Annotated in this window: 53 protein-coding genes (2 of these 53 cut by a window edge); 6 read left to right on the forward strand and 47 right to left on the reverse strand. The window is 38.9% G+C overall.

Features of this window, described 5'->3' with window-relative positions:
- From D6856_RS09835 to D6856_RS09870, 8 genes are all read right to left on the reverse strand, one after another.
- On the reverse strand, positions 1 to 59 hold the start of the coding sequence (locus tag D6856_RS09835; RefSeq protein WP_120686729.1) for an MBOAT family O-acyltransferase. 1,402 nt of this gene lie to the left of the window's left edge; the window shows 59 of its 1,461 coding nt (coding positions 1–59); its start codon is at positions 57 to 59; the stop codon falls past the left edge of the window.
- A gap of 32 nt (positions 60 to 91) precedes the next feature.
- Positions 92 to 1,045 carry a glycosyltransferase family 2 protein gene (locus tag D6856_RS09840; RefSeq protein ID WP_120686730.1) on the reverse strand — a complete coding sequence of 318 codons (954 nt, stop codon included), beginning with the start codon at positions 1,043 to 1,045 and terminating at the stop codon, positions 92 to 94.
- Positions 1,046 to 1,164: 119 nt separating this feature from the next.
- The gene (locus D6856_RS09845; RefSeq protein WP_120686731.1) at positions 1,165 to 2,751 is read right to left on the reverse strand and encodes an NAD(P)/FAD-dependent oxidoreductase; all 1,587 of its coding nucleotides are present in this window, start codon (positions 2,749 to 2,751) and stop codon (positions 1,165 to 1,167) included.
- A gap of 229 nt (positions 2,752 to 2,980) precedes the next feature.
- The gene (locus D6856_RS09850; protein ID WP_120686732.1) at positions 2,981 to 4,180 is read right to left on the reverse strand and encodes an SGNH/GDSL hydrolase family protein; all 1,200 of its coding nucleotides are present in this window, start codon (positions 4,178 to 4,180) and stop codon (positions 2,981 to 2,983) included.
- Positions 4,181 to 4,347: 167 nt separating this feature from the next.
- Entirely contained in the window at positions 4,348 to 7,176 is a 2,829-nt protein-coding gene (locus tag D6856_RS09855; RefSeq protein WP_158588898.1) for a sulfatase-like hydrolase/transferase, read from the reverse strand.
- 179 nt (positions 7,177 to 7,355) lie between these two features.
- Positions 7,356 to 8,366, reverse strand: a complete 1,011-nt coding sequence (gene pseB / locus D6856_RS09860) for a UDP-N-acetylglucosamine 4,6-dehydratase (inverting) (protein ID WP_330544271.1) — start codon at positions 8,364 to 8,366, stop codon at positions 7,356 to 7,358.
- Between the two features lie 151 nt (positions 8,367 to 8,517).
- Positions 8,518 to 8,757 carry an aspartate dehydrogenase gene (locus D6856_RS09865; protein ID WP_243114070.1) on the reverse strand — a complete coding sequence of 80 codons (240 nt, stop codon included), beginning with the start codon at positions 8,755 to 8,757 and terminating at the stop codon, positions 8,518 to 8,520.
- Positions 8,758 to 8,806: 49 nt separating this feature from the next.
- Positions 8,807 to 9,979, reverse strand: coding sequence for a DUF4422 domain-containing protein (locus D6856_RS09870; protein ID WP_120686734.1), 1,173 nt, complete (start codon positions 9,977 to 9,979; stop codon positions 8,807 to 8,809).
- 173 nt (positions 9,980 to 10,152) lie between these two features.
- On the opposite strand from D6856_RS09870, the gene D6856_RS09875 reads away from it, so the two are divergent.
- Both D6856_RS09875 and D6856_RS09880 read left to right on the forward strand, forming a co-directional pair.
- Positions 10,153 to 11,121, forward strand: coding sequence for an Rpn family recombination-promoting nuclease/putative transposase (locus D6856_RS09875; protein ID WP_158588899.1), 969 nt, complete (start codon positions 10,153 to 10,155; stop codon positions 11,119 to 11,121).
- A gap of 3 nt (positions 11,122 to 11,124) precedes the next feature.
- Positions 11,125 to 11,361 carry a hypothetical protein gene (locus D6856_RS09880; protein ID WP_120686736.1) on the forward strand — a complete coding sequence of 79 codons (237 nt, stop codon included), beginning with the start codon at positions 11,125 to 11,127 and terminating at the stop codon, positions 11,359 to 11,361.
- Positions 11,362 to 11,507: 146 nt separating this feature from the next.
- Here D6856_RS09880 and D6856_RS09885 read toward each other — a convergent pair whose 3' ends face one another.
- From D6856_RS09885 to D6856_RS09970, 19 genes are all read right to left on the reverse strand, one after another.
- Positions 11,508 to 12,392: a TylF/MycF/NovP-related O-methyltransferase gene (locus tag D6856_RS09885; protein WP_120686737.1), complete on the reverse strand. Its 885-nt coding sequence runs from the start codon at positions 12,390 to 12,392 to the stop codon at positions 11,508 to 11,510.
- 76 nt (positions 12,393 to 12,468) lie between these two features.
- The gene (locus D6856_RS09890) at positions 12,469 to 13,149 is read right to left on the reverse strand and encodes a glycosyltransferase domain-containing protein (protein ID WP_158588900.1); all 681 of its coding nucleotides are present in this window, start codon (positions 13,147 to 13,149) and stop codon (positions 12,469 to 12,471) included.
- 3 nt (positions 13,150 to 13,152) lie between these two features.
- On the reverse strand, positions 13,153 to 13,557 hold the full coding sequence (locus tag D6856_RS09895) for a hypothetical protein (RefSeq protein WP_120686739.1): 405 nt from the start codon (positions 13,555 to 13,557) through the stop codon (positions 13,153 to 13,155).
- Between the two features lie 8 nt (positions 13,558 to 13,565).
- A complete protein-coding gene (locus D6856_RS09900; RefSeq protein WP_120686740.1) occupies positions 13,566 to 14,045 on the reverse strand; it encodes a hypothetical protein in 480 nt (159 codons plus the stop codon).
- Complete coding sequence (locus D6856_RS09905) at positions 14,042 to 14,962, reverse strand: deacetylase (protein ID WP_120686741.1); 921 nt, start codon at positions 14,960 to 14,962, stop codon at positions 14,042 to 14,044. Before D6856_RS09905 ends, D6856_RS09900 begins: the two co-directional genes overlap by 4 nt.
- Before the next feature lie 26 nt (positions 14,963 to 14,988).
- Positions 14,989 to 15,900, reverse strand: a complete 912-nt coding sequence (locus tag D6856_RS09910) for a class I SAM-dependent methyltransferase (protein ID WP_120686742.1) — start codon at positions 15,898 to 15,900, stop codon at positions 14,989 to 14,991.
- Positions 15,897 to 17,060, reverse strand: a complete 1,164-nt coding sequence (locus D6856_RS09915; RefSeq protein ID WP_120686743.1) for a glycosyltransferase — start codon at positions 17,058 to 17,060, stop codon at positions 15,897 to 15,899. The genes D6856_RS09910 and D6856_RS09915 overlap by 4 nt, the downstream gene beginning before the upstream one ends.
- Positions 17,061 to 17,078: 18 nt before the next feature.
- Entirely contained in the window at positions 17,079 to 17,552 is a 474-nt protein-coding gene (locus tag D6856_RS09920; protein WP_120686744.1) for a hypothetical protein, read from the reverse strand.
- A gap of 11 nt (positions 17,553 to 17,563) precedes the next feature.
- Entirely contained in the window at positions 17,564 to 19,276 is a 1,713-nt protein-coding gene (gene asnB, locus D6856_RS09925) for an asparagine synthase (glutamine-hydrolyzing) (RefSeq protein WP_120686745.1), read from the reverse strand.
- Complete coding sequence (locus tag D6856_RS09930) at positions 19,277 to 20,416, reverse strand: hypothetical protein (protein ID WP_120686746.1); 1,140 nt, start codon at positions 20,414 to 20,416, stop codon at positions 19,277 to 19,279.
- Between the two features lie 28 nt (positions 20,417 to 20,444).
- The gene (locus tag D6856_RS09935; RefSeq protein WP_120686747.1) at positions 20,445 to 21,524 is read right to left on the reverse strand and encodes a hypothetical protein; all 1,080 of its coding nucleotides are present in this window, start codon (positions 21,522 to 21,524) and stop codon (positions 20,445 to 20,447) included.
- Positions 21,525 to 21,543: 19 nt separating this feature from the next.
- Entirely contained in the window at positions 21,544 to 22,359 is an 816-nt protein-coding gene (locus D6856_RS09940; protein WP_158588901.1) for a class I SAM-dependent methyltransferase, read from the reverse strand.
- Positions 22,360 to 22,626: 267 nt separating this feature from the next.
- On the reverse strand, positions 22,627 to 23,169 hold the full coding sequence (locus D6856_RS09945; RefSeq protein WP_147367825.1) for a hypothetical protein: 543 nt from the start codon (positions 23,167 to 23,169) through the stop codon (positions 22,627 to 22,629).
- 114 nt (positions 23,170 to 23,283) lie between these two features.
- Positions 23,284 to 23,427 (reverse strand): hypothetical protein, encoded by a 144-nt coding sequence (locus D6856_RS15185; protein ID WP_158588902.1) that lies wholly within the window; start codon positions 23,425 to 23,427, stop codon positions 23,284 to 23,286.
- A gap of 28 nt (positions 23,428 to 23,455) precedes the next feature.
- Positions 23,456 to 24,586 carry a DNA translocase FtsK gene (locus tag D6856_RS09950; protein WP_120686750.1) on the reverse strand — a complete coding sequence of 377 codons (1,131 nt, stop codon included), beginning with the start codon at positions 24,584 to 24,586 and terminating at the stop codon, positions 23,456 to 23,458.
- A 176-nt stretch (positions 24,587 to 24,762) separates the two neighbouring features.
- The gene (locus D6856_RS09955; RefSeq protein ID WP_120686751.1) at positions 24,763 to 25,002 is read right to left on the reverse strand and encodes an HNH endonuclease; all 240 of its coding nucleotides are present in this window, start codon (positions 25,000 to 25,002) and stop codon (positions 24,763 to 24,765) included.
- 12 nt (positions 25,003 to 25,014) lie between these two features.
- Entirely contained in the window at positions 25,015 to 25,821 is an 807-nt protein-coding gene (locus D6856_RS09960; RefSeq protein WP_120686927.1) for a hypothetical protein, read from the reverse strand.
- Positions 25,822 to 25,825: 4 nt separating this feature from the next.
- The gene (locus tag D6856_RS09965; RefSeq protein ID WP_120686752.1) at positions 25,826 to 26,371 is read right to left on the reverse strand and encodes a helix-turn-helix domain-containing protein; all 546 of its coding nucleotides are present in this window, start codon (positions 26,369 to 26,371) and stop codon (positions 25,826 to 25,828) included.
- Positions 26,372 to 26,607: 236 nt separating this feature from the next.
- Positions 26,608 to 27,231 (reverse strand): flavin reductase family protein, encoded by a 624-nt coding sequence (locus tag D6856_RS09970; RefSeq protein ID WP_120686753.1) that lies wholly within the window; start codon positions 27,229 to 27,231, stop codon positions 26,608 to 26,610.
- Positions 27,232 to 27,550: 319 nt separating this feature from the next.
- On the opposite strand from D6856_RS09970, the gene D6856_RS09975 reads away from it, so the two are divergent.
- Positions 27,551 to 28,108 (forward strand): class I SAM-dependent methyltransferase, encoded by a 558-nt coding sequence (locus tag D6856_RS09975; RefSeq protein ID WP_120686754.1) that lies wholly within the window; start codon positions 27,551 to 27,553, stop codon positions 28,106 to 28,108.
- Positions 28,109 to 28,133: 25 nt separating this feature from the next.
- Here the strand turns inward: D6856_RS09975 and D6856_RS15190 are convergent, their stop codons facing one another.
- Positions 28,134 to 28,307 carry a hypothetical protein gene (locus D6856_RS15190; RefSeq protein ID WP_158588903.1) on the reverse strand — a complete coding sequence of 58 codons (174 nt, stop codon included), beginning with the start codon at positions 28,305 to 28,307 and terminating at the stop codon, positions 28,134 to 28,136.
- Positions 28,308 to 28,425: 118 nt separating this feature from the next.
- On the opposite strand from D6856_RS15190, the gene D6856_RS09980 reads away from it, so the two are divergent.
- The gene (locus D6856_RS09980) at positions 28,426 to 29,454 is read left to right on the forward strand and encodes a hypothetical protein (protein ID WP_120686755.1); all 1,029 of its coding nucleotides are present in this window, start codon (positions 28,426 to 28,428) and stop codon (positions 29,452 to 29,454) included.
- Positions 29,455 to 29,509: 55 nt separating this feature from the next.
- On the opposite strand, the gene D6856_RS09985 is transcribed toward D6856_RS09980, so the two are convergent.
- Genes D6856_RS09985 through aepX form a run of 7 tightly spaced genes read right to left on the reverse strand, consistent with a single transcriptional unit; the run spans position 29,510 to position 36,387 of the window.
- Positions 29,510 to 30,133, reverse strand: a complete 624-nt coding sequence (locus tag D6856_RS09985) for a flavin reductase family protein (protein WP_120686756.1) — start codon at positions 30,131 to 30,133, stop codon at positions 29,510 to 29,512.
- Positions 30,134 to 30,181: 48 nt separating this feature from the next.
- Positions 30,182 to 31,303, reverse strand: coding sequence for a phosphonopyruvate decarboxylase (aepY, locus tag D6856_RS09990; RefSeq protein ID WP_120686757.1), 1,122 nt, complete (start codon positions 31,301 to 31,303; stop codon positions 30,182 to 30,184).
- An 18-nt stretch (positions 31,304 to 31,321) separates the two neighbouring features.
- Positions 31,322 to 32,506, reverse strand: coding sequence for a saccharopine dehydrogenase NADP-binding domain-containing protein (locus D6856_RS09995; protein ID WP_120686758.1), 1,185 nt, complete (start codon positions 32,504 to 32,506; stop codon positions 31,322 to 31,324).
- Positions 32,503 to 33,261 (reverse strand): DUF6564 domain-containing protein, encoded by a 759-nt coding sequence (locus D6856_RS10000; RefSeq protein ID WP_120686759.1) that lies wholly within the window; start codon positions 33,259 to 33,261, stop codon positions 32,503 to 32,505. Before D6856_RS10000 ends, D6856_RS09995 begins: the two co-directional genes overlap by 4 nt.
- Positions 33,262 to 33,294: 33 nt before the next feature.
- Positions 33,295 to 34,296: an NAD-dependent epimerase/dehydratase family protein gene (locus D6856_RS10005; RefSeq protein WP_120686760.1), complete on the reverse strand. Its 1,002-nt coding sequence runs from the start codon at positions 34,294 to 34,296 to the stop codon at positions 33,295 to 33,297.
- A 26-nt stretch (positions 34,297 to 34,322) separates the two neighbouring features.
- On the reverse strand, positions 34,323 to 35,069 hold the full coding sequence (locus tag D6856_RS10010; protein ID WP_120686761.1) for a metallophosphoesterase family protein: 747 nt from the start codon (positions 35,067 to 35,069) through the stop codon (positions 34,323 to 34,325).
- Positions 35,070 to 35,085: 16 nt separating this feature from the next.
- Complete coding sequence (gene aepX, locus D6856_RS10015) at positions 35,086 to 36,387, reverse strand: phosphoenolpyruvate mutase (protein WP_120686762.1); 1,302 nt, start codon at positions 36,385 to 36,387, stop codon at positions 35,086 to 35,088.
- Between the two features lie 138 nt (positions 36,388 to 36,525).
- On the opposite strand from aepX, the gene yidC reads away from it, so the two are divergent.
- Complete coding sequence (gene yidC, locus D6856_RS10020; protein WP_120686763.1) at positions 36,526 to 39,294, forward strand: YidC/Oxa1 family membrane protein insertase; 2,769 nt, start codon at positions 36,526 to 36,528, stop codon at positions 39,292 to 39,294.
- 14 nt (positions 39,295 to 39,308) lie between these two features.
- Complete coding sequence (locus tag D6856_RS10025) at positions 39,309 to 40,544, forward strand: CDP-glycerol glycerophosphotransferase family protein (protein WP_120686764.1); 1,236 nt, start codon at positions 39,309 to 39,311, stop codon at positions 40,542 to 40,544.
- On the opposite strand, the gene D6856_RS10030 is transcribed toward D6856_RS10025, so the two are convergent.
- The 12 genes from D6856_RS10030 to D6856_RS10085 all read right to left on the reverse strand — a co-directional run.
- Positions 40,541 to 42,124 (reverse strand): hypothetical protein, encoded by a 1,584-nt coding sequence (locus D6856_RS10030; protein ID WP_147367826.1) that lies wholly within the window; start codon positions 42,122 to 42,124, stop codon positions 40,541 to 40,543. The two genes, D6856_RS10025 and D6856_RS10030, sit on opposite strands and share 4 nt — an antisense overlap.
- A 15-nt stretch (positions 42,125 to 42,139) precedes the next feature.
- Positions 42,140 to 43,366, reverse strand: a complete 1,227-nt coding sequence (locus tag D6856_RS10035) for a glycosyltransferase (RefSeq protein ID WP_120686766.1) — start codon at positions 43,364 to 43,366, stop codon at positions 42,140 to 42,142.
- A gap of 14 nt (positions 43,367 to 43,380) precedes the next feature.
- Positions 43,381 to 44,382 carry a glycosyltransferase family 2 protein gene (locus D6856_RS10040; protein ID WP_120686767.1) on the reverse strand — a complete coding sequence of 334 codons (1,002 nt, stop codon included), beginning with the start codon at positions 44,380 to 44,382 and terminating at the stop codon, positions 43,381 to 43,383.
- A 27-nt stretch (positions 44,383 to 44,409) separates the two neighbouring features.
- Positions 44,410 to 45,306, reverse strand: a complete 897-nt coding sequence (locus D6856_RS10045; protein ID WP_243114071.1) for a glycosyltransferase — start codon at positions 45,304 to 45,306, stop codon at positions 44,410 to 44,412.
- Between the two features lie 25 nt (positions 45,307 to 45,331).
- On the reverse strand, positions 45,332 to 46,771 hold the full coding sequence (locus D6856_RS10050; protein ID WP_120686768.1) for a flippase: 1,440 nt from the start codon (positions 46,769 to 46,771) through the stop codon (positions 45,332 to 45,334).
- Positions 46,772 to 46,778: 7 nt separating this feature from the next.
- Positions 46,779 to 48,488 carry a PssD/Cps14F family polysaccharide biosynthesis glycosyltransferase gene (gene pssD, locus D6856_RS15465; protein WP_330544281.1) on the reverse strand — a complete coding sequence of 570 codons (1,710 nt, stop codon included), beginning with the start codon at positions 48,486 to 48,488 and terminating at the stop codon, positions 46,779 to 46,781.
- 11 nt (positions 48,489 to 48,499) lie between these two features.
- On the reverse strand, positions 48,500 to 49,003 hold the full coding sequence (locus D6856_RS10060; RefSeq protein ID WP_120686769.1) for a glycosyltransferase: 504 nt from the start codon (positions 49,001 to 49,003) through the stop codon (positions 48,500 to 48,502).
- Between the two features lie 12 nt (positions 49,004 to 49,015).
- A complete protein-coding gene (locus D6856_RS10065) occupies positions 49,016 to 52,525 on the reverse strand; it encodes an oligosaccharide repeat unit polymerase (RefSeq protein WP_147367827.1) in 3,510 nt (1,169 codons plus the stop codon).
- A 148-nt stretch (positions 52,526 to 52,673) separates the two neighbouring features.
- Positions 52,674 to 54,260, reverse strand: coding sequence for a hypothetical protein (locus D6856_RS10070; protein ID WP_120686771.1), 1,587 nt, complete (start codon positions 54,258 to 54,260; stop codon positions 52,674 to 52,676).
- Between the two features lie 9 nt (positions 54,261 to 54,269).
- The gene (locus tag D6856_RS10075; RefSeq protein ID WP_158588904.1) at positions 54,270 to 55,631 is read right to left on the reverse strand and encodes an MBOAT family O-acyltransferase; all 1,362 of its coding nucleotides are present in this window, start codon (positions 55,629 to 55,631) and stop codon (positions 54,270 to 54,272) included.
- A gap of 243 nt (positions 55,632 to 55,874) precedes the next feature.
- Positions 55,875 to 57,317: an oligosaccharide flippase family protein gene (locus D6856_RS10080; RefSeq protein WP_120686773.1), complete on the reverse strand. Its 1,443-nt coding sequence runs from the start codon at positions 57,315 to 57,317 to the stop codon at positions 55,875 to 55,877.
- 7 nt (positions 57,318 to 57,324) lie between these two features.
- Positions 57,325 to 57,671: the end of a CDP-glycerol glycerophosphotransferase family protein gene (locus tag D6856_RS10085; protein WP_120686774.1), read on the reverse strand. The gene runs 883 nt beyond the window's last position; the window shows 347 of its 1,230 coding nt (coding positions 884–1,230); its start codon lies off the right edge, out of view; its stop codon occupies positions 57,325 to 57,327.

The raw sequence follows: 57,671 nt of genomic DNA on the forward strand, positions 1-57,671 counted from the left end.
AAGTTTATAAGTACTGCTATCGGCAAAAATGCCATGAACGCATACGAAATAAAGCTCATACTCTCTCCCGAACATTTATATTAGATACGCATCACTTCTGCTCAGTATCGAAATTAATGCGTTTTTCTTCGACCACGATGGGACGACCGATAACTCTCGTGTTGATGTTGAGAATATACTCGCCCATAAGTCCTATGAAAAAGAGCTGAACAGCCCCGATAAGGAACATTCCGATGATCATCGGCGCGTAACCTGCATGGAAGCTGTACCAGTGAGTAAGCTTAAGTATAAGGTAAACAAAAGCTACGATGATATCGATAAGCGCGCAGACAAAGCCCGCGATCGTACAAAGTCTTAAACCAACCTTGGTGTAAGATGTGATACTGAGCATTGCCGCATCGTATAAAGTATAAAAATTGTTGTGAGTCTTACCGGCTCTTCTCTGAGGCTGCTCGTACTCGACGGTAGTCATGTTAAAGCCCTCGCCGTACTCAGCAACGATACCTCTTATGAAAGGCACCGGATCATCAAGCTTACGAAGAAGCTGAATAAAAGTCTTATCGTAAAGTCCGAAACCCGTGAAGTGCTCGATCATGCGGACTTTAGACATGTTCTTTATCATCTTGTAGTACATCGTACGAAGGAAATAGATGAATCCGTTTTCCTTACTCGATGACTTAACGCCGCTGACAATCTTGTGTCCCTCTTCCCACTTCTTTACAAAAACGGGGATCATCTCAACGGGATCCTGGAAGTCCGCACAAACAGGGATCACGCAGTCTCCGTCAAGCGAACACATTCCGTGGAACGGCGAATTGAACTGACCGAAATTCGTCACGTTAAAGATTGCCTTGATCTTCTTGTTGCCTTCACAGATTTTTTCAATCTTGGCTCTTGTGCTGTCAGTTGATGCGTTGTCTATAAATACGATCTCGTAGTCGTAATTCGAAAGGTCTTTTATAAGAACCTGCTCGATTGCTGCCGATATTCCCTCGACGTTCTCCTCTTCGTTGAAGCAAGGGATTAAAATGCTGATTTTTTTCATAAATACTCCTACAGCACGACTCAAAAAACTGAGTCTGCTGATTACTTAAAAAATGCGGTGCCATGTTCTTTCAAGCACCGCATTGTGTTTGCAAATATATCTTGGGGTTTATACGCCCGTTAGTCTACTTCAACCTCTTCTTCTGCTGCATTATCTGCCGCATCAGTCTCATGATATTCCTTCTCGGTGTTGACGTTCCAGATATTGCTGCGGTCTGTCTTACCGCTTATGATGTTCTTTACAACCTCGAAAGAAGTACACATTGAATGGTCGATATTGTTATATCTATGCTGACCGTTTCTACCTACGCAGTAGAGATTGTCGATAGTATCGAGATACTCGATGAGCTTATCCATCTCTTCATAGGTATCAAAGTAAGCGGGATATGCCTTCTTAACTCTCTCCATGTGATAATCCATAACCTCGTCGGCGCTGCTAATGAGGTTAAGTGTGACCATCTCACCGATTGCCATCTTGGCGAATTCATCCTCGGTCATGTTCCACATGTTGTCGCCTTCAAAACAGAAGTACTCAAGTCCCACCCATACGGTGTTCTCAAGATCTTTTACCAAATAGGGAGACCAGTTGTTGTAGATCTGGAATCTTCCCATCTTAACTGTTCTGTCCTGAACGTAAACCCAGTTGTCGGGCACAATATTGCCGATTGTCTTGATCTTGGTCTTATTCTCAAGATTGAGCTTTGGAACAAGTACGCCGAGAGTCATGTAATCACGATAAGGAAGTCCTGCGGCGATCCTTGCGGGATCAGCGGGAACATCATTCATTCCTGCAACAAGATCCTTGATAGGCATTGAGCTGATAACGATATCACCGTCAATCTCAACCTCTTTACCATCCATTATGTAGGATACGCCCTTGATGTGATTGCCGTCCTTCTTGATTCCGGTAACCTTAGCATTCATAATAATCGTACCGCCGAGCTTCTTGATCTCATCGGCCGTCACCTCCCAGAGCTGTCCGGGACCGAGCTTGGGATAGCTGAACTCCTCGATAAGAGATGTCTCAACCTTACCGCCCGTCTTTCCGGAAAGCTTGCGGAAAGCATTCTTAAGAACCGCCATAATTGAAACGCCCTTAACTCGCTGTGCTCCCCATGAAGGGTCGATATCGGAAGGATGTCTGCCCCAAAGATTCTCTGTGTAATACTCAAAGAACATTGAATAGAGCTTCTTACCGAAACGGTTAATATAGAAATCTTCAAGTGAATTCTCTTTGCGCTTGAAAAGCATAGCACCTATATAAGAAAATCCACATTCAATTGTCTTGATAAGTCCCATGTTCTTGAAAGTCTCAGCCTTCAAAGAAATAGGATAGTCATAGAACTTACGGTCAAAAAAGATTCTGGATACTCTGTTTCTTCTGAGCATAACCCTGTCCGTCTTCTCCGGATCCGGGCCACCCTCATTCATCTGCATCGGTCTGTCTAGAACTATATCATCGTAAGTGGGCTTACCCTGACGAGGGAGCATCTTGTCCCACCACTCGTTAACTTCGGGAACCTTGGTAAAGAATCTGTGACCGCCCATATCCATGCGGTTACCCTTGTATTCTACGGTTCTGGAAATACCGCCAAACTGGTCGGTCTCCTCAAATATCACTACCTGATAATCTTTTGACTTGGTCAATAGCTCGTAAGCAGCTGTAAGTCCTGCAGGACCTGCACCAATTATAAGAGCCTTTTTCATATTGTTTACCCTCAACTTCTATAGTTTAAAATAAGCGGTCGCCCAGTGGGCATAGTACCACTAATATTAGTAGTATACTCTATGAGCCTAAATTCTTCAAGAATTACGCGAATCCCCCTAAATTTAGACAAGGAAAAACCCACAGACGTTTGAGGGAGTCTGTGGGCTTTCCTTTTGTTGGTTATTTTGTTGAAGGATTTACGCATGGATGCGAAATCCGTGCGTAAACTTAGTTATCGTCAGCTGCGCCATGCTCACGTGCCAAAGGGAATCCGCCTTCTCTAATTAGTTTATTGAAGTTAGCTTCCTTAAGCTCGGAATTGGGCACCATGAAGTATTCTTCGGGATCAAAATCTGCTATCTTAATATAATCTTGTTCCAAATACTCATAAGGTTCATTTTCTTCATAGAAATTCGGAATATGTGCAAGAAGTCTTGCAACCACCTGTCTTCCCTTGAGTGTAAGATGGGTTCCGTCCATAAGGTACTCATCTGCAGTATCAAGGTAAAGATCAAAACGCTTATCGTTCATACAATCAAAATCAATAACATCCATATCATCGGCAACATTAAGTGCCTTTCTTGCGTAGTTGGCAAGTGTATCCACCCCGTTACTTACGATATAAGAGTCACCGAGATACTTACCGTTACCGTCTGTATAAATTCCGTAAAAAGGTGTCATGATAACAATCTTGGCCTGGGGACTGATCTCCTTAAGAGTAGCAATACCTCTCTCAAGTCCACCATAGAATGTATGAAGATCATTGCCGTCATGCTGAGTATTGTCAAGCGGCATCTTCTGGAAGAAATCGTTGGCACCATATTCTATAAAATAATAATCAACTGTAGCGGGATTAATTTCTTTTATAGCATGTCTTACGTCTTCACGGTTCGCAAATACGCCGTCTACATCGATCTTGCCTGCAAGACCGTAGCAGATTCCGTTAAATGAAGGTGAATCCCAGTTGTCCAGATTAGTGTCTGAAGTAGACATCTCAACACAAGCAGTAGTTCCGCCGATTCCAAGATTATAAACCTTGGCATGAGGAACTCTCTCAGCAACCAAGTGCGCAATGTCCGTTCTCTCACTTAATCCATTCTCCATCTGGCTATCACCGATGAATACCATATAACATCTGTCAGGAGCCTTCTCCTCTTCAGGTGTCTCCTGTGCAGGCTGCTCTTGTGTGGCTGTTGAAGTTGAAGCTGATGCAGCTCCCTGCTCCAATGCAGGCTGTGTAAGATTCTCAGCCACTACAATTGAAGCGTCCTGAGATGCAGCGTCATTCGCCTGCTCTCCATTATTTAAAATGTCTTCGTTAACATATTCTTCCGCAGTGTCCGTTCCCTTCCCCGGAGCAGAGCACGCAGTAAGAACCATTGTAAGTGAAAGCATTACTGAAAATGCCTTCGTATATATTTTTCTCATTCCTTTTTCTCCTCTTATCTGCTGTACACCTTCTCTGTCTTTTGCTGTACACCAAAATCATTCTATCATCTTTTTGAGGGAAATAAATAGTCTTGAATCAAAATTAAGAATTTCTGCCGTTAATCTTAAGAAAGTCTTAAGGAGTTAACGAAATATCGATTAATTCATTATCTGAAAACACCTTTGCTATCACTTCCCATATGAGAAAACCTATACGTCACACTATCAATCACTGCATGCTTAACGGTATCATACAACACTATATTCATTCCGGATTCATTCCGAGAAACCTCTTCTCCGTCTATTTTGATTGAAGAATTATAACCGGAATCCCATCCCTTGCTTTCTATCGCATATGTCATACCACCATATTCGTCATTGTGATACAGTGCATCTATGCCATGTCCCTCTAACACTTCATCCTTTTTTATTACCGCATAATATGCTTCATGATCACCAATTGCAGAAAAATCAGACAACCCATTTTCTTTCATTACCTGAACAGTATCATCATCCTTCGAAATGAACATGTCATCCTTGACACTCATCAGAACTACAGTATCATCCAAAGACATACCATATGACAAATAATCTTCAAAACTATTCTTTAGAAGATTTAGATCTCCCTTCCAATCCAAATAGTTATGCTTCATTCCGTTATTATCGTAGCAGGTCACTTCGATATATGCATTCTTTACATCAATATCTTTTAGATCTGCTTTACCGTTAAAGTACATATATGAAAAAGATTCATCTTCAAAGTCTATTGTCACCGGATCCGTATAATGTTGCTCATCCCATATCTGAGCTCTGACCCTCCATATTACCAATTCGGAATAATCAATCACACTCAAAAATGCACTTCCATCGTCCTCAAATCGCATATCCACAGATCCAATTAGATTAATATTCCCGATATTATTAAGATCAAAACATGCCGAGTCTATTACACTGTGACTCTCATAATCATATACAACGCAGTTTATTCCTTCTTCATTAAGAGCGTATTCATCACCGTCAACAGTTATACTGCAGTTACCTTTTCCTTGTGATGCGCTACTCTCAATATGGTACTTCACATCATCACCTACAAACGCTCCGTCATATGATATTTCTTCATCTTCAGCACCGTACACCAAAGCAGGTATATCCCGCACAGCATAAAATCCTATATTTTCCTGATTCACAAGTTTTTCATCAATACCAAGTTTTTTAAACTCATTAAGATCAGTCTCACGAGCCTTAGCCGTAAAATCTCCACATGCCGCAAACAAAACCGCAATATTCTCTCTGTCATTTAGAAGGTCGACATAATCTTCAAAGCTCTCATGCGCCTGAAGACTGAGATCTCCGGATAACTCTCCGACCTTACATGCATCCTTTCCGATAGTTTCAATCACAACAGTTCCCACTCTGTCTTGAAGCACACCGATATTAAAACTACAGGAATATGTCCTGTCAACATTAACGCTCATCTCTTTAGAATCAATTACTGTATTATCAGGTCCGTATAATGTGGCATTCACGCCATCATAGTCTTCAACATTAATGATGTCATCCACCTCCACCGCTATGGTATCCGCAGCTTCATCATACTCGATCACATTTATATTGGCATCCGGAAGTAATCTGCGCTCTCTTTTTGTTTCCTCATCGGCAATGCCCGATAATTCATCCATAAAAGCGGAATGCATAGATAATTTCGAATCCAGTTCTTCACTTCCTAATCTTTCTATAAGAGTCTGCTCCCCCGAAAAAAGATTTGTTCCGAGTCCAAGCTTATTCCCTTTAATCTTAACTCCCATAGCCGCAAGGGTAGTAGGGAACATATCCAAAGATGAATACTGTATTGATTCTTTTCTTCTCTTATCTACAGCCGAATTAATGAATGCAGTGTATGTCTTCCTTACATAATCACCGTCAATACCATCACAGAACCCTCCATTCATTGTAGGATGGTCTCCGCAGACAACCACTGTTGTATCTTTATAAAAATCCTGCTTTTTGATCCACTCGACAAATTCACAGACCTGCTTATCAGAGCATGCAATAACATTTGCATATTTGTTATCTCCAAATGTATCTTCACACAGATCACAGACATATCCATCAGGATGATGTGTGTCTACAGTCAACATAGTAAGGTTAAACGGCTCATCTTTTTTACTAAGCTCAAGCAGTTCTTTCTTGGCATTTTCAAAAAGCTTGGTATCCTCATATCCCCAATAAACCTTATAGCCGTCCGGAATAATCTTATTTTCGAGAGCGTACCCGTAATCATGCATTTCATAATTTCCATGAATTGAAAAAAATAATTCTCTTCCTCCGAATACAGCATCGGAACCGATAAGTAGCTCCTGATAATATCCCTCTTTAGCTAAAATATCTCCGATACAAGTTATCTCAGGGAAAAATGTCTTTTGCTCAGACATTGCATTCCCTTCCACATAGGTCTTTAGCGGTAATCCCGAAGACTGCGCAAACATTGCCCCCATCGTCCATGTCGTTCCAACCGTAGAATATGCTCCGTTTAATTTATCGTCACCGGAAAAACACTCACTCTCTTTGGCAAGCTCTGTCAGCTCAGGGATCATATTGTACTCAAATCCGCCGCCATTATCGATGTCACTATAGGTCATCTCCATGGATTCCAGATAAATATATATAAGATTACGCTTTTTCTTGGGAAAAGTAAGCTTTACCTCCACGGGATCCACATACTCATCCTCAATAAAAGATGACTCTTTTCCCGAATTTATAAAATATTCAATTGCATTTAATTTGAATGCCAAAACAGCCAGAGAAATAACAGAAAATACCGCAGACGATATAATCCAGATACGAAAAAGAATCTTTTTCTTTTTTATAAGGATAAATAAGACTATAAATACAGAAACAGCAATTGTCGGAACCAATGCTCCGACTATATACCTTGACATCATGTCGCCCCCCGTCCCCTTAAGAGGCGCAGACAGCTCATATATCAATTCATCCATATTTAGTCTAGTGAAAACCTTTAGACACCATACTACAGAGAAACCCAAAAGGGTAAAGAACGCAGAAAATAAGGCGGTAATACCGCTTTTAACTATTTTTTTCATAATCCCCCTCAATCTTCCCTCTTCTAAAAAGGCCCGGACATGTTGTTATCCGGGTCTTTATCATTCATATTATTTCAATGATCAACAGCTTCAGAAAGTCTTCTTCTGATCTCCTCAACGCTCATCCACTCTGTGTTATTGCCTGAGCTGTAGTAGAATCCATCGGGAACTTTTTTGCCCGAAAGATCGGGAACCTGCTTGTCATTAAATGTAACCTGAGGATATACGATGAAGTGCTTGTCATACTCGTATGTAAAAGGAGCATCCTCTGTTGTTACCATGATCTCATCAAGCTTCTCACCGGGTCTGATACCAACTTCAACAGTCTTGATGCCCGGGCACATAGCCTCTGCAAGATCCTTGATATGGAATGAAGGAATCTTACTGATGAATGTCTCGCCGCCCTTAGCCTCTGCAAGCGCCTTGAGAACTAGCTCAACACCCTCGGGAAGGCTGATCCAGAAACGAGTCATACGATAATCCGTGATAGGAAGCTCTTTCTCGCCCTTCTCAATAAGCTGCTTAAAGAAAGGAATGATCGATCCTCTGCTGCCTGCTACGTTACCATAACGAACGATAGAGAAATTCACATCCTTAGTTCCCGAATATGCATTGGCAGCAATAAAGAGCTTGTCGGAAACCATCTTGGTCGCACCGTAAAGATTAACCGGATTAACCGCCTTATCCGTTGAAAGAGCAACTACTCTCTTAACTCCTGTATTAAGCGCAGCGTTGATAACATTCTGCGCACCCGTGATATTGGTCTTGATCGCCTCATCAGGATTGTACTCGCATGCAGGCACCTGCTTAAGTGCAGCCGCATGAATGATGTAATCAACATTCTCACACGCACGCTCAAATCTCGCTCCGTCCCTTACGTCACCGATAAAGAAACGCATCTTATCAGCATTCTCTTTGTATATCTTCTCATTGGCCATGGTGAACTGCTTGTACTCATCCCTTGAGTAGATGATGATCTTCTTGGGATTGTAGTGCTGAAGGACATACTCGGTAAAGCAATGCCCAAAAGAGCCTGTACCGCCCGTAACCAATATTGTCTTGTTATCCAAAATCGAATTCTTCATTATATTCCTTATCTCCATAAAATTCTGAAATCACTACCTATTATATCAGAAAAAATAAGTTTACCGATATATTATATTTATCAAAGGCAGGATTGGCAACTAGAAGTATAAGATTTATACAAAAGAGCTTTCGCTTAAGCAGATTTTCCCTTCAGTACTCCTTCTCCACTTTCTCAACCCCATACGCCTTCTTGAAATCCTCAACATCCTTCTCGTCGCGGATCAGCATTATCTCGTGGAACTCGCCTGTCACTAAATCCTTAAAGCCCGCAACTTGCTCGCCGGTGCAGATAGATGCTCGGATTATTGGCTTTTCTTTTGACGGGTCGTAATCGTAGGGTGGGACTGATGGAGTTTTCTTATTTTTTCCAAAAATGAAATCAAAAAGCATGGGCACCTGCCTTGGATAATAAAGTACGTTGGTAGCTTTTATGCTCTATTCACACATACATCATGCACTCTTTATGCGCAATCTTGAGCCCATCCCTGTTCTTCATGAAATACAGCGTCTCCAGCGTCTCGACCATGTAGCCGATGTAACGGTCGGAGCGTTCGCTGCCCTTGGGAACGGATAATTCCTCAACGCGCGCAAGCACAGGGAAAAGCCAATCACAGTAGTCTTTAAGCACCTGTTTCTTGGCAAGGATCACGTTGTAATTATACATATACTGCTGCCCCAAGACTTTCGGAAAATACTCGGCATACTCAGGCCGAAGTTCTTCCAGTGCTGTCAAAAGAGCCTTCCAGTCCGCATTCTTTAAATATCTTTCATGATGCTTGTTGATATCCGGCTCGTACATAAGCGGGTACGGAAGTAAAACATCGATATCATTGCAAAAGAGCTTTCGCAGATCATCCTCTGTAAGCTCAAAACTGCGCCTGTACTGCGCAAGTCCAAAGTAGTTCTCGTTATCTTTATCTTGCTCTTCTGCGCTGCTGCCATTTCCGGCTTCGCACAATCTATTCTTCCAGATCCAGTAAAGCCCCGTAATCTCGCAGTAGTTCCCGTTCTTTGCAGAAATATTGTCCCCGGTATCATCCGTAATATCAGCAATCCGCTCATCGGTATTTGCCGTGCCAACCTGGATAGCATGCATATATTCCGGTCTTACAATCTTAGTCTTAAGTTCTTTATCCTTATGGGATCTGGCGAAGAAGATATTCAATCTAAAATTATCTTTGTCAAAAGCTTTCACTGCCACGCCTGCGGACCTTGCCTTCGCCGTGCCAACATCACCTGCGTCAGCAGCTCCATCTCCCGCAAGCGGCTTGAATTTCCCACTCTTTTCGTGGAACGCATCCATCAGCTCCCCCCAGAGTTTGCTCGTAAGCCTACTGTGATTACAAAATCCATATCCATCAAGCGTCTCCTCTATCTCCTGCTGGACATTCTCCGGCGTAGCGATAATGACCTCAAGCTCTTTTTTCTCTTCATCAGAAAAAGACGCAGAGACATCCGCAATCTCTTTTACCGGAATCCCCGCAAGCACAGCCGGATTCCCCTCAAGACTCGAAACCATGAAGAAAGGAATCTCCCGCTCCGGATATAAAGTTTTCATCGCTTCACAGACGCCAAGTGCATAGCCTTGGGCGCCGTAGATGATAGTTTTCATATAGCCCCCTGCTCAATCTGACCTATCTACATAAAATCTTAAGATTTTTCGACGGTATTTCTTAAAATTTGTCTGATATCATAGAAAACATCGGCAGTCTTTCAATGACAATTCTAAGCCGATGTATGGCGAATCCGCCAAATCTACGTATCCAGAAAGGATTTTATTCTATTATGTCAAAAACAAATGACAATCGCAAAACATTAACCTACGAAACAGCAACAGGAGAAATCGAGTTCACTCTCATGAGCGACATGATGTTCCATTATGTCATGCAAAAATCCGAGAGAGCCTTAACCGGCCTTGTATGCGCCCTAAAAGGCCTATCTCCGGATGATGTAAAAAGTGTCATTGTCACAAACCCCATTGACCTCAACAGCGCAGGTAAAGAAACAATCATGGATGTAAAGCTCACTCTCAACAATAATGAGATTCTCAATATTGAGCTCCAGGTATACCCTGACAAGTATTGGACATCTCGTTCAATAATCTATCTGTGCCGCGCATATGACAACATCGGCAATGGCGACAATTATTCCCTAGTCAAACCCACAACTTTATTTTGCATCACCGATCAGGAGCTGCTCCCCCATGCAGAACCGGAATTCTATGCGAAATACCGTCTTATCAATCTCAAAAACCATCACTTGTATACTGATAAATTTGGTATAAATGTGCTACAATTAAACCACACAGATCTTGCCACACAAGAAGATATTACCAACAACCTTGTGTACTGGGCGAACCTTTTTAAAGCAACCACTTGGGAAGAATTTAAAACTCTTGCCAAGAACCATCCTGATATCGAGGAGGTAGGAAATTTGATCTTCGAACTTAATTACGACAATCAGGCAAAAGAAATTCTCGAAGGCCAGCGCCGTTACAGAGAGCAGATGAATTCTCAGTACACCGCAGGCTATACTGACGCTGAAGAAAAATACGAAGCTGAGCTTGCCGAAAAAGATATTGCTCTTGCTGAAAAAGACGTCGCTCTAGCAAAAAAAGATGCCACCATCGCTGATAAGGATGCTGCTCTTGCCGAGAATGCTGTTTCCCTTGCCGAAAAGGACGTTGCCCTTTCAGAAAAGGACGCTACCATCGCCAAATTACAAGCCGAGCTTGCCAAATACAAGGAGGTATAAATCTTGATCTTCGAACTTGATTATAGCAACCAGGAAAAAGAAATACTTGAAGGCAAGCGACGCTACAGAGAGCAAATGAACTCTATGTACACAGCCGGTTATACTGACGCCGAAGAAAAATGCTTAGCTAAGCTTGCTGAAAAGAACGCCGCCATAGCTAAGTTGGATGCTGAAATTGCCGAAAAGAAAACCTCCATTGCAAAAATAAAAACCGATCTTGAAAAAAAGATAAAAAAATAAAGTTTTCAAGATGCTTGATTTTCATCTCTCCCTCGCAGAAATGCGGGGGAATTTATTTGCAACATGCGTAGCTTTAGGCATCACGGAGGTTGCGTAATATCTACTATCTTCTCTACATAAAACAATTATAATATGTTCAAAACTTCTCAATTACGTATAATTGCCAAACTGCAATCATCTCCAATCGGTACTTTTATTAACTTTTCTCCTAGTTCATTTTCAAAATCATAAACTGCATCTTTTACTCGAATAAAGTTATCTGAAAAATAGTCATGTAATAAAATACAACCTCCTTCAGCCATCTTATTCCAAAAGAATTTAAGTCCTTCATACATAGGAATATATAAATCCATATCCAGATTTACGAATGCGAACTTGTCACTTACTCCCTCCATGCTCTCAGGAAAGTATCCTTGTTTAATAACAACTTTTTCCGGATAAGGCATTTTCTTCATAACCAAATCAACAGAAGTTTCCTCAAAAAAATTCCTATCCGCGAAGCGACTTTCTAAAAAATTTACATTACTGTTTTCAATCTCATTTTTTAAATCTGATTTTGAAAAACCCTCAAAAGTATCACACAAAAATAATTTTCTGTCCGGGAAATATTTATTTATATATTTTGCAGAATCCCCTCTGAACACTCCACATTCCGCCACGTTTCCCAAAATATTATTAGAATATATCCATTTTGAATATCCTCTAATAAAATTAATTCTTTGATCAATCAATAAATCAAAATAGAAATCATCACAAAAAACATCTATTATAGAAACACCTTCGATTCCCATTTTCTCTATACTTTCCATAATAGAATGGCTATAAACAGGATTACTAACTGCTACGAGAATCTGATCAACATCCAGATCCACAATTTCAGACGGTGAAAAAACTCTAAACATTCCTAGCTTTTTCCCCCAGTACATCTCATTACTATCAGTATAACCTACTATCTCAATATCATTCATTCGCATAAGCTGAGGTACGATTTTTCGACCATAGTCACCGCACCCCCATATCAAGACCTTCATATTATTTGCCCCCTATCATATGTAAATCTTATTTGTAATTTAAAAAGCCTCCATTACCAAATATACTTTCAACTCACTACCTGTAATGCGCTCCACGATCCCAACTTATATCAGGATTAGTTAATACATTATACTCTCCCCCTATATCGCCTATATCATCAGGAGTCATTCCCATAGACCACAGCGTATATATCAAAGCTTGCTGGTCTCTTTTTGCTCCTATTAGATATTCCATATACCAATTTTTATATAGCTCTAGAGAAATGGGATTCTTTAAATCGGTGACAATCATTCCGCATTCAAATAATCCAAAATGTTTAGGCACTCCTGCCCTTGCATATCTCTCAATGTCTTTAATAAGTAGTTCCTTATCCACTGCTCCAAGCCATGAAAGAAAAATACCTTCAGAATATATGCAATCTCTCTCTCGATGCCTGTGAATAGCCAAACCACTTCTTCCTACTAAGGATATGTTATGCGAAATAGGCTTAACTATCTGTATCGATCCATCATAATAAATAGAATAATCATAATCAGAAAAAATACTATGTGGATGCATCTTACAAAATCTATTTTTGTCTTTTGGAGACATATCTACAGAAGGAACCACTTTATCTATATCAATCCAAGTTACACTTTCTCCAGCTAGTTCACGATCATCTGATATCATGAAATAGTCACATTCATCTTCTAGAACCTTAGGTTCTCTCTTCTTGTCATATCCTCCGGCAACACACGAATAAATAGCTATTTTCACGATTTATTCCCTTCCATCTTTGAGATTTAAATACAGATCGTATATCTCATCACCATAAAAAGCTTTTATTATCTGATTCATTTGTGCCAACTCTCTAAGGCTAACAGTCAAAAGGTACTCATTCACCTTGAGTGATTGCTCTATCTGCAGATCATATGGGTCATCAACTAAGATAAAAACTACTGTCCGTTCTTTCATGTTCAGTAGTTTATCTTTGTGGATTGGTGTTATTCCATCTATACTGATCTCATCAACTTTTTTATCATCACCGTCGCAAATATAATCAGCTTTCACACCAAACATTTGAGGAATCTCAACGTATAGTTTCTTTCCAAGATATCCCCAGCCATATGTACAAATCTTTGAGCCGTCATAAATCCAATTTATGATTTTGTCATATTTATCCATTACTGACCTCACGCCTCCCAAACAACATCTGAAGCAGAGATGATAGGGCAATTCATCTTGGATTTAAGTGTTTCGTTTATTTCATTATAATATTGAACCACTGCAACAATCACCGCATCAACCTGCGGAAGTTCCTCATCGGGGCGATACATTTTCACTCTGGCAAATATATTATCTGCATTTCTGTCTATACAATACTTTACAGAAATTCCATTCCTTTCAAGTTCATCAAGAATTGCATATCCCACTTCACTCATTCCATAAATCGCAACAGTTTTATAATTGTTCTTTTCAAAATAATCAGATAATTTTTTCCCTTCTTGTTGAAGTCTGATCCATCGAAGTGTAACACCATATATGCCTACAAATCTTTCAGCGTTTCGTTCTATAAATTTACAGTGTTCCTGATATTGGCGTCCCATAAAGAATGCTCCGACAACAACACCTGCAATAAATATCAAAACCGCTCCAATAATATATATAATCATTCAGCTTCTCCTCTTATTATCTTCGCGTAATTGGTCAGACCAATTCCAACAAATCCTTTTTTTTCAACTTCAGAAAAAATGCAATCAAGATCCTCATACAATCTTTCTATCTGCCCTTTTCTCTCAAATGTCGGGCTTCCTCCGGGCATTAGCTCTGATGAATGAAGCATAAATTCTATATATCTATAATCTCTTTCCGAAATATAATCCAGCATTCCCAGCATTTCCTGCAGATTATGCCCATTTGGTCTAAACCAAGCAGGCTTACCGCGTCCTTTTGCAATACATGTAACCGGAATCTCAATTATATTGCTCTTTTTTACCTTTCCTTTTTCGGTATAAGAAAGAAATCCTTCTTTTAAACTATATCCGCTCCAATCAGTCCCTTTGCTTCCAATGCTCCACCCCGGCATATCGCTCCAGTCCATTCCGGGTGTACAAGTACAATCCACCAAGTATCCGAGCCTTTCCAATTCTCTCAGAATCACAGAGTTAAAGCACCATCTTCCACCTCTGTGTGATCTTACTTCCGTTTGAAAATTATCTTCCAATAGCTTGGTCAAGTATTCCAGCTTTTTCCTTATCACACGTCTGGGATATTCTCCCAAAAAAGGTTTCCCTCTGGTAATTGGACGCTTGATAAGCGGATAATACGGAGGTGAATTCCATGCATGCTCATGTGAACCTATTTCAAGCTTTTCATTTTTTAATCCCTCTCTAGCAAGTTCGATCATAGCCGGATCAATTGCCATTTCATAATTAGTCAGATATGTGGGAATAAAATGGTATTTCTCGCATTGTTCTTGAAACCTATATAAATATGAGGCATTCTTAGTCGTTATAGGTGCATGAATATCTTTTACCCCCCAAAGGTTATCTCCTTCAGTATCTATTGTAATAATAAAATATCGATTCAAGGCATTCTCTCCTTCTTCGATTATGCTTACCCTATCATGTAAATATTTGTATATTTGTTCCAATACTCTGTTGGAATTCTCTTTGTAAATTTAAAAATCTCGTTTCTTATTACCAGCTTATGACATGTAACTCCGCTGTATATTAATGTTATTGTGCGCGGCTTCCTTCTATAACTTTCCTCAATATTCTCAATTACTTTTATAAAAGTATCCCCATTAAATGGATTATACATATAAAAATAGTTATATCCATCAAGCTCTGTTTTTATATTTGATGCATCATCACAAAAGAGCTCATAATTCACCATACCGCATTTTTGGAAATTCTTTTTGGCTATACTATATAGGTCGTTATCATACTCAACCCCTCCAAGCTTTCCGCAGTACGCTTCTGCCAACAGTAATGTTCCGCCTTTGCCACATCCAAAATCAAAAAAACCATCTTCAGGCATAAATTGAAATTCATCCAAAATTTTGATTATAGAATAGTCATTCCCAAAAGAGTAAAAGGTCCCATCTCCACATTCATTATGTTTAACCGCTTTAATATCCAACTCAAATAAATATTCAAACCAATCATAATATGACAGTATTTTTTTTTCAGTGCCAAAAAATTCCGTAATAAGATTTAAATAAGAATTATTGTTGTATCCACATCGGTTCAATACACTTTTTGATTCTTCGTCTTCGTAAAAAGCTTCAAGCACAAAGCACTTTCCCGGATCCAATTCATCTAATATTGATGATGTGTATATACAGAATCTAGATGGGTAATCTTTAAAATTATCAATTATATAATCTATCCTTTTCCCTCTGCGATTTAGGATATGCTCAAAAAACTGACCGCTGTAACCATACCCCCATAAAATCAATGTTTTACCATTGCTTTTCTTTATAATTGCATCTACCTTCTTGTCAAACTCACTAAAAAGATTCATTTTCCGGTTATCAACTCCTTATCCCATAAAGCCATTACGTTCTTTAAAGAATATATGTCCGCTCTTTGAATTGAAGCCTTGGAATATCTGGAATACATATCATCATCATTAAGGATTCCAACCATAGCTTCTCCCAATAATTGTTCTTCTTTCTCAAGCGCTTCGTTTCTTTTTATATCTCCAATGATATACGGTGTAAGAATTCCATATCTGCAATACTGGATATCATCACTACTTTTTTCTTTACCCACAATTTCTCCGCAGCCTCCCGGTGAATCAGTTGTTATCACCGGAACTCCATAAGCCATTGCCTCTACCATTGCATTGGGAAAGCCTTCAAGCTTGGAGGTCATAACAAACGCCCTTGCATATTTCAGATAATAAGAAACATCATTCGTTGAACCAACAAAAACTACGCTATCACTAATCCCAAGCTCATTACATAGATCCACCAAAGAATTCTTTAATCTTCCCTCGCCAACCATACATAGTTTTGCATCTTCAACTTTTTTTAACGCATATGAAAATGCTCTTATTACCCTATCCGGTTGTTTAATCTGCTCTAATCTACCAACAGTTACAATCGTTTTCCTTCCATATTCCCATTTTTTATCACTTATAATTTCACGCTTTTGTGAAATATTCGGAATGGATACAACCTTTTTTCTCTTAATTCCACAATTATTACAAATGTCATTCCTAACATAATCACTTACTGCAACAATCTTATCGGCTCTGGAAAGAATCAGCTTTTGCCAAAAACGCTCATAAAGCATTCCTTTTCCTTCTTTGCGCTCAGTCAGCACCGTCCTTACACTTACCAAAGTCTTTCGCCCATCTTTTGATAATGCATTTAAATAATTCCATTCTTCCATAAACGAAATAGCAGCATCAATCTTGTATTTTCTTTTCAAGCAAATAAGTTCCGCTCTGGCATAAATAATTTCTCTTATACAATCAATAGTCTTCTCACATGAAAATGGTGAAAAGATATGACTGTTTATTACTTCGCCACGAACTTTATAAAAACGTCTTTCACTACTTACAAACAAAAAATAATAAACATTATGTCCTTCATTTATTAAGTTATCGCCAATAACAGAAGCTGCTCGCTCTGCTCCCCCGGCCCCCAGAGACGGAATTAAAATAGCAATGTTCATAGCGTCACCCTCAAGTTCTTACATCTCGTATACGATATCCTCTAATGAAAGAATATCGCAATCAAGTTTTTCTTTTAGCATTCGCCTTAGTTCCCAATACCATAAAACAGTTGTAACGATCACAGCATCAACATCAGGTAGATCATCATTAGGAGTTTTTATAACAACATCCACTCCTATATTCTCGGCATTTTTGTCGATAGCGTAGGGAACCTCTATATCAGTGTCCCTAAGTTTCAACAATAATAATTCTCCCAATTCTCCCATTCCATATATTGCTATTTTTTTATATCCTTTGGACGCCAGATACTCCCCTATGCTTCTATTATTTTCAGCCTTATTCAACCACTGCAGTAATATATAATAATTAGTTCGAAATTTCTTTACCTCTAATTCTTTTTTGGCGTAAGCTTTTTTTCTTTCACTACCAATAAGTTTTTCTCCGAGGATAATTCCAATTATTACACCAACAAGCCCTATTACGATGAACATTGTATGCCCCCTTAATCACTCATATAAACCCAAAAATCTCTATATAAGCAATATCGCCTTCCAAATCCTCTTATTTTCGTAGATCTAAATGAAGTATGCGGAATAGTAAAGCCATGTTTTTGCCTATATAAAAGTTCCTCAGACAAATCACCCTTATATGCCGTTTTTACCATCGCTTTCATCTCGCCGGCAGCATTACATTCTTCTTCCGCTAATGAGAATGCAAATTCGACCAACTTTTTGCTAAGAAAAGGTACTCTTACTTCCAAAGAAACTGCCATACTGCTACGATCTGTCTTCGGCAAAATATCCCCGACCAAATATGTTTTAAAATCAGCATATCTGGCTCTGGAATATGTAGGCAATTCAGTATTCCAATTTTCTCTTATAAACCAATATTCATCATAATCTTCATGAAGTCCGAGATCACGCTTTTGTATTTTTCTATATTTATCCGGAATACATCCATACATCGATGCATAGAATAATAATCCGGACTCAACGTCTTTTAATAATCCGGAACCCGAAATATTCTTTTCTATGCTGTATTTTATTTTTTCTTTTATCCCTCGTTTTTCCCAATCATAATATGTTTTTTGATGAGAATATCCTCCAAACAATTCATCATTACCGTCTCCGCTAAGTGCAACTTTTACATTCTTCACAGCCTGCCTTGATAGTAAATAAGTTGGAATGGCTGTAAGGTCATCATACGGTTCGTCAAACCAATCAGCATATGCCATATAGATTTCTTCATTCAATTCATCCATTCCAAGAATATCCAAGTGATTAGCGACATTTAATTCATTTGCAAACTTGGATATAAATGTATCCTCGCTATATTTGGACTCTTTAAAACCAATTGAATAAGTTTTTATATTCTCATGTATACTTCGGGATTCATAAGCGATTATGCTGGAATCCACTCCCCCTGAAAAAAACACCCCAACCGGGACATCAGCAACAAGTTGATCTCTAACGGACTCATTAACTAAAAATCGGTATTCATCTTGTATATCATTTATATTTCGAGTACCATGTTTTTTAGTGTTTATCTTAAAACCCCAATATGAATTCTTTTCAATAATAGTATTCTTCTTTAGATTATATTTTATATAACTTCCGGGATTCAGTTTAAATACATTGCAATATGGTGTCTTTGGATCCGGCACATATCCATACGAGAAAAAGTCATATAACGCGCTTTTATCTATTTTTTTCTCAGAACTATCCAGCATAAACCTTAAAGCTTTTAGCTCTGATGAAAACATGATTTTTTTTCCATCATAATAATAGTAAAGAGGTTTTATTCCGACTCGATCTCTATATAATGATAATATGTCACTTCTTTCATCATATATCGCTATGGCAAACATTCCATCTATATAATCTACAAACCGTTGACCGTAAATCGAATATAATGCCAAGATAATCTCCGTATCCGATGTAGTCATAAATTTATAATTATAATCTCTTTTCAGTCTATCCCTAAGCTCTTTATATCCATATATTTCGCCATTAAAAACAATATGTACCTTGCCATCATTTGAAGACATCGGCTGCATAGCGCCTTCCGATAAATCTATTATGGACAATCGACAAAAGCAAAGCGTCACATCATTATAACGCTCAACTTTAATTCCATCCGGTCCTCGATGTTTTATTATTTCAATCGCACCCGCATAATCTCTTTTAATATCATTCCCACCACATATACCGCACATTCAATTATCCCCATCAAGATCTTTTTCTCTTACACAACAAGTTCTTTTTCTATTAAAGAAAGGCTTTACACATTCCCCTTCGCAAATTTTTTTATAGTTTTCTTTCAAAGTAGTGATAATAATATAATAGTCATCGTAATCATTGAATTGTTTTAAGATTTCTTCGCTTTCAATATTATCCTCTTTTGAAAATAGCTTATTATCTATAATGCAGAACGGCTCAATGTTATATTTTTCTTTGAGTATTCTGTGAAGGTATTTTCCCCAAGAAGAATATCCATATATTACTACCTTGTCTGTTTTTATTTTATTCTCGATAATCTTCAGATTATTAACTATATTTTTTATTTGATCAAAACTTATCACAAAACCTGTTTCGTATTCAGTGATAACGCCACCAAATTTATCTTTGTACGATGAAATACTCATCCGTTCCAAATCAGTATTTCCTGCGTAATATCCTCCTAAATCATACGTTTCATACCCTAATTTTTTAAACATTTTCATCGCGGAGAAATGGAGATACCCATTCGCTCTTCCAATCATCTGTGACATCTCTTTATTGCTTCTAAAAAGAGAAGAACTGGAAAAATGTGAAACCATTTTCATATCATCACAAACAATGTATGCATTTTTAACAAGAATCTCTCCTAAATCACTTTTGGCTGTTGCAATAGCAAATGCGCCCTTCTCAACCAAGACCATTACCTTATCCAAATATAGCTCTGCTCGCCCTTTTTCTCGTGCAAATGAATTATAAAATTCTACATACTCATTTAATTTCTTGTCTTCTATTACAGGATAATCAAATTCTATACTTAAATTATCTCTTTCGCCTGCTCTTCTGCTCTCATAACGCATAGTCTTGCTAAATCCGGAAAATATCTGTTCTTCTTCCTGTAATAAATTAATAGCTTTCGAAAAAGTCCTGTCACCAAATGAGTACTCATCGCCCTCAATAATAGACAACACTTCGCCATATTCTTTAGCAATATCTTTATCAACTTTTTGGGGATACCATATCTGTATTTCATCGCAGCTATCTGACTCAATAGTTATATCCTCAAGACTGACATAATCAGCCCAATAGATTATTTTTATCTTTCGATCATTTTCTATCTGAAATGAAAATCCATTCATAGTAAATCCCCTCACCACTCTTGTCAGGTCATACACTCTCTACAACATGCTCAATAAATCCCAACAACGATCCATCTCTGCCTTCTAAAGCAGTTCCGATCATTAATACCTTTCCAAAAACGCCGGAAAAACTCTGATCATATCCGTCTATCTCATTTAACATAATTTCTTCAAGACGATTATTGCTGACTTCGTATTCAAAAAATCTACCGTTTCTTGATACGAAAATAATGGAATCATCAACAACACAAGTTCCTTGAAACAATACTCCATTTATTGAATCAACATCACCTATATCTATTAGGACATTTGTCTTATTCCCTTTAGAATCTTCCCTTATAAGCATATTCTTATTTGCATATATATGGCATACGCAATCATTAATTGAACAGCTAAACCAGCTTGTCATTTCATCGCTATTGCCACTAGTCTTTAATAATTTTCGAGTATTATCATCCCATGAATAATTCTCGTCTTTTTTTCCGATCAGAAAAATCCGGCCATCCTTTTCATAAATATCATTGAATCCATCTTCACCATCTTTTGTCACCGAGTATTCAGAAACAGAATAACTACTCATATCAATTTCAAACAAATAGTTTTCATTTCTGGAAGCCAAGTAAATCTTATCCCCATTAATCGCATGATTAAATGTCCAAAAAACACTATTGTTATACGAATACTCTTTCTCCATTGAGTAACCGTTACTCATATTGATAAATAATATAGAATGAATCTTTTCTCCAATTACGCAAGAAACATCCCCCATTTTTATAACTTTCAAATACTTCGCTTGTAAATTATTATCTATTGCTCCGGATAAATCGGTTAATTCTCGAACTGTACCCTTTTTTATATTGACTGCAAGAAATTTATCCGCATTATATGGTGCGAGGAACAGTTCATCCTCGTTGTAACAATAGCCTGTATAAGCTGATTCAATATTTCTGTCTATATTTAAGGAAACCGTATTGATATAGTCTCTATTTTTAGAAAAAGACAACAGAGTACCTGTTTTATCCGAAACAGTAGATATTATTCCTGCATTATGACAAAGAGTAAATCCCGCTTGCCATGAACACTCCCTATGATATGTTAAATTATCCATTTTATTGCCTCTCTTTATTTTATTTCTTTGTTCCTACATAGAATAAATGCGGTTTTCTTTTTAAACCAACATAAACAGAAAATAGATGTGAGTTTATATTCTTTTTTCCAATATCCTGTATATCAATCAACGACCTTTTCAATCGTCTTATCATTTGTCTGATTGAAAGATCTAATAGCGAAGGACAGTGTAAATATCTTTGAATATATTCATAATCTGTTGCATCACAGAGTATTGTTGCGTAATTATGCTCTTCCAGCATTTTTTCTATTGTTTCTTTTGAAAAACTACGAACATGTCCATGGACATGAAAGATGGTATTACACTCCGGGCAGCACCTCTCAGATTCCTCAATATTTTCATTATTTGGAGTTGTAAAAAGCACTATTCCTCCGGGTTTCATCACCCTATATAATTCATTGAGCAAATTGTCTATATGCTCATCCAACACATGCTCTATGACTTCTGTGCAGGTTATTAAATCAAATTCATTATCATTGAATGGTAAACGTCCGCCGTCAAATAATTTTACTCCGTGAAAAAACTTATTATCCGCGTATTTTTTATTAACTCTATCTACTTCTTCTCCGGACATATCAACACCGGTAACATGTACTTTCTTATCTAGAAATTTGCCAATAATATGTCCCATTCCACTTCCATAATCCAGAACGTTACACTTATTAATGTCTTCTACAAAAAACGTACAAAAATGAACTATTGCTTCTCCAACCTGGTATCCAAAATATGAATCTTCTTTTACATTGCAACTAGCAGTGTAATCCCAAAGCCTATTAACATTTTCAGAATTCCAAACAATATGATGCCTTTCCACGTTCGCCCCCCAGAATTCAATGGATAATCGTTTTTTCGTAATATATATTTATTTTATCACAATATATGTACCAGCGTTTGGCCCCCATATAGTTATTTATCGGCATAACAGTCATCTTTCTTTAGCAGTATCCATGCGTGTTTTCGAATTTCTTTTGCCGGATTTTGCCCTTATTATCAATATTCTTTGACTAACAAAAAGAAAAAGCGCGGAATCCACGGTGTTTGTGGCCCTGTGCCTTATCAAAATCGTTCTCTATATTCAACTCTAAGCTTTTTTATTAAGCATCATCTCTATAAACTCTTTTTTCTTCCCCTTTTTAGGGATCTCTTTTGCCTCATCTTTGTAGAAGTTTCCGGAACATATCAGCCAGAAAATCTTATCAACCTTATATGGTGTGGCGGTTGTATCTCCGGCTTCCATACAATAATCTGACATCCTTACTACAGCCTCAAAGGTTGCTATCTGATCTTTTTCACAAAGTCCTAACCCACTGAAAACATCTACAAGATGTACATCCGGCTTTGGATACCTTGAGTATCCGAGTTCTTTAAGAAGATTGCAGGCAAGCGCAAATCCTATGCCGTTTATTTTATGTGATATCAGGAGCGGAAGCGCCATGCTTGTGTGAACGTTATAATCAAAGCGACCTACAAACTCTTCGAAATCTGCTATTTTTTCGAATTCGGTCAAGAACTTGGCTGAGTCCACAATGGCGTTGCTCCACTTATACCAGCTGTTTTGTTTGGTATCGGCGCTTTTGACATCAAACTTTTCGCGAAATGTCCTATTAAGATCTTCAGGGTTCATTGTACTTACTTTTTTATGATCGAAATTATGCAGTATTTTCCCTATTTCTTTTTTTCTTTTATTAAAAGCAATTACATTGGGCATTCTTTGATAGTTCTGAGCAGAATAATTAAACTATATAAAAATGTCATCCAATGACTTATATTCTCCACGGTCTACAATATAATACTTTTCAAGATCTATTCCTGATGGCGTCATTGACTGTAAAAAAGCTTCCGCTTGCTTGTAAACATCAATGTAGTGTTTTTTATCATTCATATAACATGCCCTCCTTTCGTTGGATAAATCAATTCTTTCTCACCGCATCTATCACCCTATCAATCTCCTCATAACTTACATACGCAGCCTGAGCGTGAACCGGTATAGCTGCTGAACCTTCAGAATAGAGCATATCTCCGTTTCCAAGCAGTTTCTCGGCACCTGTTCTGTCAAGAATAGTCTTTGATTCACGCCAATCAACTACAGTAAATGAGGCACGACAAGGAATATTAGCTTTTATATTTGATGTGATTACATCTTTACTCGGACGCTGTGTTGCCAAAACGAGATGTATTCCTGACGCTCTTGCCATCCTGGATATTCGTTGTATCAGTTCCTCGAACTCACTCTCCGGTTGATACATTAATTCCATATATTCATCTATGATCATAACTATTCTTGGTGATTTGTTGTCCTCATCCGCTGCCATATTATAAGCATCAATATCTTTCGCGTTATATTTCACAAAGGTGTTGTATCTAACAACCATCTCAGCGTCCAACCATTTTACTGCATTTACAGCTTCACGAATATCGTAAATAACCGGTTTCGAAAGATGAGGAATTCCGTTATAAGCCCCAAACTCAACTCGCTTGGGATCAACCATCATAAGTTGCACTTCTTCCGGAGTTTTGTTTAAAAGAATGCTCATAATAATATCATTGAGAAAAATACTTTTTCCGGAGCCTGTAGTTCCGGCGACAAGCAAATGCGGTGTCTTCGCCAGATCAAATATAAGTGGTTTTCCAAGAACGTCCATTCCCGCAGCTATAGGTATCTCATAGCCGGAATTTATAAACTCATCAGATTCCATGATGTCTCTGAGACCAATAAGCGGTCTTTCCCAGCGTTTAACTACGATTCCGAAGACACCTTCTTTTTCCACAATATTGACTATCTCTATAGGCCACGCCATATGAACTTCCAAATCCACACGGAGTCTTTTGAATTCCTTTATACTTTCGCCGGAATCAGGGTCGACTACAAACGTAACAGCAAAAGGAGTCATGTAGTATTCAACAATCTCTCCATAAGCGCCATAGGACTTGAGTAGTTCTACGAGTTTTTCTTTCATCGTCTGAACATACTCATTGTCAGTGAAATCGTTTTGAATATTGTGATAATCCAGAAGGTCATACATGTTATTGGATTTGATCATATTGTTTCCTCCTTTAGCAGGGGAATCAAGCCAAATGTGCCATTTATCTTTTCCGGCTGAACATGTTGTGGATATTTCTATTTTATCACGGTTTTTCGTATTTCTTTTGGGGTGATTTGCGTTCGCCAATCGTTCGCATAAAAAGAAAAAAGCGCGGAAATTCCGCGCTTTTCGTTTCACTTCAAATATTTTAGTTCCTCCGCCCCCACAAGCCTTGAGCCCTTCTGCTTATTGCAGCGCTTGCACATAGGGATGAGGTTGCCAAGCTCATCCGTTCCGCCTCTGTACTTGGGAATGAGGTGGTCGATGGTTGTCTTTTCGAGCGGTAGCGGCCTGCCACACCTGGCGCAGACGCCACCGGTCTTTTCAAGAATTATGTGTTTTATGGTCAGTTTCTTTTGCTTGAGTGTTCTCATCTGATCCGCTCCCTAGAATAGATATGAGTATTTTCTCATCTGCTCAAAAATCACGTAACGCACGCGGTCAAGCACTTCGCTTCCGTACTTATCCGCTGCTTTTAAGATTTTCTCTACATCTTTCTTGATGAAATCAAACTTGATATTATTGCCATACAATCGCTCAGCAATCTCAAGCTGCTCCTCAAAGCTTTGGCAAACTGATTTGGCTTGAACCGTTTTCATTAATGCCATAGTATCTTTGCCAATCGGATAATCCAGTGTCGTGTCCGACAATAAACCTGCTCCGTTATCAAAAATCGGGCATTTCTTATACTCTCCCTTTCCATTCATGAGAACCGCAATATTGTGAGTATGCCTATCCTCATTAAGAAAAAAAGCATCTATCGCAAACATCTTCTGAATATACTGTCCAAAGTCCTCTATCCCTGTAATACGAACAACCTGATCCACCAGACTTTTTACTCTTTCGGTATGGTCTTCAATTGAATAAATTATCGAATTGAGCCCACGCCCATATATAGTCTTAAACAACCTTTCCAGTGTTACAATCTGCCAATCATCATGCAGAAAATCATCACTCTCTACTCCCTTAAGCACGCTTTCTTTATACTTAATATCAGTAAGTTCATATTTTACAAACTCATCCTCAGTTAAAGATGATTTAGTCAAAAGAGCTGATATCACATATTCTGCTAATCCTTCATAACCGGCGTAATCAGCCTTATACCATTTGCCATCTTTGCAACCCTTGAGCTGATTTCCCTTTGATGATTGCCTTCTAAAGCTTCTTAATTCTTCCTCCAAAAGTTCTATCATAATCTCACCTTTCAATCTTTATCCAAAAATCATCTTCCGCCATTCGACCGGCTGTTTTCTCAATAATAAGAATCGGATCGTAAAAGGGAATGCCCAGCCCCTCAAGCATAATCTTCATCTTGTCCCTCGTTCGCGGGAAACACCTTGACTCTATAAATTCTTCGTAGTCCTCATAAGAAGGTGATTCATTCACACCAAAAGCCCTGAACATGACATTTTTGGCGTAGTTCTTGATTTTAATCCGTCTCTTAGCTTCATCTACATCTATCACGGTACAGACAGTATCCTTGTAGTAATAATACATGCGGAGCGGATATTCTTTCTTCGGAAGTTTAAGTTCATCGGCAACCTCCGGATGGAGCATAACAAACTGACTGATCAGATTTATCGGACCTGTCACTTCTTTATCTCCCATTTCCCACCTTTCAACGGTGGGTTTGGAAACCGCGCAAAACTCCGCAAATTCCTTTTGTGTCATTCCAAGAGTCTGCCTTAACTCCTTTATTGATTTCCCTGATATTCCGGTTGGAGTAATGTATTTCTTATTCATAATCTATACCGCTCAAACATACTATAAACAACAATAATTATCTTATACAATAATTAAACCATCAAAATGATGGTAAATCAAGTGGTTTTTGCCATCATTTTGATGGTCGATTTCGGTTAAATCCATTTCGGTTATGCTAATCAGTTATTCAGTATAAAAACGCCACATACCCTCTCGGATATGTGGCATTACATTATTACCTTATTATTTTATTACACTATTACTTTATTACATTATTATCTTATTATCTTCTCAAAATCTTCCTTCGGGTGCTTGCAAATCGGGCAGATGAAGTCGTCAGGCATGTCTTCGCCAACATATTCGTAGCCGCAGATCGTGCAGCGCCAGATTGTCTCGCCCTTGGGTGTTTCGCCTACAGGCTGAGGCTTGGGCTTAATGTTGTTCTGATAATACTCATAGGTACAGGAAGGAGTATCAGCAAGAACATCCATAAATACAGGCTCACATATGAAAAGGGTGTGAGAGCCAAGGTCAACTTCTTTCTCCACATTCAGCGAAAAATACGCATTTGTGCCCTTTGTGATGTAAGGAATTCCGTTATCGGCAAGCTTGAAATCAGTATAGTCCGCAAACTTGTCGACATCCCTTCCGCTCTGGAAGCCAAAGTGCTTGAAGGTATCAAAAGATGCATCGGTGCTGAGCACAGAGATATTGCACTTGCCCGTCTCTTTTAGCATGTCGTGAGTCAGGTTGGCTTTGTTGATCGCAATAGAGATTCTGTTCGGATCCGAAGCAACCTGAATCGCGGTGTTGGTGATACAGCCGTTCTTCTTATCACCATTAACTACAGTGCATACAAATAAACCGTAAGATAACTTGTACATTGCCTTGGTATTCATAGATGAAATCTCCTTTCCGATACTATTTTATCACTTTATTGATATGCCTCGCCACGAAATTATTTGTATTTTCCGTAAAAAGAGTATGCCAAATAATCGATTACAATTTTTATGATATAATGTACAAGTACGCTTATTAAACGAGAGGTAGATAAACAAAATGAATAATTGGAAAACTATCTGGAAATAAAGAGGAATAGTATCATCTCAATTCTCGGGAAATGAATATGAGAGATTCTGCGAGCTCAAAAAAGCCAACGGCTTTGATGTAGCTGTAGAAAACGCCGGGAGATACTATAGAACATTTTATGATAGCTGGTTGACCTTCTTTGAACGTGTCACCAATCTGATCGGTCAGGACATCAACTCGGTATTTGAGGTCGGATGCGGCAGCGGAGTCAATCTCTTTATGTTCAAGAACAGACTTCCCGAAGCCGAATTTGGCGGATGCGACTACTCCGAATCCCTGGTGAGCAGCGCCATCATATCTACAGGCTGCCATGGTTTTAAGCACTGTGAGGCAAAAAAAATTTCTACCACTCCCAAATTTGATATTGTCATATCTGAAAGCGTCTTTCAGTACTTTGAATCGCAAAAATATGCTGAAACAGTACTTAGAAAGATGATCGAAAAAGCCAATAAATTAACGTATCTTGGCGAGATCCATAATAAGAAATATGAAGATGAGCTCATACAACATAGACGCAAGACCATTGAGAACTACGACGAAAAATACAAAGGCCTGAACAAGCTGTTCTTGCACAAGGAATGGATAACCGACATTGCCAAAGATTATGGAAAAAAAGTTATCTTCACAGAGGTAGACAACCCTGAATATCTGAACGGAAAATATGAGTATAATGCGTATATCTTTTGAAAAAATATAACAAGTTATTCTCTCATTATATGTTTTTCAAAGCTTCAACAAACTTGTTGTTATCTTCCGCATTTCTTATTGCAACGCGAATATAATTCTCTCCGACCTTGGTCGTAAGGTCTTTTATAAGGATGCTGTACTTATCCATTAGGATATTGGTAAGTTCTTCCGCATTGTACTTATCCTTGATCTTTATCAAGCCCGGTGTCGACCTAATAAGAAAGATATTCAAAGGCGATGAACACCATTGTGCACCGAGCGTTTTATGTTACAATAGACGAGTAATAACATTAATAACTAACAGGAAGGAAGAACTAATGGAATCATACAGAGACAATCTGGAAATCGATCTCAAGGATCTTGCCCTCAAGATTCTCAAGTACTGGAAGGCAATCATCCTTACTACAATTATATTCGGAATACTGGGACTTGGATATGCGCTCTATTCAGGCGGATACTTATCAGCGCCTGTGCCTGTTCAGGAAGAAGAGAATTTCAGCGACCTCACCTTGGAGGAACTCAAGGACGCAGTAAAAGGAGTACTCACAGCCAGAGAGATAAGTGATGTAGAACTTACTTACAACGCATATCTGGAATGCGAGAATCTGTACAACAAAATAGAAAAAAGCAGTGCAGAAGACAATACCGAGCTTGAAATAGAGCTTCTCAAGGCTACTCAGCAAATTGTCGCAGTTAAGAGCTATTTCTCAGCCGATCAGATGGCATATTACAATGCCCTGTTCGAAAAAGATGACAAAGAAATGAGCCAGGCATTCCTCACCCTTATGGAGACCAACCTCAAAGATTACAAAGAAAGAGCCGAGAAGAACAACAAAGTCACAGAAGAAAAGCCCAACTTTTCATTTAAGAGCGTAATACTTGCAGCGTTCCTCGGAGCATTTCTGGTTATCTTGCTGGTTTCACTTAAGTACATCATGAAACCGGTCCTCAAGACCGCCGATGACCTCAGGTCTGCTTTCAAGCTTCCTATCATCAGCAGCTTACGAAACGTCGACGACAGCTCACTCACCTACGTATACAGCAGCATCCTTGCTTCACTTAAGAGCACCAATGCAAAAAAAGTGTTCTTCTTAAGCGCAACAGCTGATGCAGACGTAGCAGAGTTAAGGCACAAGACAAGCGAGAAGTTCAACGCCGGCGACATAACCGCCATAGCAAGCAGCAACATACTCGAGGATTCCACAGTTCTTGATTCCATCGTAGATTCAGACGGAGTCATCCTCTTTGAGAAGATTGGCCGGTCCAAGTACGACGACATCGCAAGAGAGCTCGAGATTTGCAAGAGCCTCGGTATCAAAGTCCTCGGGGCTGTAGTAACAGAATAAGAATTGATTTCTATATACAAAGGACCTGCATCACTGCAGGTCCTTTCTTTGTATCTCAACGTATTATCTTCTCAAAATCATCCTTCGGGTGCTTGCAAATCGGGCAAATGAAGTCGTCGGGCATATCTTCTCCAACGTACTCATAGCCACAGATTGTACATTTCCAGATTGTCTCGCCCTTGGGCGTTTCGCCGACAGGCTGAGGCTTAGGTTTGATGTTGTTCTGGTAGTACTCGTATGTACAAGAAGGAGTATCATCTAGAACATCCATAAATACTGGCTCACAGATGAAAAGAGTGTGTGACCCGAGGTCAACTTCTTTTTCCACGTTCAAAGAGAAATATGCGTTGGTGCCCTTAGTGATGTAAGGGATACCGTTGTCTGCAAGCTTGCAATCGGTATAGTCCGCAAACTTATTGACATCTCTTCCACTTTGGAAACCAAAGTGCTTGAAGGTATCAAAAGATGCATCGGTACTGAGAACAGAAATGTTGCACTTTCCTGTCTCTTTTAGCATGTCGTGAGTAAGATTGGCTTTATTGATAGCGATAGAGATTCTATTTGGATCCGAAGCAACCTGTATCGCTGTATTGGTGATACAGCCGTTTTTCTTATCACCGTTTACTACTGTGCATACAAATAAACCGTAAGATAACTTGTACATTGCCTTGGTATTCATAGATGAAATCTCCTTTCCATCTGTCGTGAATTACGCTATGGCTACCCCTTAGATATTGGATAAATAATCCATGAAATTATTCTTGTTCTCAAGAGCTGTTGTGGTAGGTCTTCCAAGATCCTCTCTGGCTCCGATAGAACACTTAACTTCAATCAAGCAAAGCTCCTTAGATGCCTTGGCCCTTTCAAGTTCTTTATCCAAATCCGCAAAAGAATCAACTGACACCGCATAGGTATAGCCACACGCCTTTGCAATTGCAACAATATCCATTGAACCTGCAACAGTAGGCATGCCACCCACTGTTTCATGTGCTCCGTTATTAATTATAACATGTATAAGGTTTGAAGGCTTATTGGCACCGACAACAGCCATTGCACCCATGTGCATAAGCACAGCGCCGTCTCCGTCGATACACCATATCTTTTGATCAGGTTTATTTATCGCAACTCCGAGCGCAATCGAAGAACTGTGTCCCATTGAACCAACAGTAAGGAAATCATACTTATGGCTCTGGTCATTGGCAACTCTTGTCTCGAAGAGCTCACGGGAAGCCTTACCCGTAGTGCTTACGATCGGATCCTCACCCGATACCTTTACAATATGCTGGATGATCTCTTCTCTGACCATAGTATTCTTGTTTTCATACTTAACGGAAGGAGCATCCGTAAGCGCGCCTTTACGAATAACAAAGGCTACATCCTTACCTGCATCAAGAACCTTCTTGAACTTATCCATAGCTGCGACAACTTCATCATCGGTAGTTTCTTTGCCGATGATAAATACCTCTATTCCCATATCCTCAAGGAGCTTAACGGTTACTTCTCCCTGGTATATATGCTGGGGCTCATCATGAATTCCCGGTTCGCCTCTCCAACCAACGATAAATACCATCGGAATGGCATAAACCTTATCATTCAAAAGACTCGCAACGGGATTTATGATATTACCCTCACCGGAATTCTGCATGTAAACTACAGGGACCTTGCCTGTCGCCAAATGATATCCCGCCGCAAGAGCTGTACAGTTACCTTCATTTGCTGCGATCACATGATGCTTGGGATCTATTCCGTATCTGTCCATCAGATAATTACAAAGAGCCTTAAGCTGTGAATCAGGTACTCCCGTGTAAAAATCCGAACCAATAATTTCAACTAATTTCTCAACTTTCATCTCAATAACCTATTATCCTTATTTCTCAGTCTGTGGAAGAATTATCTCATCTATGATCCATTGTGCTGTCTTTTCAATATTCGCAAAAGGAACTTCCTTGGGAAGAGTCTTTCCAAATGCTTTCTGTGCCTTTTCTATAAGCGCATCAGTGTAGATAAGCTTACCGTCTACAACATCTTCAACACCGTCAAGTGCCATAGATGCTCTGTCAGCCTTGTTCATCTCCTCAAAGCTAAATACAGACTCATCGATCCAAGCATCAAGCTTACCGTCCTTGTATCCTACAAGCACAGGATATCCACCGATATTTCCGTCAAATCCGGGAGTGAATACTTTCTGATTCATACCACTTCTGATTGCATCAATAATCGCTGTGATTATCTGATAGTTACTTGATGCATTCATCATATTTCTGGTCTGATCTACCGGCATAGTGATATGACATGCCTTGTATATCTCATCTACAGAGAGATTCTTCTGCTCCTCACCCTTGTAATAAACCTTAAGAGGAAGCTCTACGCCTTCAGTCTGACCTTCCTTACTGATGCATACATCGTGGAAATGTCCTGCCGCAAACATAACGTCAACATTCCAGTAATCCTTAACGCCAAGCATATTTGCAACAGCAAACTTCATACGGGGAACCAGGTGATTGAGATTGCCTGATCCAAAATCGGGATAAGCCTTTCCTGCGCTCTTAAGCCATGGAATAACAGCATCGGAATAAGATGTATTGATAACGATCGCATCCGTGTCAGCCTTGTCACAAGCCTCCATTACATTCTTGGTAAATCTGATCGCAAGAGGGCTCCAGATTCCATAAGCTCTTACATTGGCCCAGCTTATACTTCCATACTTAAGTCCGGGATATGCACGGCTTGAATTAACAATAAAGTCAGGCTTATACTTCTCAACAGCCTTCTGAATGGCAGCTATATCATTAAGATCAACACCACCTTCAACCTCTATATGACTCTTATTAACACCGCGGATAAGTCCCGCAATTCTTGTGATATTTACCTTGGTCTGCATCTTATCTGCGTCACGTCCGACTACAACCACATTGATAGCAGTATCGTTTTTGCTGATAAGATAATCAAGAAGATACGCTCCTACGCTGCCAAGTCCGATTATCATGATCTTAATATCATCGTTTTTAACGTGCTTCTCTACAACACTAAGTCTTTCCTGTAAACTTCTCATTCCTCATTCTCCCAGTATGAAACTATTTTTCTATAATCATCCCGCGTATTGCAGTTAGTCCAACGCTTTAGCGGGATCAATTCAATATCAACGCCAAAGTCCAGATAATTCTGAATAATCTTTAGGTTGGTATCACCCTTTGCTTCATCAAAAAACTTTTGGTTAGCCGGTATAAGCTTATCTATCTCCGTAAATTTCCAAGTCTGACCGGAATTCAATATGCATGAAAACGGAGAATCTATTGTAAGCATCCCGTGGCTGCTATTAAAAGCATAGCGATATTTATCTTCACCATCCTTATAGAGCACAACCGCCTTATTGGCATAAATCGGCTCATAAGTATAAGTTAATACGCTCTTTGAAGAAGCTACCACTTGGGCAAAAGAGCTATCGTCTATATCAAGATCACCTTCAACAAAAAGTATTTCCGAAGGCTCATATTTAAACGCTTCCTCAAGTCCCAGATACAAGCTGTAGCCTGAGGCAAGATCGCTGAAATGATCATTAAATACAATCGTGATCTTATCCTTAAGCTCATCTTCCAGCGTCTTTACATACTCACCAAGCGAATCCGCTTTATATCCGCTCACAAGAATGATCTTATCGGCATACGAGCACTTAAGAAGCTGATGATAAAGCAGTGTACTCTTGCTGTCTTTCTCATAAAATATTGCCTTCAGCTTTTTATCACTTTCCGGAACACCTTCGTTAAACCTGCTTGATATCCCGGCATTTGTGATTATCGCAATCTTCATACAACAATCCACCCATTTCCCTAATTAATCACATTATCCTTTAAGATAATTGTTTATACACTCTTCCAAGCCTTTATCAAGACCTACAACCGGCTTCCAATTGGTTCTTGTCTTAATCTTGTCCGTGCTTAAAAGTCTTCTTTCGGGATCTGACTCACGGTATCCGTCAAACTCGATAACAGGGTTCTCTATACCCATCTTGGAAGCGCATAACTTCGCAAGATCTATAATAGAAATTTCCTCATCAGTCGCAACGTTATATACCGTTCCGTCAAGCGCCGAATCAGTGGACGCAAGCGCAAGAACCGCACTGCAGCTATCGTAATTATTCAAAAAAGTTCTCTTGTTTTTTCTGCTGTTTTCAAGGAGCACAACCTTACCGTTATCCTTAAAACTGTTGATGATAAAAGGAATAATGTGTTTGGGATAACGCTCATCCTTGGAATAAACGTTGGCAAACCTGATGCTGCAGCCCTTTATCTTACCCTCATCAACGGCATCCTTCATAAAGAATTCAGTAAGAAGCTTACCTGTAGCATAAGAAGTTCTCTGGCTATGCTCGGCAACCGCCATAGTAAGGAAATCACTCTCCTTGACACCACCATTTTCATTCCAGGAGTTCATGGAATAAACCTCGGATGTAGAGCAGTTAATATACTTCTGCGCTCCGACTCTTATAGCCTGCTGAAGAAATTCATTCATTCCCTCAACATTGGTCTCAAATGTCTCATAAACATGGTAGAAATGCTCTGTGTGAACAACCGCAGCGCAGTTTATATAAATTACCTCGTCGTAGTTTGACGTCTGCGCCTTTACCCTACTCTCGAAGTCATTCATCTGCTCCTTATTGTTTATGTCATATTCAAAAAACTCAAATCTGTCATCATCAATATGGTCTGCAACCGTATCGATTGATGAAGCATAAAAATTATCAAATCCAAGGATATGATCTGTGCTTCCGTCAATCAAAATCTGTCTTACCAGTTCGTTTCCGGTCATACCGGTAACACCGCTGATCGCATATAACTTACTCATACCAAAACCACCTTTCGTATATATCTTCAGACACCTCTTGTCAGCCTTGTCTTATAAAACTCATCAATCTCCTCAGGAAAAAGAGATTGCTCATAGGCAATATCATATTCCACCGCTTTAAGTTCTACGGACTTAGAAGGAAGTGTCAAAACCGCGTACTGTGCACAAGGATTCTGATTCCTAGGCTGTCCGACCGATCCCGGATTAACAAACGTAACAGCCTTCTTATTTCTAAGCTCCGGATCCTCAATAGGATAAAAATGTGTGAAACAATGTGAATAATGAGAATGACCTCCGAAAACAAGATCATACGCAGCATATTCACCGCGCAGATTGTCAGGTCCGATTGCTTTCCAGTAGTTGTCTTCCAAAGATCCATGAACAGCAAGGCATTTAAGACCGTAAAGTTCAAATTCCTGAATACCTGCTTTATTCATGCTTTCATTGATATAATCTATCGATTCACCGGTTAACTGCCTAGCGGTGTACTGTGCCATAACACGTCCTCTGTCCGATGAAAGGCGCTCAAGATCTTTATCAACTACAAGTTTTTCATGATTTCCCCAGATATTCACAAGAATCTTATCTTTCCATGCTCCGTTTTTCAATGCTATCAATTTTTGAACGATATCATTGGAACGCATGCCATAATCGATAAGATCTCCCAAAAGAATTACTCCGGTAAAATCTGTTCCGGAGCAATCCTGAAGTACCGCATCAAATGCGCTCACATTTCCGTGAATATCCGATAGGATTAAATATTTATCTTCCAATTGTCTCTAATCCTCTTTAAATCTCATCAATAAGTGTGATTATATCTTTGATTGACATAAGCCTGTCGTCTACTTCTTTAGCTCTGTGATATTTAAGGATATCCATTGCTGTCTGCTGCATAGCAGGGAATGCCGACCTTGTAAGCTGGTTGGCATAGATTACGATATTAACACCATGCGCTGCAAGCTCATCTTCTGTGATCACATTAAACGAACTCGGAACAACAACTATCGGTGTTGTCTTATCTTTAGCTCTGAATTTATCGCAGAACTCTACTATCTCGGCAGGATCCTTCTTACGGCTGTGGATCATAATGCCGTCTGCGCCTGCTTCAACGAAAGCAAATGCACGCTCAAGCGCATCATCCATTCCTTTTTCAAGAATAAGGCTCTCAATTCTGGCAATGATCATGAAATCATCTGTAAGCTGCGCTTTCTTGCCGGCTGCAATCTTATCACTCATCTCTTCGATAGTAGCCTGGGTCTGCTCAACTTCAGTGCCGAAAAGACTATTCTTCTTAAGTCCCTTCTTATCCTCAATAATAACCGCAGAAACGCCGAGACGCTCAAGTGATCTTACAGTATATACAAAGTGCTCGGTAAGTCCGCCCGTATCACCGTCAAAGATAATTGGCTTGGTCGTAACCTCAGTGATATCTTCAATCGTGCGGAATCTTGAAGTCATATCAACAAGCTCGATATCAGGCTTTCCCTTAGCTGTAGAATCACAAAGGCTTGAAATCCACATAGCATCGAACTGATCAAGCTTGCCGTTATCTCCTTCGATAACCGTCTTTTCTACGATAAGACCTGTAAGTCCGGAATGAGCCTCCATAACCTTTACTACAGGAGTCATCTCAATAAGCTGACGAAGACGCTTTCTACGATATTCAGGCATAGAAAGACGCTCCTTAAGCTGAAGGTCAATCTTACTTACTTCCTCGTTGTATGTATAAGGAACATCAATAATCTGTCCACCATATGCGGAAACAAGCTTCTCAACATGGCTGCGAATAGCTGACTCCACGCCCTTGGTCCAGTTATCGCCATGAATAATATAATCAGGATGAAGCTTATCGATAACGTCATCATAAAGCATGTCATTCTGCAACACTACAGAATCCACACCTTCTATATTATTATACAGTTCGATTCTGTCCTTCTCAGGAACCGTAGGAAAGCGATTATAACGAATAGAAGCCTTATCGCTAAGGCATCCTACAACTACTTTTCCGTATTTCTGTGCTTCCTTTATAATATTCAAATGTCCTGCATGGATAACATCCGTGCTGAAACAAGTATAGGCTGTTTTATTCATCTCATAATACCTTTCATTTATATTGCATAGCAAAAAACATCTATCACATTATACATTGAATATTTTCGTTTTGCTAGTCGTTTTGAATGTGATATAGTACTATATGTTCTATTTATAAAGCATTAATGGAGACAAGTCATGACATTATTACAATTATTACATACAATCATTCTGGGACCGCTCGAACTACTTTTTGATGTGGTTTATGCGATTGCGCTTAAGATTACAGATAATCCGGGATTATCCCTTATTTTTCTGAGTCTTACGATTAACTTACTGGTTCTTCCCCTATATCGCAGAGCAGATACCATGCAGGAAGAGGAAAGGGAACAATCTCTTAAACTCAAACCCGGCGTAGACCATATAAGAAAAGTTTTCAAGGGCGATGAACGCTTCATGATATTGCAGACATTTTATCGCCAGAATAACTACAAGCCTTACTATGCACTTAAGGGCTCTTTGTCGCTACTTCTTGAGATTCCGTTCTTTATAGCAGCTTATCATTATCTTTCTAACTTAAACCTGCTTAACGGAGCATCATTTGGTCCCATATCTGATCTGGGAGCACCTGATAATCTGATCACCATCGGTAGTATCAGCTTGCATCTGCTCCCTATATTAATGACGGCAATAAATATTGTCTCCGGTATCATATATACAAAAGGAATGCCTCTTAAGAGTAAAATTCAGCTCTACGGAATGGCTCTTATCTTCCTGATACTTTTATATGAATCACCCGCAGGACTGGTATTCTATTGGACCTTAAACAACCTGTTTTCACTTGTTAAAAACATTTTCTATAAGATACCCAATCCCAAGAAGGTAATCAAGATTATTTGCTCTATAACAGGAATTGCTGTACTGGTAGCCGGTTTTATATACTTTACAGGTATAAGAAGAAAAGCACTTTCACTGATTCTTGCTCTGGCACTTCAATTTCCTCTTATTAAGAATCGCATTATTAAAGAGTCAAAAGATTCATCAAACAACGATAAGCATATAAGTTCCGATACAAGCAACGTTATATTCTACGCTAGTTGCATACTTTTGACCGTACTTGTCGGTGTACTCATACCCACCGCACTTATCGGCACTTCCACCGCAGAATTTGTGGAAATGTCTGATTTCCATTCACCACTTAAATATGTTCTTCGTTCAGCCCTCATGGCAGTCGGAACCTTTATGGTATGGTTTGTGGTTTTCTATAAACTCTCATCCGATAAAGCGAAGAAGATATTCAGTCTTGGCTCTGTAATAGCAGTATTCTGTGCAATTACGGAATACATGTTTTTCGGAAAAGGATACGGAAATATCTCTTCATCATTAAGATATGATGTGCCCATTGAAATCTCAGCCAAGGACTATATTTTTAATCTACTTATACTCTGCCTTGTCACAGGTGCCGTATACTTTATATGGAAAAAAGGAAAAGGCGAATCATTAAAAGCAATATGTATAATCGGATGCCTTGCAATCACAGCAATGTCATTGATCAATGTGGTTAAGATTAAAAGTGATTCTGACAAGCTCAAGGTATTAGCCGCCCAAAAGAGCCAAGACACCCCTGAATTTACTCTCAGCAGAACCGGAAAAAACGTCGTTGTACTTATGATGGATAGAGCCATAGGAGCATTGGTTCCGTATCTGATGGAAGAAAAGCCCGAACTTAAAGAACAGTTTGCGGGAGTCACTTTCTACCCCAACGCCTTCTCGTTTGGTCTTTGCACCAACGTCGGTGTTCCACCGATCTATGGCGGCTACGAATATATGCCATATGAGATCAATGCAAGAGCTGATGAATCTCTCAAAGACAAGCATAATGAAGCGCTTAAGGTAATGCCTGTAATGTTTATGAATGCAGGATACAAGGTTACCGTATGTGACCCTCCTTATGCCAATTACGAATGGGACTCTGACATAAGTATTTTCGATGAATATCCGGAAATCAATGCTTATATAACAACCGATGCGTTCGGCGACAATGAAGAAGCTCGAATTGCGCAGAAAGAACAGACCTTAAACAGAAATCTGTTCTGCTATTCCATTTTTAAGATCAGTCCGGTATTTTTACATAAAGAGGCTTATAATGAGGGAATATACAATTTTGCCGACTACCGTAGTCTTAATGAGGATAACGACTGGAACTTCTATTATAGTCCCACCGACATCTACACTTGTAGCGGCGTACACGATAACTTCATTTCTTCCTACACGGCACTTGAGAATTTATCGTTTATGACCAAAATAACCGACTCTGAAGAAAACACTTATCTATCACTGGCAAACGGTGCCACTCATGATGTCACCATGCTCCAAGAGCCGGAGTTTGAGCCCGCAAACGAAATTGATAACACCGAATATGAAAAAGAACATGCTGTAAGAACAGCTCCCGGCATGAAGGATCTCAGACTTACAACAATAGATCAGGTCACGCACTATCAGAGCAACATGGCCGTCCTTATACAGCTCGGAAAATGGTTTGACTTCCTAAGAGAAAACGGAGTGTGGGATAACACAAAAATAATAATCACCGCAGATCACGGTCGAAACATCGGCCTTGATACATTAACCGGAGACGGTACATCATCTGTCGGCCTTGACCCGATGAATGCAAATCCGCTATTTATGATCAAGGATTTCGGAAGCAACGAATTTACTATAGATAACACCTTTATGACCAACGCAGATGTCCCTTCGGAAGCATTTAAAGGTATTATTGATAACCCCGTCAATCCATTTACGGGCAACCCCATTAATGAGGACAGAAAAAACGATGAAGTTCTTAACGGAATGTACACCGAATGGGCTTTAGAGAAAAACCATGGCAATACATTTATTGACCCTATACGTTACACATTAAAGAACCGGAATATCTTTGATATAGATAATTGGACGTACGGAGATTGAGAGGACTTATATATATGAATATGATAATGCTTCTTTATATTGATCCCGGAACGGGAAGTATGCTCTTTACGATACTTATAGGTCTCCTTGGAGCAGGCTATTACTTCCTGAGAGATACTTTTATGAAAATAAAGTTCTCCTTTTCGGGAGGAAACGTAAAAAACAGTGATAAAGACCATGTACCCTTTGCAATATTCACAGATAGTAAGAGATACAATAATATATTTAAACCTATCTGTGATGAGATGGACAAAAGAGGACAATCTCTTGTATATATGACAGCAGAAAAAGACGATCCTCTTTTAAACGAAGAATATAAAACAGTAAAAACCGAATTTCTCGGCGAAGGAAACAAGGCTTTTGCCAAGATGAACATGCTTAAGGCCGATGTTGTTCTTTCAACAACTCCCGGACTTGATGTATATCAATGGAAAAGATCCAGAGACGTAAAATGGTACACTCACATCCTTCATGCAGCCGGAGATATCTCCATGTACCGCATGTTCGGAATCGATTACTATGACTCTCTGCTACTTAGCGGCGATTTCCAGACACAGCAGGTTCGTGAGCTTGAGGCTCTGCGTAATCTCCCGGAAAAAGAGGTTAAGCTTATAGGTCTTCCTCATATGGACGGTCTAAGAGAAAAACTTCTGACCGCCGGCCCCGCCTCAGAACATGAGACCACCGTACTTCTTGCTCCCTCCTGGGGCGGCAATTCAATACTCAATAAGTACGGCAAGGCTATGATAGATGCCCTTATAGCAACAGGCTATAAGATTATCATAAGACCTCACCCTCAGTCTTTTGTATCTGAGAAAGAGATGCTGGAACCGCTTCTTAAAGCATATCCGGAAACAGACAAACTGATATGGGACAGAAAAAGCGATAACTTTGACGCATTATATCAATCAGATATTTTGATATCCGATTTCTCAGGAGTAATATTTGATTATTCATTGGTATTTGATAAGCCCGTAATCTATACGGAAGCAAAATTTGACAACGGAATCTACGATTCCTGGTGGCTTGGTAAGAAGGAGTGGACTTTCGAAGTTCTCGACAAGATAGGCGTAGAGTTGACCGACGAGAACATCGAAAACGTAAAAGAAATAATAGATCGTTGCCTTACGGACAATCGCTTCAAGGAAGGCCGAGACCAAGCTAGATCCGAATGCTGGGCCAATATAGGTAATTCCGTTACCGGAACCGTTGACTATCTTATAGAAAAACAAAAATCATTACATGCCTAATCTCTGTTCCTGCCGGTCTTAAAGCAATACGGCAGACCAACTGAACTTATAACAACGAGAGCCATCCATACTCCGACGTTCATGGCTCTCCTGTTATATTCATCGATTGCTATGTTTTCGCCGTATCTGTACACCGGTGTCTTCTCATCAATGTAATCCATGACAATATCACCGCTGTCTCTTATTCCGGCTATTTCACTTTCAGATAAATACAACGTATCCTCAATATACTCAGCGCTGTATACATCCTGTTCTCTAACACCGTACAGTGCTCCCGGCTTAGGAACGATGAAGTGATACAGACCCGTGCTGCAAATGCCGAGTAATGCACCTACCAGCACAGCTACGGCACCTCGTTTAACCATATCCACGGTAATACAATTCTTATATACATCTTCGCTATCGGCGGAATCCTTCGAATCTCTAAGAAGCTCATACAGCATCTTTCCAAAGAATACAAATAAGAAATTCTTAAATGACAGGTTATACATCAGAGGTTCCCATATATCTATAACCATCATTCCGGTAAAAAAAGCCAGCTCAGGAAGCATATTACTTCTGATAGCCCTATGAACAAAGAACATAGTCATGACTGTCATGACCACAAATGCAACTATTCCAAGTTGCAGCAGCAGATAAAGCTGTCCCATGTCTATTCCGTACGGAACTTCCCAGTCTGAAGGACGCACAAGCCTTTGTCCAAACAATGTAAGTGAATTGCACTCCCAAAAACCCCTTGCAAGCGATAATCTTGTCTGGAATACCGCAGAATCAACTTTTTCAAACAATCCGCCTTTTAATATAAACGGCAGTCCTATAGCAATAAAGCACACAAACGGATACTCTGCATAGAGTACGACCTTTTCAAACAGTCTAGCTTTTCCGGCAAGATGCAGCCATATATTAAACAGCATGAACACCAGACAAGCCAAAACTCCCGTCCTACTTCCCGAATACTCATGAATAAACAGGTTAAAAGAAAAAGCGACTACCGAGACAAGTATTATTCCAAGATTCGATTCTCTCTTTGTTATCTTCCCTGCCTTTTCCGCATATCTCTGGGCAGAAGTAAAGAGATACATTATAAGCATAGTCAAGATAAGGACATTCATCTGAAGTGTATTGGGATGAGCATAACCAAGGGCATGCCGAAGCATAAGTCCAACTCCCGCTCTCTCGATAGGGAAATAAACCTCACCGGTTAGTCCAAATGTTCCAAGGAAAATCTTTGCGATAACAATCACACCTGCAACCAGAGAAGATGTAATAAAAACCTTTTTTATCGAAACAGCCTTCATTCCAAGCATCATGGAAAAGCAAACTATAAGCCCCTTCTCTCCCGAGAACATATAGACAAGCCCAGCCACAAGCATTAAAACGACCATTGCAATATATTCTTTAATGCTATGCTCCGTCATGATGATCTTGCACACAAACAAAACAAGGCCGGCAACCAGTGCAACATTGTACAGCATCTGCCCTTCATAAAGACCTGCCGCTCTTGCCGCGACCATGACGGCAATGTAAACAAGATATATTATTTCTGCTATTTTTGATCTATTAAGTGTTTTTCTGTCCATTTTCATATCTTAATCTTATAACTCTTTAAGCGTCTCAATAAAATCCGACAACGATCCGGATATATTATAATTGTCGGAAATATACTTCTTGGCATTCGCCGATACCGCTTTTATATCTATTTCTCCGGTCATAATCTTACAAATAGTATCCGCATACTCTTCCGGTTCCTTGCAAAGAAAATAATCGGTTCCGTCTTTCACATCGATTCCCTCAACGCCAATGTCATTGGTGAGTACAGGAATTCCAAGCGAAAGGCCTTCCAATATCTTTATCTTCACCCCTGCACCAAGTACAAGCGGCGCAGCCAGGCACTTAGCATGCTTCATTATATCGGTTACGTCATCCACAAAGCCCGTTACAACTATTCTATCCGATCTATACTTCAAAAGCTGTTTATCGGGATGACCGCCTACTACATAAAACTTCAGATCATATTCGGAAGCCGGAAGAAGCGGCCAAACATTTTCAATAAACCATATTGCACTCTTCCAGTTCTCCGGTCTGTTCATTGCGCCATAGAAAACAATCTCGTTCCTATCTCCTATATACTCAACATCTGCATAGTTTTCAAAATAGGGCGTCCAAACCTTAATGTTTCCCTTGTCTTCATCTATATTGTTCTTAAGTAGTCTATAATCCTTGTGATTATTAAGTATTACAAGATCAGCTTCCGAAATACAGCGAAGTTCCAGCTTTTTAAGCCTCTCGTACTGCTTCTTTGCTATGGCTTTCTTGATCACATTGGTAGCACTTTTAAACTTTCTTTCAAACGATAAAAACGCCACATCCTCTTCTATCACAACGATCTTAGCCTTGGGGAAGTATCTTTTTATATCGGAAATAGATACAACAACCTCAGTCCACTGCATTATGACAACATCAGGTTCATATCCCGACTCGGAATAGCTTTTCGCTTTTTCTTTTATCATGTGCCTGATAAAAGGAGGCTGTAATCCACCGCTTCTGTCATATAAGCCTCTTCTTTTGAGTTCCCAAAGGATTCTCCAGAGAATCCCCTTTAGGTTAAACTTCCTTACTATCACATCAGCGGAAATATCATATTTATCATAATCAAGCTTTGGAAGTTCTTTCTCTTTGGCTACGGTAAGGAGTCTGATATCAAACTTCCCGCTTTTTTTGATTCCTTTAAGATAATAATTATGTATTTTCCCGCCGGCGTGCGGAACACCGTCATAAGGCACCAAATATGATATCCACAGTATTTTTTTTGCGCTTCCCATTAATTACCTATCCCTTAAAACGTATCTATTTTATCTCTCAGAACCTTTGCCCATAGAGGGAACAGAACAAATCCTGTTATCCTATTAAACCTTACAATATACATAAATCTGCCTTCAGGACCACGATACACATCAGGACTTAGTTTCCCTATCTTCTTATCAAAATCTCTTACTTCATCCAGAGCCTTGGCGTCATTCATGGAAAAATAAATCTTGTACTGATTGAGCATAACATAGCGCGTAAGTCTCAATATTACGCGGCTCTTATTGTCCGAAAGCTGAGCCTTCTCTCTTTCATAATACTCAGCAACATTGTACAGGACCTTAAGATGCTGTTCTCTTCTATCAATACGAACTTTTCTGTTCATACTCTGTGCCGGAGTACCGAGAAGATATTCATACACAGGGAAGTCATAGCACACAAAATCAGAAACATACTTAAGGGGAAACAATGTGTATTCAACATCCACATAAAAACACTTCTCATCGATGATCGGTCCCATTTTTTTGAGGACATCAGTCTTATATGTCGTCGAATGCATGAACAGCGTTACCTTTTCCGCCTCATCAACGCTGTGCCTATCACCTGTTTTCATATCATCGTTATACGGATATACGGTCTTTCTGCGCTCCAAAGTGTCGGCATCCACCTCATGATAAGGTGTAAGCACAAGATCGGCAGACTCATCCCTAAGGTTCTTAATAAGCTTTTCCAAGCCCTCTTTATCAACCCAGTCATCCGCATCGACAATCCTGTAATACTTACCCTCTGCGGCCTGCAAGCTTGCATTTATCGTAGAACCATGTCCGCCGTTTGGTTTGTCGATTACTCTGACTATTCCCTCATAGCGGTTTTGGTAATCCGTTGCCACTTCCAATGTATTATCAGTTGAGCCGTCATTGACGATTATAATATCCAATTCTTCGGAAACTGCCGTATTTACAAGTGAATCAATACACCTTGGCAGATCCTTGGCAGCGTTATAGGCCGCTACACTTATAGTTAAGATCTTCATACTATCCTCTGTCTCTAAATTACATGATCACAATTTATTAAAATGAACCTTGATCGCATATGTCAGATTCAGTCCTTTAGCGCAGAAATCGACATTCTTTTTATCCAGAAGAAGTGCTTTCTTCTTCCTGTCTTTCCTATATCCGCACACCCAGTCGCAGAGTTCTTTGTACGGCGATACCATTTCTTCCGAATAGCCTTTGGCCAGTTCTATCATCTGGCTTTCTACGTCATAAACAAATAAATATTGATAAACCTGCTTTAAATAAGCCAAAAGACTTCTGTTCAATCCGATTGAATTACCGCCATGCTGCCTGTAATCCATATGCATTTCGGGATCTACGATCACTTTGCCTCCGACAGCCAGACATATCTTCAAGATCCACGTATCATGCATAAGAATATATCCGGGGTCATATATCACAGTCTTTTCAAGCAATTTCCTGTTAAATACACCCGTACATCCGGCAAAATCCGATAATATAAATCTTGTTTTCAGATCACGCTCGGCATTTAATCTATGATCCCCGATCAGATTAAGATCTGCATCAACCAGACGCTGTCCGCAATAATACAGAGCAGGGCAGGTAAACTCCCTTATCTCGTTAATTCCTGCGGAAAGCTTATCATCATCCCATACATCATCCTGATCGGCAAAAGCAAAATATAAATAATCCGTTTTACTTGCCTTCTTCATCAGATCCAGATTTCCGCGGGAAACATTCAAATGCTCGCCTGTGTACCATTCAAGGTCACTTTTTTGCGCATATTCTTCCAATATCTCTATCGTTTTATCAGTTGAGCCGTCGTCTCTAACAAGTATTCTTACTTGAACGCCTATCTGCCTCAATATGCTATCTAATTGTTCTCTTAGATATTTTTCTCCGTTATACGTTGCCATTAGGACAAGTACTTTATCTTTCAAGCCAAATGCCTCCCGGATATCACTATCAGTGATGTATCAGTTTATTCTTGATATTCTTCATGTTGGAAATAAAAAATTCATCCCTAAGTACAGTCAGACCTATCATATAAGCCAACGCGCCGACCGCAACCATGACAACCGTATTGACAATCGAGGAAGTTAGTCTTACGCCAACCGTTTTAAGAGCCGCAAACATAGGCACTCCCGCAATCACATAATTACGGCTGCTACCTACGATCTTCCAAACCGACAATTCCTTTCGCACAAGAACAAGCTGCGAAACCGTCACGGTCAGCTCTGCCAATACAGAAGCTATTGCCGCTCCCAAGGAACCAAATTTAAATATCAGTATCATATTAAGCACAAAGTTTACGCAGGCTCCTATCGTAACGGTAACAGTAAGCAGATTCTGACGCTTGGTAGGGACCATATACTGAATCCCCGTAACATTACTAAGTCCGATTATTATGATAAGCGCTCCCAAGATCTGTAATAACAATACGACCATATCATAGTCGGGTCCGAAGAACCACGGTACAAAATTGGGCGCAACTCCCGCAAGCCCCAAATATAACGGAATACCCATAAACCATACAAACCTGTATGAATTATACATATAGTGCTTAACTTCGTCTGTCTCTCCACGCTCAAAATGATAACCTATACGCGGAGCAACGACAGCGCCCAGTGATGTAACACCTGTAAGCACCATCTTGGATACTTTTATTGCCTGCTCATAGTATCCGTTTTCAAATGCATTATGCGTTATCACTCCGATCATCGTCTTATCAAGCACAGTATAGATCTGTATCGCCACAGTCGGTAAAAAGAGTGTTATGACCGATCTTATATCTCTAAACGGTCTTATACTGCGTAAATCCGGCTTGTCGACATATCTGCCGATACGTACCCAAAGAGCCGCATTGCTTATAAACATGAAAAAAGCGACACCGAATGCATATTTGACAACATCGTCTTTGGTTTTTACAAACGTAAAAATATAGAGTATACTTAGAAGCTTGAATATGATATTCCTAAGTACGATCTGCCCAAACTCTTCCAGCCCCTGAAACAGCCACACTACATCAAATGTAACCGCAAGAATCTCAAATCCAAGCACCAGATACAGCGCATGATTATTCTGCAGAACGGAAAAAACAAGATAGACAATAAGCGCAGCCGTACTTGTCAATATCTGCAGAGATTTAATATCCCAAAAGACACTGCTACGTCCGGCTCTGTCATCCTGACAATAAGAGATCTCTCTCTGGCCCAAAATAGTGATACCGAGCGTTGCAAAAAGAACAAAGTAAGAAATAACAGACTCCGCATAACTAACGGTACCGACTCCGTCCGGTTCAAGAACACGGGAAAGATACGGTGTCGTAATTAGCTGTGCTACCAATAACAGAATCTGATAAGTTAGATTAAATACATAATTCTTCTTAAGGTTTTTCTTCTTCATACGCTACTCAAAAGACACTTCCAAGGTTTATTGCGCCCGGGTAAACCTTCTTCATTTCTTCCCATTCAACTATGAACCTATCCGTAACCGGATATACGAGTTTACCGGACATCGTAGGTTTGTCTATTCTATCAAAGACCTCGATATATATGCACTTGGCACCATACAACTTTCCGACATAGAAAAACGGAACCGCTACCGCAGCACCCGCCGAAATAACAAGATCGGGACGCTCCTTCTTAAGCACTCTAAATGCCAATACCGTATTGATAATAAGTCCCTTTATGCTCCTGTTTGTAGGATAATAACAAGGGATCATCCTCTCGTTTTCAAGTAAGCTCCTTGCATCTTCCTTATCGAAGGTAACCCAGAATCTGTCCTTATTCTCCCAGAATGGCTTTAACATATACAGATGAGTTAAATGTCCGCCGGAAGACCCCACAAGGCAAACCTTTATAGAGGAACTACTATCCCCGCGGTTCTCATCAGGTGTTTTGTCACCACCAATAACCGCATATCCCTGCTGAGACAGGAGGTTGTCGTTTGAAGACGAAAGCGTTACCTGTTCTTTCTTCTTTTCAAGCTTAACCTTGGCACATTCACCGAGAATTATGCCATATACAATCCAATGGAACGGATCTTCAAAGTTTCCGGTTGAAAACTGCATAAGCATACTAAATATGAAAAGCGCCACAGCTAGCTCGTTGCCATATAAGAGGCACTGAATAAGAAGCGCCATAACTATACCAAAAATTAGTATTATCCCAAGTATTCCGCCTTCGGACATCACTCTTAGGAACGAATTCTTAAATTCCAGTACAATGCCCAGGCTGTTACCGATATCAGATCCTACAAGCTGACCTATTCCGGCACCTTTCCAGCCTGTCATATCCATTATCCGGACAAACCAGGAAAACGGGCGCTTAAATGTGTATACAAAGCCATTATCCTGTCCGCTTAACAGAGGTATTATTCTCATCCCGTAAACAGGTGACAGTGATATGATACCGACCACTATGACAAGCAGGATCACTCCGATGGTCGCCCATGTTGCCTTTTTCAGCGGATCATCAAGGATACTGTTTCTGTTACTGATGACATATATCATCAAAAGAACAGGAATCGCAACGGCACAGGTTATCATGCCTCCCATTCCATAGGAAAGTATCATAACAGCCAGAAATACAAGACCCGAACCTGCAACCTTAAGACTAAAAGAAGTGCTGATTAGGTGATAAACTGTCAGCACGATCAAAATAGCGCACACATAAGACAGGTACGCGGGTTCCGGATAAAAAAGCCTCAACCTGAGCGGACCAAGTCCCGATTCATACTCCTGAGCTCTCCACAGAAACGAATTCTTAAACACAAAAGCCGCTATTGTCGAAAGTCCAAGCAGTACTGCAACTGCATACAAAAAAAACTTCAGCCTGATCTTACCGACATTTCTGCAAGTCCAGACCATCAAGCTGATGTTCAATATCGTATGTGCCGCAAATAAAGAAGCCGCCTTAAAATCATAAGAACCTGATAGAACCTGCACCGCGGCTGAATATATCAGCGTTATCCCCGAAAGAATAAAGATAAGCTTAAAAGCCTTATTCTTACCTATCAGATACCACAAAAAGGCCGCTGCGCCAAGCACATAGAACAGATCCAAACCGGTTCCGTATAATATTTTATGAAAGACCGCTAAAGCTGCCAGTAGTAATTCCATTACACAATCCTCTATTCTCGTCCAAGCAGATCAAAGACTATTTTCTCAAGATCCTCGCAGAACTTGGAGTTATTACTCTTCATCTCTGCCGGCATGGACGCTACAAGCTTATCGTAATCCGCTATCACATTCCCAAGGTTAATTATGTCCTTGACCAACAATATATTGCCCTGTCTCTTCTGCACCGCCTCACAAAACTCAAGCTGATGGTCATTGACATGCTCACCAAATTCAGATTGCCTCGGAACAACAATCGGAACCTTACCGATACGAAGCGGCGCAATAAAGCTGGACGGGCCGCCGTGTGTGATCACGATCCTAGCATTCTTAACATGCTCTTCCATCTGCTTGTAAGGAAAGAACTTGGACCACTCACAGCTAAGAGGTTCATAGGTGCTGTAACCGGTCTGTATGATCACATCTTCGGCTATCTTGCCGCTACTCTTTAATTCATCTATGTACTTTACCAGCCTGTCAAACTGCTGTTCATGCGTTCCGACTGTAACAAATATCATTACTGATTATCCTTATCTCTTTATAAGTTTCCCTTCAAGATCATAATATGATTTGTTGATAATATTATGATTATCATCAAATGTTCGTCTTATTTCAAATACCCCTGTTGAGTCCTCTACAGGATTATCATATGTATCATAGTATTTTATCACGTTCCTATTGTTATTGTCATCATAGCCATATCCCAAACCATGATACCCTCCTCCACGAACGACATTTTCACCCTCTATTCCCCAAAAAGACTCATAAATCACTCGCCCATTCTCATCGTATTTCCTTCTACACTCAAAATAATCGCCACCAACAAGCATGGGATTTCCATCTGTTCCGTAATACTTAACACTAATCACATTTCCTGCATCGTCATATTCCAGTCTGTATGCAGAATAATCGTCATTTAGTATCAGCCCGTTTCTATCATTGTCAAACTTTCCTTCATATATCAGTCTTCTCTGATCATCATACTCTCTCCTAATTTCAACATAGCTTGTAGTTTCAAGACCAAAATACAAAACGGAAGTGTTATCGCCATAATCGTCATATATCCTAACTATAGTAGCATATCCTTCATCTAATAGCTTAAGTTCTCCGTTTTCATCATAATATGATTCAACTGTAATATTTCCCTTATCATCAAATTCCTTATTAATTTCCGCATATCCAAGTCTTGTAATAACAGGCTCATCTTCATCATCTAGGTAAACTATCTTACTCCTATGTCCGGTTTTATCATAATCGTACCTGCAACCGGAATACCCTTCTTCCATGGAAAGCCTATCACCATTCTCGTCATAATAGGCTTCATAAATAACCAGGTTTTCATCATTATACTTCTTTTTAACAGCAGCATATTTATAACCGGTTATAGTGGGTTTCCCTTCCTCGTCATTGTATCTTATATAAGTAGGTCTTCCCAAGGCATCCACCTCCTGATCAAAAGACGCATATCCCATTTGATTGGCAAGAGGAGCCCCATCTTCTCCGTAATAACTCTCGTGTGTCAGGTATTTTAACTTATTATATGCTCTATGCACCTCCGCATATCCATCTGATGAAATTACAGGAGAATTATTAGTATCATAGTATCTAACAACAATAGCATTGCCATTGTCATCATACTCATATTCATAAGCAAATACGCCTTCATCTGTCAGAGTTCTATTACCATTCAGGTCATAATATTCGGAACGACTTATCGTTCCATCATGATTGTAAGTTGAAAATATGTCATAATCAGGTGTTTTTTCGACGCATACAGAATCAGACAACAATTCAGCTTCACCTACAGGCTCAATAACAAATGAATAATAGTCTCCCGGCGAATTGAAAACCGTTTCATAATCAAGCGTTCCAGTTTCGGAGAAGTCTCTTAAATATATATCTTTTGTCATTTCAGTCCCAAACTTAGGAGATAAAGTAACCTTACCAACAACATCAGCATTAATGCTTTCGTAATTAGTCATTTCCAAATGGGTCCTTAAAGTATACGTTCCCTCATAAACTTTGGTTTCTTCTGTTTCCATCCCGCACAGATGAGTAGCCACCGAAATATTTCTAGTTCCATCCACTAATGTAGCTGGCAAAGGAAAAATATCCGCATTACTAGTAGCTTCAATCTCAATGCTTACCACCTCATACTCCGTGTCAAGTGCTAGATTATATTTTATGGTTCCCTTTTCATTCACATCTTTTCTGCTATATTTTTTTTCGACAGAACCATCTGTCGAATAAAATGTCACTTTAACGACTTCCCCTTCAACCGTAGCAAATGTATCAACCTCTATCTCGCCGGAAATCTCAACATGTTTGGTTGATATAGGAATCGAGTCTGAAGAATACCGATTACGTATATCAACGTGTTCTTCCGGATAATAATATCCCGCCACGTGATATCCCGCATCACGAAGGGCTCCTATAACTGCAGGATCAGTTGTGTATACAGCTGAATAATCGGATATACGGGCGTAGGCAGCTCCTCTTGAAAAAAATGTAGGAGAATCTTTATGTACATCCGTGATGATAGTACAGTCAAACTTTCTCACCAAGTCGTCCCCAGACAACGCACTTCTCTTAATCTCTTTAAATCTTCTTACATACTCTCCTGTTAGGACGTCAGCGTAAACCGGATAATCATTGACATCAAGAATAATCTCAACGCCCTTGCTGTCGGCGTCAAGCCTATCCTGAACATTCTCATGTGTCATTGAATCGTGTATTGTCCTAGTAGCAGAAAAAATATAGGGCGAAAGCATCGTAATAACCAGCACCACTACAGCTGCCATAATCATCTTCTTTGCATTGGATTTGTTGTTCAGCAAGACATCGGCATCGCCGTCTTTGTCAAATCCATATGAAAATGGCAAAAATAACAGCGAATTAAACGCTATTTCCGCAAAGTGCTGTTCCAGATACGAATGGATCGAGATTAGTATTGTCGCTAGAATAATAAACCCATTTCTATGCTTTACTGCCTTTCGCTGTATTATGAACCACATAAACAGGATGCAAACAAATGCTATCAAACCATATCTAACGGGAATATTTACATATGATGAGTCAAGAAAATTATAAGTAGTCCCACTCTTAATGCCCGGAGCAGCCGCGCCAAACATATCATAATTCTCTCCAAACAAGCTAATGCCATGTTCAGCTAGTCCCTTATAAGTTAACATTACTCTCCTATGCAATAATTTATCAGTCATGACCGCCCATGAGCTCTCCTTGCCGTAGAAATACGCAAGCATCAATTGTAAACCCGTCAAAAAAGGTATGAGTATATATATTGCCACCTGTACCATGGTCTCAAGCCTCTGAGGAACGGTAAACTTATAGAACTTCTTTTCATACAGAAAAACTCCTATAACAGCTAAGCAAAGCAACCCCGAGATAATAGAAGATGTAACAGAATCAAAATAAAACCAGGAAAGAAAAAGTGACAAGCAAGAAAAAATAAATGTAATGATAAACGGACATATTTTACCTAAAATCATCAAGCAAAAGCACAAATACAAGACAAAACTAGCCGCATCAGTCGGATATTTAAGTCCCATAGTTGAGCGAACCCTATTAACATGAACATAAACTGAATTAATTCTTGAATTAAAGGCAAATGTATAAAGAAAAGTATATAGAATTGTGATACCAGCAGTAATAGCAGTGCATTTGATGACCTTTTTAAGATTAACCCCAATGCTACCAGCAGCAAAAAAAGCCATGTATCTCAGCTCGCCATAGCCATTTTTCAATGATACAGCAGTCATAATGAAGATAAGTATTAACCCAATTATAACCTCTCTCTTCTTAAAGGTGAGGTTTCTTATCAGCCACGTTACTACTATGATAGGAAGCGTCAAGCTAACCACTCGTTCAATAAACTCCACAAAGAAAAACGGTGCACTTGAAAGCACCGTAATCTGAGTAAAATAATATAAAGCGAAAATTATGATATAGACTATTTCATAATACTTATCAATAACAGAAATAGCCCTTTCTAACCCCGTATTCACCTGCAACTTCATCATGCTGTAATCACTTAATATAAAGCGCCTTTCTCCCCGATTATTTTTCTTATCTTACCGCCATGATAACATATTGCTCGATAATTGTCATCCGAAGCTCAGAATAAACACTTTAAAGGAAATCCCAAAACCACTTAGTCATATCACCAAATCAATACATAAAGATTTGGCTAAATTTGCACTCAGAATAAGTTCCATCTGTGCAGTCTACATCGCCTCCGTCCAAAATGACTGTTACATTTCCTCTAACGGTAGACAAATCCATCACATTCTTACACACTTCACTTTCCAAATCTGAATAGTTGTTCTCCACATATCCAACAATTTTACTCGATTCATCATAAACATATGCAATTCGCTTCTCGTAATCCATATCACTCTGAACATTAAAACAAAGGTAATTATACCCTGAATCCATATCTATATTAAACATTATGCCAATATATTCTTTGTTTTTTATTTGTTCAGATGTGTTCTTTGCAACACAATCGCTTTTCTGCTTTCCTTTACAATCAATTCCTGTATTTTTTCCATCTTCAACAATATACTCTGCTCCATTTATAACTACGTCCACATCTTCATTATTCAAAATATCTACCGGTTTTACCCCACTTAACTCTTCATTCAATAATGCTGCAGCATAATAATCAGCTTCATAATCTGTTTGTCCATTTAAGCTCGTATAATCAAACGTGGTGTAAAAATCATATTCTTTTCTTAGATAATCCTCGTAGTTTTCCTCAGTTAATAGATATTTACCATCATGCATCCATCTAAGCATTAAGCTGTTAATCCATGTACCATAATGATTTTCATCCTTATAATTATTTAAATCAGTTGTTAAATCTGTCCTATTATTGAATGAAAATAAATGTATGTTTTTATGCGGCAATATGAGTTCTGTAATATATCGCTCTGCTTCTAATTGTTTAAAAAGCCTTCCTTCATTATATTGTTCGCACCACCACACAGCACTATATGGCGTATAAAAATAATAGAAATCCACATCCGGATACTCATCCGCTACGTTCGTGACATTAGTAACTATATTCTCTTTGATAAGCGCCTTTTCACCGTTAGATAAATGCTCATCCTCAACAGTCTTATTGACAGCTACACCATCAGGTGCCACCGTATTGATTCCAAACACATACGAATCTTGCCATCTTGAATAATTATCAAAAGTTGTGATTCCCGGTTCAAATCCCTCTTTGTCATTATCTAATGTCATCTGATAAACTCTGTTAAATAGTATATCTCTGTTTAGCAAGTACTCAACATCATTAAAAACGTTATTATCATACAAATAAGTTGGATACTTTCCTAGATCAGTCCTCATCTCATCTACAGTTGAAAAAAATTTGCCCATGTCCAAACTTCTAATTATAATCCTCAAATTAGGATTAACTTTTAAGGCGTTTTTAATATTATCGTTTATTTCCTTATACGATCCACCAGAATACGCAACCTTAATTGAGTTACATTCAAATATTTCATCAACCTCTGATGTTCTAAAGTTCTCTGCCATAGATGTGCCTGATACTAGGGCATTATATTCAAAATGTTTAATTATGCCATCATTTTGGCTTCGCTGATTGTTCAGAGTATAGAAATAACTATTTAACTCCGGCTTATGATAATGAAAATAAGGATCTATCTTATAACACCAGTAAGCAAAAACGCTTAATGCTGATACCACAATTATAATCCAACTTATCAACCACAATTTTGCTCTCATAACACCCTCTTAAAAACCATAATATACAAATGTTGATTCTGCCCCCAAACATAAAACTCCCCAAATAAAAGCAAATGTAGCAAGAAGCAATGACCAAATGCTTAAACTTTCTCGTTTCCTATAATTATTTTCCGGAACAAAGCAAACAACACTTGCAATCATAATAAATATCAGCATATTAAACCCCCGAACATTGTTTGGAAGATAATTCAGCCCCAACATATTATAAATAAACTGATTTTCTACTAAGTTAAATGCAGAAATTATCCCATCACTTATAGAAGTGTTCTGCATGAACAAAATCTTAAATAAAATCATTTTCCACTGAGCAACGGACTGAGCACTAAATAAAAGCCATAACATATTTACTATTGCAAATGTGCAAAACCATCTAACCGGAATAAATAGTTTTTCTTCTACTTTGTCAAACATCCTGTCGAAGCAGCTAAATAATCCATGCAAGATTCCCCATAAAATGAATGTCCAATTAGCCCCATGCCACAATCCACTTACCAAAAAAACAATAAGTGTATTTACATAGGTTAAAATAATGCCTCTCCTAGCCCCTCCAAGCGGAATATAAATATATTTTGTCAAAAAATTTGTAAGTGAGATATGCCATCTCTTCCAAAAATCTCTGATTGAAATCGCCTTGTACGGGGAATCAAAATTCATCGGCAGGTCAATATTAAACATTGACGAAATCCCAACAGCCATATCACTGTATCCACTGAAATCAAAATAAATCTCAAAAGTATAAAACATAGTCAATAAAATACAATCCATCGCTGTTGCAGCATATATATTTGTATATGTCCACGTAACCGCTTTAGCAAACGTATCAGCCAGTATAACCTTCTTGATCAAACCTAAGCTGAACAGCTTAATTCCTATGGCTATATTGGTTATATCCACTTGTTTCCTAGTTTCCTGATTTATTTGCGAAATATAATCGACCGGATCCATTATCGGTCCCATTACAAGCTTTGGAAAATAAAGAATATATGCAATATAATCAATGATATTATTATTCTCCAAATCACCGCGCTCAGTTGCTACAATATAAGCAATTTGCTGAAAAGTATAGAATGATATTCCCAATGGAAGAATTATCTCCATAAACGGAATTTCTTTTCCAAAAATCATGTTTATATTCGTAATAGCAAAGTTTAAATATTTGAAATATAGCAACAATCCCACATTTACAATAATTGGTAATGCAAGGATTATTTTATTAGTAAACTTGAATCTCTTGTTCACCAGTACAAAAGCATAATTAATTAACATGCTTATTCCTAAGTAAATAAGCATGTTTGATTGCCCTAACAAACAAAAAACAATACTGGCAATTATTATTACAAACTTTCCCAACACTGGTTTTATCCTGTTTGCCACAAAATAAAGTAATAATGTTATCGGAAGAAAACACAGTATAAACGCATAGCTATTGAATTGCATACTAATATCACCCAGTCATCTTTGCCAAAAATATATTAAATATAGTTCTATATTGCTATTTTTCAATTATTCTTTTATGCAATATGCCATATGATTTGGAGCTTTTATGAAAATAGCTTTTTTCAATGAAGACACTTAGCATAATGCTTACTATTCTTATAGCTTAAGATTGATTTTTTTCTTATAAACGCCATAGCCTAAAAGCATTGAAACAACAATAATAAAAATATATCTAATAATTGAATGTGTTTTATACATTAGTAATGCTCCTCCCATCCCCAAAAAGAGCAAACACAAAGAGCACACTATTTTTTTTATATCATATACATCGCTTCCTATAATGTGTTTAGAAATAACATAATGTAAAACAGCTACAATTGCATATCCCAAAAGTGTTGTATATGCCGCAGCCTGATATCCGATAATAGGAATAAAAAGATAATTTAATGATATATTCACTAAAGCACCAAACAATGTAACCGGGAAAATATATTTTGTCTTTTCATACACAAACTCTATATTAGAAAACACAAAATAGAAAGATGAAAAGAATATTCCTACTATCAATGTGGGAATTATTGTCACGGCAGATAAATACTTTTTACCGCCAAGTAACATTATCCCTTCTGGTGCAAAAAGCATCATATAAACAGAAAAAACTACCGATAAAAATACGAGTGTGCTGGTCGACTGACTTAATTTACTATAGTTTTTTTCTTTTATACATTTCATCGACATCGGATTATACGCACTGTTAAGCGCATTAAAAACAATTAATGCCAGGCTTGAAAATGAATATGCCACTGTATATAACCCCGTGCTATATTGTCCATCAAGCCTTTGAATCATAACTTTGTCCGATGTAGCCAAAAGAATTGAACACAAATAATGTGGAATCAAGGGTAAATTAAAAAGGATCCCTGCTTTCCAGTATTTATAAGCACCTTTCCACTTGACATTTTTAAAAATAGCAACCAGCAAAACAACTGCCACAATTGCAGCTGGAATCGTCAAGCCTAATATTCGCCCCAGCACTCTGTCAGAAGATATCCAAAATGATAATAAAACACTCAAAACACTCTTCGCAAAAAATAAAGAAACAACCATAATGGCATATGCTTTATATGCGTATTCAAATCTCCTTGGAACAATCCAGAATTGAATAATAGCCTCTGCAACTATGCTCACAGCCATAATAAAAAGATATTTTCTATTTAGATTCAACAATAACGAAAACTGTCTTCCAAACACAAGGATAACCGACCAAATGACTGCAGATATTAGCAGGCTAAGTGAACAAAGATAACCAATAATATTATTTTTATTGTCTTCTTCTTTTGTTAAATATACTTCTAATACCCCACCAAACAAATTAAAAGTGGCTAATACGGAAAAAATTGCATTCCAAGAGCTATATGTACCAAATACACCAACTTCCTCTACCGTAAGAATTCGGTTAATAATAGGCTGCGTTATAATAGAAATGCTTTTATCGATAATCGCAACAAGCCAAAACCAAAAGCTGGCCCTTACTACAACACTTGAATTCTTATATTTTTTTTCAAATTTTCCTATTATATTTTTAATAATACAGCGCATTTTACATTCACTCTTGTAATAATAATTCTTTCATTTGCTCAAATATTTTCTCATTAGCATCAAAATGTTTTCCTAAATACATCAGTTTCAAGACAGAATCTCTTTTTTCAGCATAATAATCGATATTGGTTATTGATTTATCTATCTCTTCCAATAATTCTTCTGAATTATTTACAATCGGTCCTCCGCAAATATCAGAATATGGCTCATATGCAAAGCCTCTGACTTCTTTGTATTTATCATAATCGTACAAATTATATATGATAGGTTTATCCAACAACAACCAATCCAGTCCAATAGACGAATAATCTGTGATCATCATATCACTGGCTTTCATAACATCATAGAAACTGA

Source organism: Butyrivibrio sp. XB500-5 (genome assembly GCF_003625505.1).
GTDB lineage: Bacteria > Bacillota > Clostridia > Lachnospirales > Lachnospiraceae > Butyrivibrio.

Bases quoted from the DNA above. Each gene is read 5' to 3' on its own strand.
- D6856_RS09930 (WP_120686746.1), bottom strand. From the start codon at position 20,416: ATGAATGGATTTTCATTTCAGATAGAAAATGATCGAAAGATAAAAATA.
- D6856_RS10060 (WP_120686769.1), bottom strand. From the start codon at position 49,003: ATGATATTTGTTACAGTCGGAACGCATGAACAGCAGTTTGACAGGCTG.
- D6856_RS09955 (WP_120686751.1), bottom strand. From the start codon at position 25,002: ATGAGAACACTCAAGCAAAAGAAACTGACCATAAAACACATAATTCTT.
- pseB (WP_330544271.1), bottom strand. From the start codon at position 8,366: ATGAAGAATTCGATTTTGGATAACAAGACAATATTGGTTACGGGCGGT.
- aepY (WP_120686757.1), bottom strand. From the start codon at position 31,303: ATGAAAGTTGAGAAATTAGTTGAAATTATTGGTTCGGATTTTTACACG.
- D6856_RS09960 (WP_120686927.1), bottom strand. From the start codon at position 25,821: ATGATAGAACTTTTGGAGGAAGAATTAAGAAGCTTTAGAAGGCAATCA.
- D6856_RS10030 (WP_147367826.1), bottom strand. From the start codon at position 42,124: ATGGACAGAAAAACACTTAATAGATCAAAAATAGCAGAAATAATATAT.
- asnB (WP_120686745.1), bottom strand. From the start codon at position 19,276: ATGTGCGGTATATGTGGTGGGAATGATATTAAAAGAGATTATGCGGGT.
- D6856_RS09850 (WP_120686732.1), bottom strand. From the start codon at position 4,180: ATGAGAAAAATATATACGAAGGCATTTTCAGTAATGCTTTCACTTACA.
- D6856_RS09845 (WP_120686731.1), bottom strand. From the start codon at position 2,751: ATGAAAAAGGCTCTTATAATTGGTGCAGGTCCTGCAGGACTTACAGCT.
- D6856_RS09995 (WP_120686758.1), bottom strand. From the start codon at position 32,506: ATGAGAAGTTTACAGGAAAGACTTAGTGTTGTAGAGAAGCACGTTAAA.
- D6856_RS09920 (WP_120686744.1), bottom strand. From the start codon at position 17,552: ATGTTCATCGTAATAGGGCTTGTTGGTGTAATAATTGGAATTATCCTC.
- D6856_RS09840 (WP_120686730.1), bottom strand. From the start codon at position 1,045: ATGAAAAAAATCAGCATTTTAATCCCTTGCTTCAACGAAGAGGAGAAC.
- D6856_RS10080 (WP_120686773.1), bottom strand. From the start codon at position 57,317: ATGCGCTGTATTATTAAAAATATAATAGGAAAATTTGAAAAAAAATAT.
- D6856_RS09885 (WP_120686737.1), bottom strand. From the start codon at position 12,392: ATGAAGGTCTTGATATGGGGGTGCGGTGACTATGGTCGAAAAATCGTA.
- D6856_RS10070 (WP_120686771.1), bottom strand. From the start codon at position 54,260: ATGAGAGCAAAATTGTGGTTGATAAGTTGGATTATAATTGTGGTATCA.
- D6856_RS09895 (WP_120686739.1), bottom strand. From the start codon at position 13,557: ATGGATAAATATGACAAAATCATAAATTGGATTTATGACGGCTCAAAG.
- D6856_RS09870 (WP_120686734.1), bottom strand. From the start codon at position 9,979: ATGAAAACTATCATCTACGGCGCCCAAGGCTATGCACTTGGCGTCTGT.
- D6856_RS09985 (WP_120686756.1), bottom strand. From the start codon at position 30,133: ATGAATACCAAGGCAATGTACAAGTTATCTTACGGTTTATTTGTATGC.
- D6856_RS10005 (WP_120686760.1), bottom strand. From the start codon at position 34,296: ATGAGTAAGTTATATGCGATCAGCGGTGTTACCGGTATGACCGGAAAC.
- D6856_RS09950 (WP_120686750.1), bottom strand. From the start codon at position 24,586: ATGATCAAATCCAATAACATGTATGACCTTCTGGATTATCACAATATT.
- D6856_RS10040 (WP_120686767.1), bottom strand. From the start codon at position 44,382: ATGAAGATCTTAACTATAAGTGTAGCGGCCTATAACGCTGCCAAGGAT.
- pssD (WP_330544281.1), bottom strand. From the start codon at position 48,488: ATGGAATTACTACTGGCAGCTTTAGCGGTCTTTCATAAAATATTATAC.
- D6856_RS09915 (WP_120686743.1), bottom strand. From the start codon at position 17,060: ATGAACATTGCTATTTTAATTCCGTCTCTGGGGGCCGGGGGAGCAGAG.
- D6856_RS09980 (WP_120686755.1), top strand. From the start codon at position 28,426: ATGGAATCATACAGAGACAATCTGGAAATCGATCTCAAGGATCTTGCC.
- D6856_RS10000 (WP_120686759.1), bottom strand. From the start codon at position 33,261: ATGAAGATTGCGATAATCACAAATGCCGGGATATCAAGCAGGTTTAAC.
- D6856_RS09865 (WP_243114070.1), bottom strand. From the start codon at position 8,757: ATGCTTTTTGATTTCATTTTTGGAAAAAATAAGAAAACTCCATCAGTC.
- D6856_RS10025 (WP_120686764.1), top strand. From the start codon at position 39,309: ATGAATATGATAATGCTTCTTTATATTGATCCCGGAACGGGAAGTATG.
- D6856_RS09855 (WP_158588898.1), bottom strand. From the start codon at position 7,176: ATGGATGAATTGATATATGAGCTGTCTGCGCCTCTTAAGGGGACGGGG.
- D6856_RS10050 (WP_120686768.1), bottom strand. From the start codon at position 46,771: ATGAAGAAGAAAAACCTTAAGAAGAATTATGTATTTAATCTAACTTAT.
- D6856_RS09970 (WP_120686753.1), bottom strand. From the start codon at position 27,231: ATGAATACCAAGGCAATGTACAAGTTATCTTACGGTTTATTTGTATGC.
- D6856_RS15185 (WP_158588902.1), bottom strand. From the start codon at position 23,427: ATGAATGATAAAAAACACTACATTGATGTTTACAAGCAAGCGGAAGCT.
- D6856_RS09965 (WP_120686752.1), bottom strand. From the start codon at position 26,371: ATGAATAAGAAATACATTACTCCAACCGGAATATCAGGGAAATCAATA.
- D6856_RS09945 (WP_147367825.1), bottom strand. From the start codon at position 23,169: ATGAACCCTGAAGATCTTAATAGGACATTTCGCGAAAAGTTTGATGTC.
- aepX (WP_120686762.1), bottom strand. From the start codon at position 36,387: ATGAATAAAACAGCCTATACTTGTTTCAGCACGGATGTTATCCATGCA.
- yidC (WP_120686763.1), top strand. From the start codon at position 36,526: ATGACATTATTACAATTATTACATACAATCATTCTGGGACCGCTCGAA.
- D6856_RS09935 (WP_120686747.1), bottom strand. From the start codon at position 21,524: ATGGATAATTTAACATATCATAGGGAGTGTTCATGGCAAGCGGGATTT.
- D6856_RS09875 (WP_158588899.1), top strand. From the start codon at position 10,153: ATGTCAAAAACAAATGACAATCGCAAAACATTAACCTACGAAACAGCA.
- D6856_RS10035 (WP_120686766.1), bottom strand. From the start codon at position 43,366: ATGGGAAGCGCAAAAAAAATACTGTGGATATCATATTTGGTGCCTTAT.
- D6856_RS09910 (WP_120686742.1), bottom strand. From the start codon at position 15,900: ATGAATCTTTTTAGTGAGTTTGACAAGAAGGTAGATGCAATTATAAAG.
- D6856_RS10065 (WP_147367827.1), bottom strand. From the start codon at position 52,525: ATGATGAAGTTGCAGGTGAATACGGGGTTAGAAAGGGCTATTTCTGTT.
- D6856_RS09900 (WP_120686740.1), bottom strand. From the start codon at position 14,045: ATGATTATATATATTATTGGAGCGGTTTTGATATTTATTGCAGGTGTT.